The organism is Geodermatophilus marinus (assembly GCF_003428645.1).
Taxonomy (GTDB): domain Bacteria; phylum Actinomycetota; class Actinomycetes; order Mycobacteriales; family Geodermatophilaceae; genus Geodermatophilus.
The window spans coordinates 57672-113741 of record NZ_QVQH01000013.1 but is presented as its reverse complement, the minus strand read 5'-3'; the positions used below and the strand labels follow the sequence as shown (position 1 = coordinate 113741).

Below are 56070 nucleotides of genomic sequence, written 5' to 3'. Positions count from 1 at the left end.
GATGCCCTCCACCACCTGCCCGACCCAGTCGATGTTCGAGCCGTACTCCCACTTCTCGCCCGGCTCGAACAGCAGCGGGGTCTGCAGGCAGCTGCGGCTGGCGGTGATGACGCTGACCTGGCCGTGCTCGGTGGCCATCCGCAGGTAGTGCTCGTTGAAGAAGTCGTAACCGAAGCCCGCGGTGTGGGTCAGCAGCATGCGGGTGGTGATGTCCCGCTTCGGTGCCCGCAGCCGGGGTGACCCGTCGGCGGTGAAACCGTCGAGCACCTGCAGCTCGCCGATGGCGGGCGCGTACTGCTTCGCCGGTGCGTCGAGGTCCAGGCGGCCGTCCTCGACCAGTTGCAGCGCGGCGGTCGCGGTGACCGCCTTGGTGGTGGAGAACAGCGCGAAGACGGTGTCGGTCGTCATCGGCTGGTCGCCGTCGAGCCGGCGGGACCCGGCGGCGCCCTCGTAGACGTCGCCGTCGCGGTCGGTGACCATCGCGACGACCCCGGCGACGGGGACCTGGGCGTGGACGGTGGCGTCGAGGATCGCGTCGGCGTCCTGGGCGAAAGTGCGGGTGAGCTGGGTGGTCATCGTCGTCCTCTCAGCGGTGGGTGCGGCGCGCCGGGGCTCGGCACCGCGGATCCTGCTCCGGCGCGCCGGGGTTGTCAGCGGATCTCGAAGCCCGCGTAGCCGCCGGCGGCCGCCTCGGCGCACTTGTCGCGGTAGGTGCCGACGCCGCCGGTGTAGGACAGGACGCGGCGCGGCTTGCCCGGCACGTTGGAGCCCAGGTACCAGGACGTCGTCCGGGAGATGAGGTTGGCCGCGGCCGTCTCGTCGTGGTGGGCCACCCAGGCGTCCTCGGCCTCCCGGGTCGGCTCGACCACCGAGCCGCCGCGCTCCCGGACGTGCGCGACGAGGTCGGTGATCCACTCGGTCTGCTGCTGCAGGCAGGTGGTCATGTTGCACAGGGCCGCCGACGGCGCGAGGGGGACGGCGGTGGTCAGCAGGTTCGGGTAGCCGTGCTTGGCCAGCCCCATGGTGGTGCGGATGTCCCGGCCCCACTCCTCGGTCAGCGACCGCCCGCCCCGGCCCCGGATGTCGATGCGCGTGAGCGCGCCGGTGCCGGCGTCGAACCCCGTGGCCAGGATGACGACGTCCAGCTCGTGCACGGTGCCGTCGGCCAGCTGCAGACCCTCGGGCAGGACCCGCTCGATCGGGTTGTCCCGGACGCCGACCAGCTCCACGTTCTCCCGGTGGTAGACCTCGAGGTAGTTCATCTCGAGCGGGACCCGGTGGGTGCCGAAGCCGTAGTCGGTGGGCACGAGCACGTCGATCAGCTGCTGGTCCTTCAGCCGGGCGCGCATCTTCCCCCGGACGAACTCCGAGACCTGCTCGCTGACCTCGGGGTCGAAGAACATCTCCGCGAACGAGGCCAGCCACAGCTTCAGCGACCCGTTGTCGTGGATCTCCTCCAGCCGCTCCAGCCGCTGCTCCGGCGTGAGGTCGGCCCACGCCACCTCGAAGTCGTACTCGAAGCCGGTGAAGGTGCTCGGCAACGTGTCGCGCAGCTCGGGGAAGCGGGCCTTGTAGGCGGCGACGTCCTCCGGCCCGTAGGTCGGGTTCTTCATCGGCAGCACGTACTGCGGGGTGCGGGCGAAGACGGTCAGGTGCTCCACCTCGTCGGCGATGGTCTGGATCACCTGGATGCCGGTCGCCCCGATCCCGACCACGCCGACCCGCTTGCCGGCCAGCTCCACGCCCTCCTTCGGCCACCGCGAGGTGTGCACGATCGTGCCCCGGAAGGTGTCCTGGCCCGGGAAGACGTCCTCGAGCGGCGCGGAGAGCATGCCGGCGCAGGTGATGAGGAACTGGGTGTCGATCGTCTCGCCGCGGTCGGTGCGCACCGTCCAGCGCTCCCGCTCCTCGTCGAAGTGCGCGCTGGTGATCGTGGTGCCGAACTCGATGTCGCGGCGCAGGTCCAGGCGGTCGGTGACGTAGCGCATCCAGCGCTCGATCTCCGGCTGGCCCGGGAAGCGGTGTTCCCAGCTCCACCCCTCGTAGAGCTCCTGCGAGAACAGGTACTGGTAGATGTAGGCCTCGGAGTCGAACCGCGCCCCGGGGTAGCGGTTCCAGTACCAGGTGCCGCCGACGTCGTCGGCCGCGTCGTACACGCGGACCCGCACCCCCTGTTGGCGCAGCTGGTGCAGCTGGTAGAGGCCGGCCACGCCGGCCCCGATGACCAGGGCGTCGAGCTCCCGGGTGGCCTGGCCACCGGTCGCGTCCGGTGCCGTGTCGACCGTCATGTCTGTCCCTCCCGTGTGTTCCGCGCCACGATGGCGGGGCCAAGTCCACCGGTGCTCCGGGGCGGCGGGATGTCCGATTCCGGGACACCTCGCGGCGCGGCGGGTGTGGTGTGGTGCCGGTGAGCGCCGGGAGGTGATCGTGCCGGGGACCCACGAGGAGCGGTTGCCGGCGACGGCGGCGGCCCGGGCGGCCTTCCTGGAGGACGGCGGCCCCTCGGCGGCGGGGGTCCGGACGCTGGTCGCGGCGTCCTGGCTGCGCAGCCGGTCGGCCGGGGTGGACGCCGACCGGTACCGCATCACCTACCACGAGGACGTCGACCTCGACTCGCGGCTGGTGCGCTGCGCCCGGCCGGTCATCGAGCGGATGGCCGGCGAGATGGTCGACGTCCCGGTCGCGATCGCGCTGTCCGACGCCCGGGCCCGGATCGTGCACCGGCTGGACTGCTCCACCGCGGTGGGCCGTCCGCTGGACCGCGTGGACTTCCTCGCCGGGTTCAGCTTCGCCGAGGGCGGGGTGGGCACCAACGGCATCGGGACGGTGTTCGAGGCCGGCGCCCCGGTGAGCGTCGTCGGCGCCGAGCACTTCACCGAGGCGCTGGTGCGGTTCGCCTGCACCGGGGCGCCGGTCGTCGACCCGGTGACCGGCCGGGTCGAGGGCGTGCTCGACGTCAGCTCGCTGGCCGAGGACTGGACGCCGCTGATGTCCACGGTGGTTCGCCGGGCGGCCGCCGACATCGGTCGCGCCCTGCTGCGCGACCGGGGCCAGGCCCGTCAGGCCCTGTTCGAGGCCTTCGCGCGGGCGGACTCGCGGCCGCGGCAGGCGGTCATGGCCGTGGGCGACTCCCTGGTCGTCAACCGGCGGGCGCAGCAGCTGTTCGACCCCGCCGAGCAGTTCGCCGTCCACCAGCACGCGCTGGCCGTCATGGCCCGGCGGGACCGCGCCACCGACACGCTGGTCCTGGAGTCCGGGCGCCGCGTGCGGGTGCGGGCTACCCGCGTCCTCGTGGGCGACGACGTCGCCGGGCTGGTCCTGCTGCTCGACGAGGAGGCCGACCGGCCCATGGTGCCCGTGCCGCGGGGCGCCGGGGACCGGCCGCGCCCGACGCCCCGGGCGCGCGCCGACCGGGCCGGGACGGCGCCCCCGGTCTTGCCGGCCTGGGCCCGGGCCGCCGCCGAGGTCGCCGCCGCGGTCGAGCGCCGCGAGCCGGTCCTGGTACTGGGCGAGCCGGGGTCCGGGCGGCGGACCCTGGTGGCCGAGCTGTTCACGCGCGCGCACCCGGCCGGGCCGGTGGTGGCGGTGGACGCCGGCTCCGCGGTCCTCGACCTGCCCGGTTCCCCGGCCGGGCCGGCGCCGGTCCTCCTGCTGCTGACCTCCCTGGACCGCCTCGACGCCGCCGGTGCCGCCCGGGTGCGGGAGCTGGTCGGCGACCTGGACCGTCGTTGGCTGGTCGCGGGGACCGCCGACCCGGCGGGCCTGGCGGCCGGGCGGCCGCTGGAGTCGGTGCTGGCCGTCTTCGAGCAGGCCGTGACCGTGCCCCCGCTGCGCTACCGGGTCGACGACCTCCCGCGGTTGACCGCCCGGCTGCTGGCCGACCTCGCCCCGGACCGGCGGGTCCGGCTCTCGGCCGGGGCGGCCCGGCTGGTCGCCCGTCACGGGTGGCCGGGCAACCTCCCCCAGCTGCGCGAGGCGCTGTCGGACGCGTTGCGCCGCCGCCCGGTGGGGGAGATCGGGCCGGAGGACCTGCCGGCCTGGTGCCGCACGGCCGGCAGCCGCCCCCTGACGCCGATCGAGACGGCCGAGCGCGACGCGATCGTCGCGGCGCTGCACGAGCACGCCGGCAACCGGGTGCACGCCGCGGCGGCGCTCGGCGTGGCCCGCAGCTCGCTGTACCGCAAGATCCGGGCCTACGCGATCACCGAGGTCTGAGGCCGGCGGCGGGTCAGGCGGCCAGCCCCAGCAGCAGCAGCGTGCCGCCGAACACCAGGCCGCTGGCCACCAGCGTCACGGTCGTGTAGCCGAGGATGTCGCGCATCTTCAGCCCGGCGATGGCCAGCACCGGCAGCGCCCAGAACGGCTGGATCATGTTGGTCCACTGGTCCCCGTAGGCCACGGCCATGATCGCCACCGCCGGGTCGACGCCCAGCCGCTCGGCGGCGTCGAGCACCACCGGGCCCTGGACGGCGAACTGCCCGCCGCCCGAGGGCACGAAGAAGTTGACCAGGCCCGCCGAGAGGAAGGTCAGCAGGCCGAAGGTGGCCGGGCTGGCGATGCCCACGAAGGCGTCGGACAGCACGGTGATCAGGCCGGTGGCCGTCATGATGCCGAGGATCCCGGCGTAGAGCGGGAACTGCAGCAGGATCTCCCCGACGTTGGACGCCGCGTTCTTGACCAGCGCGATGAGCTCGAACGGGTTGCGCACCAGCAGCAGGATCAGCGCGAGGAACGTCCAGTTGACGATGTCCAGGGTCGGCGTGCCGCCGTCGACGTAGTGCAGGACGAGGTAGGCGGTCAGGGCCAGCCCGGTGAGCAGCGTGGGCACCCGGCTGGCGTCGACCCGGTCGGCGGGGGTGACGACCTGGTCCTCGGCCTCGGGCGCGGAGCCGTACTCGGCCCCCGCCGGCAGGGGGACGACGGGGTCCCCGGGCTTGGGGGCCGCCCAGCCGAGCGCCAGCCCGACCACGACGATGGTCACCGCGGCGGCCGTCAGGTTCCACCAGGTGAAGGTGGTCTCGGTGACCGGGAGGGTGCCGCCCAGCTGCTCGGCGAGGAAGGAGTCCTCGGTGGCGGCGGTGAGCGGCCCGGACCCCGAGTAGCCCATGTGCCAGATGACGTAGCCGGAGTAGCCGGCGGCCACCAGCAGCGGGAAGTGCAGCCGCAGCCCCCGCTCCCGGCCCTGCTCGGCGACCTCCTTGGCCAGCAGCGCGCCCACCACCAGCCCCAGGCCCCAGGTGATGAGGGAGGCGAGCGCGGCGACGACGAAGACGTAGACGTAGGCGGTGCGCGCCGAGCGCGGGACCCCGCCGAGCCGGACCAGCAGCCGCCGCACGGGGCCGGTGTTGGCCAGGGTGTGCCCGAGCAGCAGGATCAGCGCCATCTGGGTGATGAAGGCCAGCAGGCCGGCCAGCCCGTCGCCCCACGCGACCACCACCTCGCGCGGCCCCGAGTCGGTGAGCAGCAGGGCCATCAGCGCGACGACGAAGGTCAGCGCGATGGCGAAGACCAGCGCGCTGGGGATGTAGCGCTCCACCACGGAGTTGACCGGCCGCATCACCGCGGCCAGCCCGGAGGAGCGGCCGGCAGACCCCCGCGGGGTGCCGCCCTGGTCGGTCCTGGTCATGTACCGCCTCCTGCGGTCGCCGGACCCGCGCCGGCGGGCTCGCCGGCCGGGAGGCGCGGCCGACGGCCGGCGCAGCAAGCATCGTGACACCGCCCCGGGCCGGTCGCGTGCCGGGCCCGGGTGCTCAGCGCAGCGGCTGCCCCAGGGCCGCGGCGAATGTCTCGGGGTCGCGCAGCCACAGCAGCGTCGCCTGCTCGCCCGACCCGTCGGCGGTCAGGTGGCGGACGGCGACCCGCGCCCGCCCCGGCCACCGGCCGCCCCGCCGCCGGGCCCGCGGCCAGCCCTCCGGCGGCGCACCGCGGCGCACCTCGCGGACCAGGCTGCGCGGCACCACGTGCAGGGCCGTCGTGCGCCGCAGGCCGGCCACGTCGACGGAGAACCCGGCGTCGGAGACCGTCAGCCGGGACGTGGACAGGGCGACCACCGCCGCGCCGACCAGCAGCGCCAGCGGCAGCTCCCCGACGGTCGCCGACGGCCCGGCGGTCCACGCGAACAGGCCCAGCCAGGCGGCGACGAAGGCGGCGGCGGAGAGGACCACCCAGGCCCGCGGCGGGTCGTGCTGCCAGTAGACCAGCGGCGCCGGGACGACGGTGGCCGACCGCCGCGGCCCGCGGCCCGGGAAGAACCCGTACCCGGCGACCTGGACGGCGTGCCGCTCCCCCTCGCGCAGGGCCCGGACCGGGAGGGGCTCGTCCGGGGTCCGCCGTCGCCGTCCCGCCATGGCGGTGATCCTCTCAACCGCCGCGGCCGCCCGGGCCCGCCCCGCTGGCAGTTCCCTTGCGCACCGCGGCGGCCGGACCCCTGTCGCCGGCGGGCCGGACTGCCGATGGTGGAGGGCGTGACGACGTTGCTCTTCCTGCTCCTCTTCCTGCTCGTCCTGCAGGAGCTCGGCCGTCCCGCGGCCGGGTCGTCCCGCCCGGCCGCGGCCTCGTGGGCCGAGGTCCGGCACCGCCTCGCCACCGACGTCCTGGCCGGCGCCCGCGTGCTGAGCCGGCTCGGCGCGCTGCGCCGGCACGGGCACGGCGGCCCCTGCGCCTGACCGCCGCGCCCGGGGCTCCGGCGCGCGGACCTGTCGGCCGTCGGTGGGAGACTGGCGTGGTGACCGTCCCCGACCAGCCGTACCGCAGCGGCTTCGCCTGCCTGGTCGGGCGCCCCAACGCCGGCAAGACGACGCTGACCAACGCGCTGGTCGGCACCAAGGTCGGCATCGTCAGCAACCGGCCGCAGACGACCCGGCACGCGATCCGCGGCGTCGTCTCCCGGCCACGGGGGCAGCTGGTGCTCGTCGACACCCCGGGGCTGCACAAGCCCAGGAGCCTCCTGGGCCGCCGGCTCAACGACGTCGTCCGCGACACGCTGGCCGACGTCGACGTGGTCGTGTTCTGCGTCCCGGCCGACCAGCCGGTCGGCCAGGGCGACCGGTTCATCGCCCGGCAGCTGCGCGAGCTGCGCACGCCGGTGGTCGTGGTCGTGACCAAGACCGACGCCGCGTCCCGGCAGCAGGTCGCCGCGCAGCTCCTGGCGGCCGGCGCGCTGGTCGAGGCGGCCGAGGTGGTGCCGGTCAGCGCGGTCGCCGGTGACCAGGTCGAGCTGCTCGAGGACCTCCTGGTGGGCCTGCTGCCCGAGGGGCCGCCGCTGTACCCGGAGGAGCAGACCACCGACTCCGACGTCGACCGGCAGCTGGCCGAGCTGGTCCGCGAGGCGGCGCTGGAGAAGGTGCGCCAGGAGGTGCCGCACTCGCTGGCGGTGACGATCGAGGAGACCGCCCGCCGCCCCGACCCGAAGCGGCCCGGCGGCGAGCTGGTCGAGGTGCACGCCCTGCTGCACTGCGAGCGGCCCAGCCAGAAGCCGATGCTGCTCGGCCGCGGCGGCGAGGTGATCCGCGCCATCGGCACCGAGGCCCGGCAGGGGATGGAGGCGCTGCTCGGTGCCCGGGTGCACCTGGACCTGCACGTCACCGTGCTGGGGGAGTGGCAGGACGACCCGAAGAAGCTGAACAGGCTCGGGTACTGATGAGCGGCACACCGAAGTCCCTGTACCGGGACGAGGGGATCGTCCTGCGCACCCAGAAGCTGGGCGAGGCCGACCGGATCGTCACCGTGCTCACCCGCCGGCACGGCAAGGTCCGCGCCGTCGCCAAGGGGGTGCGCCGGACCAAGAGCAAGTTCGGGGCCCGGCTGGAGCCGTTCAGCCACGTGGACCTGCAGCTCTACACCGGCCGGAACCTCGACATCGTCAGCCAGGCCGAGTCGATCCGCTCCTACGGGCAGCCGATCGTCACCGACTACCCGGCCTACACCGCCGGCACCGCGGTGCTCGAGACCGCCGACCGGCTGACCGCGGAGGAGCGGGAGCCCTCGCTGCGGTTGTTCCTGCTCGTCGTCGGCGCGCTGCGCGCGCTGGCCGGGCGGGCGCACCCCGCCGGGCTCGTGCTCGACGCCTTCCTGCTGCGCGCCATGTCGGTCGCCGGCTGGGAGCCGGCGCTCGGGGACTGCGCCCGCTGCGGCGAGGCCGGCCCGCACCGCCACTTCTCCGTACCGGCCGGCGGCACCGTCTGCCCGCCGTGCCGGCCCGCGGGGTCGGCCACGCCGAACCCGGTCACCATCGAGCACCTGGAGGCGCTGCTGTCCGGCGACTGGGCCACCGCCGAGGCCAGCCAGGGCGGCACCCGGCGGGAGGGCAGCGGCCTGGTCGCCGCGCTCCTGCAGTGGCACCTGGAGCGCGGGCTGCGCTCGCTGCCGCTGGTCGACCGCTCGGAGCCGGTGGCCGCGGGCCGGGAGGCGGGCCTGCTGCGTGAGGCGTGAGGTGAGGGCCCCGTCCCCGCACCCCTCCGGCGCCCGGCCGCCGGACATCCCCGCCGACCGGGTGCCGCGGCACGTGGCCATCGTCATGGACGGCAACGGCCGCTGGGCGCAGCAGCGCGGGCTGCCGCGGACCGCGGGCCACGAGGCCGGGGAGTCCTCGCTGTTCGACTGCGTCGAGGGCGCGATCGAGCTCGGCGTCCGGGCGCTGTCGGCGTACGCCTTCTCCACGGAGAACTGGCGGCGCAGCCCGGAGGAGGTCCGCTTCCTCATGGGCTTCAACCGCGACGTCATCCGCCGCCGCCGCGACGAGATGCACGCGCTGGGGGTGCGGGTGCGCTGGGCGGGCCGCCGTCCGCGGCTGTGGCGCTCGGTGATCCGCGAGCTGGAGGTCGCCGAGGAGCTCACCCGGGACAACGACGTCCTGACCCTGACGATGTGCGTCAACTACGGCGGGCGCGCCGAGATCGCCGACGCCGCCGCGGCCATCGCGCGGGAGGTCGCTGCCGGCCGGCTGCGCCCCGACCGGGTCGACGAGCGCACCGTGGCCCGCTTCCTCGACGAGCCCGACATGCCCGACGTCGACCTGTTCGTGCGCAGCTCCGGGGAGAACCGCACCAGCAACTTCCTGCTCTGGCAGGCCGCCTACGCCGAGCTGGTCTTCCTCGACACGCTCTGGCCCGACTTCGACCGCCGGCACCTGTGGGCCGCCTGCGAGGAGTACGCGTCGCGGCAACGCCGCTTCGGCAAGGCCTGAGCGGGCCGGTCCCGGACGTCCCACGTGCCCCGGCCGCAACGCTTTCGGGGCACGGCGCGCAGGTGCGTTGACAGCTCCCGGCGCCGGCCCGACAGTGGCGGCTCCCCGTGAGAGGACGGACCCCCACCGTGAGCGAGAGCACCGCCGCGCCCGCGCATGCCCAGAACCGGCCGCCGCTGCCCGGCGACCTCACCGACGCCCTGGTCGCCACCGACCTGTGGACCGACGAGATGGTCGCCGAGGCCGGCATCCCGGTCATCGACGTCCCCCTCGTCACCGTCGGCGGTGGCGTGGGGTCGTTCGTGCTCGTCGACTACCTGCGGATCTGCGGCGTCCCCACCGACGCCATCCGCGTGCTGACCCCGCTGCGCACCCCCTGGGAGAGCTACGAGTACCTGACGACGGTCTCCCAGATCCCGCGCGGCGAGCGGCTCCGCTCGGACTCCTCCGGCACCCCGGACAACATCTGGGGCTTCCCCGGCTACGCCATCCGCGAGGCGCTGCAGGGCAACCTCACGGCGGCGTGGAACGTGCTCGTCGAGCCGGTCCTCGCCGACTACTACACGCCGCAGGCCGGGATGGTCTTCGAGTCGATGGAGAAGGAGATGCACCGGATCCGGTGGCCGGAGATGGTCGTCCCCGGGCAGGTGCGCATGACCCGCCGGCGCGTCGGCGGCGGCTACTTCACCGTGCTCACCCCGCCGGAGGGCGCCACGCCCACCCGGCGGATCGCCTACCGCAGCCGCTTCGTGCACCTCGCCGTCGGCTACCCCGGCCTGCGCTTCCTGCCCGACCTCCAGCGGTACCGGGCCGAGCACGGCGACTACAGCCGGGTGGTCAACGCCTACGAGCCGCACGAGCACGTCTACGAGCGGCTGGCCCTGCGCCCCGGCACGGTGCTCGTCCGCGGCGGCGGCATCGTCGCCTCCCGCGTGCTGCAGCGGCTCATCGACGACCGCGACCGGCGGGGCCTGAACACGCAGATCGTGCACCTGTTCCGGACCTACGTGGACAAGCCGCACGGGCCGAGCCTGTTCATGCGCCGCAAGGGGGCCGACGGCTGGGCCTACCAGGGCTTCAACTGGCCGAAGTCGACGTGGGGCGGCCAGCTGCGCGCCCGCATGTCCCGGCTCGAGGGGGAGGACCGCGCCCGGATCTACAAGGACATGGGCGGCACGAACACCCCGGTGCGCAAGGACTGGCAGGAGCAACTGGCCCGCGGGCGGCAGCAGGGCTGGTACCGCGTGGTCGTCGGCCAGATCGAGGGCATGCGCCCGGTCGGTGACCTGGTCGAGGTCTCCGTGGCCAGCGACCAGGGCCCGCAGGTGGGCACGTTCGACGTCGTCGTCGACTGCACCGGCCTGGAGGCCGACATCCGCGAGCACCGGCTGCTGGCCGACCTGCTCGACCACTCCAACGCCCAGCGCAACCCGCTCGGCCGGCTCGACGTCGGGCACCGGTTCGAGGTGACCGGCACCGGCAACGGCGGCAAGGTCTACGCCTCGGGCAGCGCCACGCTCGGCGGCTACTTCGCCGGCGTGGACAGCTTCCTCGGCCTGCTCGTGGCCGCGCAGGAGATCACCGACGACCTCGTGGCCCAGGGGTTCGGCCAGAAGCTCACCCCGGGGCGGTCCACCAGCCAGTGGTGGAAGTGGGTCCGGAACACCACCATCTGACGCCCCCCGACGTCCTTCGAGAGAGACATCCGTGATCCCCACCCTCAACGGCCGCATCCAGACCCGGGTCTTCCTGCTGGCCACCGTCGGCGTCCTGTGGACGCTCGTGCTCACCCCGCTGCTGCCGACCGGCGCACCGCTGGGCGCCTCCTACGCGGCCACCTTCTCGGTGCTGCTCCTCGTCACCGTGCTGGGCGTGCTCTGGGAGCTCGTCTACCACGGGTTGCAGCAGTTCCGGTGGGAGAAGGACTGGCCGACGTTCTTCACGCTGATCACCGGCATCCCGGAGGGGCTGCTGGTCTGGTTCCTGCTCGCCGGCGGCGCGACCTGGGTCGACAGCATGCCCGGACCGGCCTTCGTCCTGCTGTTCACGAGCACGTGGCTGCTGGTCTTCCTCGTCGCCAACGGCCCCCTGCGGGTGCCGTTCGTGCACTGGCGCAACCGGGGCGGGAGGTTCGTCTGATGGCGGTCCCCGCGCCGCTCGGGGCGGGCACCGTCCCCCCGTTCGACCAGGTGGCGGTGGCCGTCGCCCCCGGGGACGACCTGGTCGTCCGGATGCCGGGCATCGTGCTGGTGGTGTCCGTGCGGACCGCCGACGCGCCGGCCCCGTCGCCGGCGCCCCGGCTCGGCGGCTGGGGGGCGCCCCCGGTCGCCGCGCCGCAGGCGGCCCCGGTGGGGCACCCGCGGGTCGGTGAGCTGGTCGACCTCTGCCGCGCGGTGTCGGCGGCCGGCTCCCGCGCCCCCGGCCGGCGGCTGCAGGACGAGGTCCGCGCCTGGCTGTCCGCGGCCCGTGACCTGCCCTCCTTCGCGCTCGCCGCGGCCACCGAGGAGGGGCTGGCCCTCGGCCTGGTGGGCCGGGGCGTGGCCGAGGTGCCCGACCTGGGCCTCCGGCTGACCTCCGCAGACGGCGAGCGGCTGCCCGACGGCACCGCCGTCCTCGCCCGGCTGGTCGACTGGCCGCCGGCGGCGCTGCGCCTGTCGGCCGGGGCCCCGATCGGCACCGCCCCGCACCCGCTGGCCGACCTCGAGGCGGGCGCGGTGCCCGGCGCGGCCGCCGTCCTCTCGTCGGCCCCCGCCCCCGCGCGGCCGGCCGCCGCGGACGCCCCGCCGGCCACCACGGCGGTCCGGCTCCCCGCGCCCGGCGCGGCCGCGGGAGCTCTCGCCGCCGTCCCGCCGCCGCGGACGCTGCGCAAGCCGGGCCGGTCGGGGGCGCCCGGCGCACCGGTGGTCGGGTCGGCCCCGGTCGCGCCGCACCCGGACGCCGGCCCCGGGGACGAGCACGGGCACGGCTCCCCGCCGGCCCCGCCCGCCGTGCCCGAGCCGCAGGTGGAGCTGCCGCCACCGGCCCGGGCGGTGTCGCTGCTGGCCCCGCCGCCGCCCGAGGAGGCCGAGCCCCCGCGGGCCCCGCTGCCGGTGGTCTCCGGCGAGCAGCCGCCCGCGGCTGTCGCCCGGGACCCCGAGGACGGCCGTCCCCGGGTCAAGGGCTTCCTCTGCTCGCGCGGGCACCTCAACGACCCGCGGGTGCAGTTCTGCGCGCTGTGCGGCGTGCGGATGGCGCAGCAGACCGGCGTCCTCACCGACGGCGTCCGCCCGCCGCTGGGCCTGCTGGTGTTCGACGACGGCGCGACCGTGAGCCTGGACGCCGACTACCTGCTCGGCAGGGAGCCGGAGACCGACGAGCGGGTCCGCGCCGGGGCGGTCCGGCCGCTGCTGGTGGTCGACCCGACGGGCGGGGTGAGCCGCCACCACGCCGAGATCCGGCTCGAGGGCTGGGACGTCGTCCTGGTCGACACCGGGTCGGCCAACGGCACCCTGGTCGCACCGCGGGGCGCCCCGGCCTGGTCCTCCCTCGTGCCGGGCCAGCCGGTGCAGCTCACCCCCGGCATGGCGGTGCGCATGGGCAGCCGGAGCTTCGCCTTCGAGTCCCCGCACGGCGGGTACTGACCCGCACGTCGACGGCGCCCCCACCCGGTCACCGGGCAGGGCGCCGTCGTGCGCCCGGCCGGGGGTCAGGCACCGGCAGCGGGCCTCGGCTCCGGAGGTCAGGGGACCGCCGGGCCGGTGGTGAGACCGGCCAGCGTCTCCTCGAGGTCCCGGTCGCGGTCGGCCTGCCCGGCGTGCACGTGCAGCACCGGGGTGAGCAGGTCGGCCTCCGCGCCGGCCGGCGCCCCGGCGGGCGCGACCACCAGCGCCGGCAGCGCCTCCCCGGCGCCCGCGTCGTCCAGGACGGGCACGCCGGCGCGGCGCAGCCCCTCGGCGACCCCCGCGGCCCGCCGGCCCGCCCGCCAGCCGTCGCCCCCGGACCGCAGCCGCAGCGGCACCGCGCGGCCCAGCGCCGCCTGGGCGGCCAGGCGCACCGCGGCCCGGCCGTCGGGCCCGCCGTCCTGCACCAGCGACACCGGCCCGGACGGCGCCAGCCCCGCCCCGCCCAGCTCGCCGCTCACCGTCACGACGGTGCCGGCCAGCCGGGCCGGCCACGCCGGGGCCGGCCCGGGCGCCCCCTCGGGCAGCCCCCAGCCGCTGCGGACCAGGACGACGTCGGCGGCCGCGGTGCCCGCCACGTCGGCCACGTCGCTCCACGGGTCGTCGCCGAACCGGGAGGCCACCGAGGCCCGGATCCCGCGCGCCTCGACGATGCGGGCCAGGTCGCGCAGCTCGACCCCGGCCGAGGCCATGAGCGCGAGGTCGGCGCCCAGCCCGCTGGCCACCTCCGGCCGGGGCCGCGACCGGCGCACCACGCGGGTCAGCACCACCTGGGCGGGGGCCTCGCGCCCGACGAGGTCGCAGGCGAGGTGCACCAGCGCCGCGTCGCGCTCCGGTTCCTCGACCACGACGAGCACCGTGTAGGCCTCCTCGAGGCCCAGGGCGGCCCGCTCGGCGGCCGCGATGTCCCGCTCGAGCACCCGCGGCGGGTAGACCAGCCGCAGCAGCGGCGAGGTCATGAGCGTGGTGACGACGGCCATGACGACCAGCAGGGTGAACATCTCGCCGTCGAGGACGCCGAGCTGGACGCCGATGTTGAGGATCACCAGCTCGGTGAGCCCGCGGGTGTTCATGAGCACGCCCAGCGCCGTCGCCTGCCGGCGGGGCACCCGCTGGGCGCGGGCCGCGGCGAAGGCGCCCACCGCCTTGCCGGCGATCGCCACGAGCAGGATCAGCCCGAGCTCGCCGAGCCCGGTCACGTCGATCGCGCCGATGTCGACGTTGAGCCCGGTGACGACGAAGAAGACCGGCAGGAGCAGCAGCACGCTCACCTGCTCGAGCCGGTCGGTGATCTCGTGGGTGAGCGCGGCGGCGCCCTGCCGCGGCATGACGACGCCGAAGACGAACGCCCCGAAGATGAAGTGGATGCCGATCTCCTCGGTGACCCACGCGCAGCCGAGGATGCCGACGAGCACCAGCGCCAGCATGTCGGGGGTCAGCCGCCCGGCCCGCTCGTGCCCGGCCACGAGGCGGCGCAGCAGGGGCTTGACGACGCCGAACATGACGACGGCGAAGACCGCGGAGAAGACCAGGATCTGGGCGACCCCGGCCAGGGAGGTCGCCGCCACCGTGGCCACCACGACCGCCAGCAGCGCCCAGGCGAGGACGTCGTCCACCGCGGCGCAGGCCAGGCTGAGCACGCCGGTGGGGATCCGGTGCATGCCCCGCTCGGCGAGGATCCGCGCGAGGACCGGGAACGCGGTGATCGACATCGCCACGCCCAGGAAGAGCGCGAAGGACAGCAGCGGGACCGCCTCCCCGCCGACCTCGTCGTGCCGGGGGTGCAGCACGGTGGCCAGCAGGAACCCCAGGGTGAACGGCAGCACGATCGAGGCCACCGACACCGAGAGGGCGATGCGCTCGCGGCCGCGGATGAAGGAGAGGTCCACCTCCAGGCCGACGAGGAACATGAACAGCACCAGGCCGAGCTGGGCCAGCACCTCGAGGAAGGGCCGCACGTCGGGCGGGAAGAGCAGGGTGTCGAGGTCGCCGGGCAGGGCGCCGAGCAGGGTCGGGCCGAGCAGGATCCCGGCGATGATCTCGCCCATGACGGCGGGCTGGCCGACCCGGACGGCGAGCCGGCCGACGAGGCGGGCGAGCAGGACGATCACCGCCAGGTCGAGGAAGACGTAGGCGACGATCTCGGCGATGCTGTGGTCCACCGGTGCTCCGACTGCAGCCGGGCCCGTGCTGCCGGGTCCCGGGGGGCGTGGGGAGGCGGGCCCGTGCGGCCCGGGGGACCGCCCGCAGCAGGGCGGATCCGGGCGCGGATGGTAACGGCGGGTGCCCGGTCGTGGCGGCCCCGCGCGCGCGGTGCGGCCGGCGTCCCGGACGCGACGGCGCGGGCACACCCGGGAGCCGACCGCTTCCCGGACGGGCCCCGCTTCTGCACACTGGGCCGCCGCCGCACGCGCGGCGTCCCGGCACGCGCCGGAGCACGAGATCCAGGAGGACATCGGATGGATGCCGTCGGCCTGGCGGGCCCGGCGCCTGCCGCCATCGCGGACTACCAGGTGGTCCGGGTGCTGGGGGAGGGCAACAACGGCCGGTTCTACCTGGCGCGCCCGCCGGCGCGGCTCGGCCTGCCCGACGAGTACGTGGCGGTGAAGGTCTTCAGCGGCACGCACGGCGAGCAGGCCTACGAGCGGGGGGTGCGGGAGCTGCGCGCCTTCGCCCAGGTGCGCTCGCCCTACCTGGTGCGCGTCTACGACGCCGTCCTGCAGGACAGCTTCCTGTACGCGATGGAGTACTGCCCGCTCGGCTCCCTCGCCGCCCCGGCGCGTCCGCTGGGGCGCCGGGAGGTGCTGCGGGCCGTCGCGCACGCCTCCTCCGCGCTGCACGCCCTGCACGAGGCGGGCCTGACCCACGGCGACCTCAAGCCGGCCAACATCCTGCTCACCGAGGAGGGGGGCAAGCTCTCCGACCTCGGCCTGGCCCGGTTCCTGACCCCCGGGGTCACCCTCACCGGCATGGCGGGGGCGGCGTCGGTGGAGTACCTGGACCCGGCGCTGCTGCGTGGCGAGCGGCCGTCACGGGCCACCGAGGTGTTCGCGATCGGGGCCACCCTGCACCGCACGCTCACCGGCAACGGCCTCTACGGGGAGCTGCCCGACGGCGAGCCGCTGCTGGCCATCCGCAAGGTCATGACCGCCACCCCGGCGATCTCCCCGGGGATGACCCCCGACGAGGAGGCCCTGGTGCGCGACTGCCTGGCCCCGGTGGGGCGGCGCCCGCCGACCGCCCTGCTGGTGGCCCAGCGGCTCGAGGCGCTCGCGGCGGCCGCGCCGGCCTGATCAGGAGCAGCACGCACGGCGAGGGCCCCGGCCCGGCAGCTGCCGGACCGGGGCCCTCGCCGTGCGCGGCCGGGTCGCCGGTCAGGGGCGGACGAAGTCGCTGTTGGCGTTCTGCCGCCACCACTCCATGAGGGTCACCAGGCCCTCCTGCCCGGCGCCGGCGATGGCCACGATGGCCTCGGCGTTGAACTCCTCCTCGGTCCAGATGAGGAAGGCGTTCTGCGTCCCCTCGTCGACGTAGCAGGCGATCCGGCCGACCTGCTCGCCGTCGGCCTGCCAGTAGCCGTACCCCTGGGCGTCGGGGCACAGGGTGCCGGCGGGCAGCTCCGCGATCCCGGCGCCGGTCACGTCCCTGAGGAAGACGCCGTCGAGGGTCTCGGCGTCCGGGTACAGGTAGAACGAGGAGTCCTGCGGGCCCGGCTGCGCGGTCGAGGCCCCGCAGTCGAGCACCGCGAGCTCGCCGTCGTTGGACGGGTCACCGGTGCGGCAGCCGGCGCCGTCGAAGCCCAGCGGGATGATCGCCCGCAGGTCCTCCTCCGGCTCCGGCGCGGGGGTGGGCTCCGGCGTGGGCTCGGTGGTGACCGGCGCGGTGGTCACGTCGGAGGCCACCCGGGGCGTCGGGGTGCCGCCGCCCCGGGTCAGCGCGATGACGCCGACGACCACGAGCACGACCACCACCGCGGCGGCCCCCAGGACGAGCGGCAGCCTGCTCCGGCGCCCGCCGCCCGGGGCCGGTGCCGCCGGGGGGAAGCCGGGCGGGCCGGGGTCCGACGGCGGGCCGTAGCCGCCGCCGGGGGCGGACGTCGGCCCGTAGGCGGACCCCGGGTTGGACGTCGGCCCGTAGGCGGCGCCCGGGTTGGACGGCGGGCCGTAGGCGGCGCCCGGGTTGGACGGCGGGCCGTAGCCGGCGCCCGGGGGCGGCGGCGGGCCGTACCCGGTCGCGGTGCCGCCCCCCAGGCCCGCGGCGGTGCCCGCCAGCGGCTGCGGGTAGCCGGTGGCCGGCCCGCCGGGCGCGCCGGGCTGCGAGAAGCCCACCGTGTGCGGGATGAACGGCATCGGGGTGATCGACGTCGGCGGCGCCGCCGGCACCGGCCGCGCCTCGACCCCGGACTCCTTCAGCGCCGCCCGGGCGGCCGCGGCGAACTCCCCGCAGGTGGCGTAGCGCTCGGCGGGGTCCTTGGCCAGGCCCCTGCGGATCACGTCGTCCAGCGCCGCCGGCAGGCCGGGGCGCACCGAGGAGACCGCGGGCGGCTCGGTGTTGAGGTGCGCGAACATGAGCGTGGCCAGGCCGTCGCCGGCGAACGGTCGCTGGGCGGTCAGGCACTCGAAGAGCACGCAGGCCAGGGCGTAGACGTCGACCCGGCGGTCGATCGGCTGCTCGAGGAAGCGCTCCGGCGCCATGTAGTCGAACGAGCCGAGCGCGGCGCCGGTCTGGGTCAGCGCCGGGCCCTGCGCGTCGGAGGTCGAGCGGGCGATGCCGAAGTCGACCAGGTAGACGAACTCGTCGTCCCCGCTGCCGGTGACGATGATGTTCGAGGGCTTGACGTCCCGGTGCACCAGCCCGTCGGCGTGCGCCGAGTCCAGCGCCCGCGCGGTCTGGCTGATGACCGACACCGCCCGCGCCGGCGTCATCGCGCCCTCCTCGGCGAGGACGGCGGCGACGTCACGGCCGGGCACCAGCCGCATGTCGAGGAACAGCCGCCCGTCGATCTCGCCGTAGCGGTGGATCGGCACGATGTGCGGCTCGTTGAGCCGGGCCGCCAGGTGGGCCTCCCGGCGGAAGCGCTCCCGGTAGCCGGCATCGGCCGCCAGGTGCTGGGAGAGGACCTTGAGCGCGACCACCCGGTCGTGCTCGGTGTCGTAGGCGCGGTACACCTCTCCCATGCCGCCGCGCCCGAGCAGCGCCTCGATGCGATAGGCGCCGAACTGTTCCAATTCCACTGCTGGCCTTTCCGTCCCCCCGCTGTGCGGGTGCTCGTCCGGGCCGGCGCCCGGACGGCGTCGAGGGAGTGTAGGGACGCCACCGGGCCCCGACCACCGCCCCGCGCGCGGCCGGTGCGGCTTCCCGTGGCCGGTGCGTCGTGCCGTGACCCAGCTGTGATCGGCCGTCGCGCCGAAAGCGGTAGGCGGATCGCCGGTGCGCCTCTACCTTGCTCTCGCTCCGGGCCCGCCCCGGTCGCTGCCAGGGGGCCCGCGCGCCGCCCGCGCACCCCTTCGCCCGAACGGGAGACGCACGATGAGCCAGCCCCCAGGCCCCTACGGGCAGCCCGGCCCGTACACCCAGCCCGGCCCCTACGGCCAGCCGGGGCCCTACGCCCAGCTCGGCCCCTACGGCCAGCCGGGGCCGTACGCGCAGCCCGGCCCCTACGGCCCGCCGGCCGGCCCCGGCGGGCCGTTCGGCCCCGGGTCGGGCCCGGGCGGGTACGGCCGGCCGCCGCAGAGGGGCAGCGCCCTGCCGTGGGTCCTGGCCGCGCTGGTCGTGGTCCTCGTTGCCGCCGGCGTGGGCGGGTTCTTCCTGCTGCGGGACGACGACGGCGGCGGGACGACGACCGCGGCCCCGGCGACCACCAGCACCAGCGCCCCGCCCTCGTCGCAGGCCCCGGCGATGGACATGGGCATGTCCGGCCCGGTCAGCATCCCCGGCGGCGCGGGCAGCTCCCCGGGCGGCGGGACCGAGACCGGCGGTGGCATGACCGGGACGACCCCGCAGGTGCCCAGCGGCGGCGGCAGCACCGAGCAGTTCCCGGGCTCGGTCCAGCTCGCCTTCGACTGGATGGTCGGCATGGCCGACGTCGACCCGGCCGCGGTCTGGGCGCTGACCTGCCCGGAGCTGCAGCAGGCCGCTGCCGAGGGGGCGGCCGGCACCGACCTCACGCCGCAGGACTACCTGGTCGGCTTCTTCATCACCGCCACGCTGGGCGGGGCGACCATCGTCGACGGCAACGCGGTCGAGGTGCGGTACGACGCGGCCAACGCCGTCGACGTCGTCACCTTCGACCTCCAGCTGGACAGCGGCAGCACCCAGTCCGTGCAGGTCTGGGTGGACTCCCGCCTGCTGGTCTGCAACTTCGCCTGACGACGGCACGCACCGACCGCACCCGACGGCCGGCCCCGGGCGCCCGCCCGGGGCCGGCCGTCGCCGTACCCGGGGGTCGCGGGCGGCCCCGGGGCCCGGCCACCGGGCTGGCACGATGGCCGCCGTGTTCGCGGTGACCAGGTTGCGGGTGCCCGAGGCGGACGCCGGGGCGGTCGCCGCCGACGTCGCCGCGCTGCTGGCCGCCCTCGCCGGCCGCCCGGGTTTCCGGGACGGCCGGGTCGGCCGGGCCGCCGACGACCCCACCCTGTGGGCGCTGCTCACCCGCTGGGAGGGGGTCGGCGCCTACCGGCGGGCGCTCTCCGCCGCCGAGGTGAAGGTGGCCGGCGCGCCGGTGTGGGTGCGGGCCCTCGACGAGCCCGGCACGTTCGTCGAGGACGCCGGCGCCTGACCCACCCGCCGGCCCGCGGCCCCCGGGACGGCGCGAGGCGCCGGCCCGGGGGAATCCGGACCGGCGCCTCGCTCGTGGTGGTCGGGTGCGGTCAGTCCGCCTCGAGCACCTTGTTCTCCACGGGGGCCGCCGGCGCGGGGCGGCCGAGGAAGCGGTCGACCAGCGGGCCGGTCATCGCCGTCGTCACCAGGGCCATGACGACCACCCCGGCCTGCAGCTGCGGGCTGATCACCCCGGCGTTGAGCGCGACCAGCGCAACGACCAGGACCAGCAGCCCGCGGCAGTTCATCAGGATGCCGAGGGCGTTGCTCTCCGCCCAGCTCAGCCCGCCCAACCGGCCGCTGACCAGGCCGCCGCCCCACTTGGCGGCGACCGCGACCACCACGAACAACGCGATGCCGGGGACCACCGCCCAGGTCAGCGTGGTGAAGTCGGTGCGCAGCCCGCTGTAGGCCAGGAAGACCGGCAGCAGGAAGACCACCGCGACGTCGGAGAGCTTCGACACCAGGGCGCCGGTGAGCACCGGGTGCCGGGGCAGCACCAGGCCGGCGACGAACCCGCCGACGATGACGTGGACGCCGATCCGGTCGGCGGCGTAGGCCGAGGCGAGCACCAGCACCAGGACGGCGGCCAGCTGGGTGCCCTCCAGCGGCCGGTCGGCCGAGGTGCCGGAGAGCAGGCGGGCCATGAGCGGCCGCACGGCGAACCACATGACCGCGAGGTAGACCAGCGTGCCGACCAGCCGCCACAGGTGCGTCGTCCCGGGCTCGCCCGCGGCGACGCCGCGCGCGACGCCGACGGCCAGGAACATGAGGACGGTGACCGCGGCCGCCGCCGCGATGCCCGTGATGCCGAGCGGGGTGGTGGACAGGCCCTTCTCCTGCAGGATCCGGGCGGCCACCGGGAAGGCGGTCACCGCCAGCATCGCGCCGACCATGAGCGTGAAACCGACCCGCGTCGGGTCGCCGGTGCCCAGGAAGTCGTCGTCGAAGAGGACCGGGGTGAGGAGGAACGCCGCGGCCATCGGGATGGCGACCACCCCGACCGACACGGTGGCGATGCCCGCGTAGCGGCCCTTGAGCCGGTCGGTGTCCAGCTCCAGACCGACCAGGAACATGAAGAGGATCAGCGCGAGCTGGCCCAGCAGGTTCAGCCCGCTCTGCGCCTGGGCCGGGAAGAAGCAGGACGTGATGCTGGGGGCGACGCCCTCGGCCAGGGACCGGTCGCAGGCGAGGAACGCCCACGACTCGTCCCACACGAAGAGGTTCGCGCCGAGCAGCGAGGGCCCGAGCAGGACGCCGGCGAGGATCTCCCCGACCACGCGGGGCTGGCCGACCCGCAGGGCGAGGGCGCCGACGAGCCGGGCGACGACGAGGATGATCGCGACGTCCAGGAGGACGAAGGCGACCACCTGGTCCCCGGGCAGGGACGGAACGGGCATGGCGGGTCTCCGGGGGGCGGGCGGGGAGGAGGGCGGCGCATTGTGGCCCACGCCCCCGGCCGCCGTCACCGGTTCCGCGCGCGGGTTCTCGGCGGTGTCTCCGGTGCCGGTCCCCGGGGCCGCGCTCCGCGCGTGGCGGCCGGCCGGAGCAGGCGGGCACGGCCCGCCCGGCGACGCAGCCGCCGGATGAGGAGCGTCGACCACGACCTCGACGGCGAGCGGTGGGCGGCGCTGGTCGCCGCGTGGGCCAAGTGCGCCTGCTGCGGTGCCACCGGAAGGCCGCAGCAGCGCGACTGCGTGCTGCCGATCTCCCGCGGAGGGCGGTACACGGTGGACAACATCGCCCCGGCCTGCCGATCCTGCAACGCCAGCAAGTGCAACGACGAGGTCACCGGGTGGCTGCGCCGCACGCGGCTGGACGAACGGGCGTTCCTGGCGCGCCACGTCGCCGTCCGCGAGGAGCTGGCGAAGCTGTTCGGGCCGTAGCCGCGCGGGCGCGGCCGACCACCGCCGGGTGCCGGCCGACCGGCCCGGACGGCGCCGCGCGATGGCCGACTACCGTGGACCGGTCAGCCGCCGACCGCCAGCCGGATGGAGCCCCCGCCCGTGGACCCCCGCACCGCCCCGCACGACCCTGCCCGCCTCGACAAGGTGGTCAACCTCTGCAAGCGACGGGGCTTCGTCTTCCCGTCCGGGGAGATCTACGGCGGCACCCGCTCGGCCTGGGACTACGGCCCGCTGGGCGTCGAGCTCAAGGAGAACATCAAGCGGCAGTGGTGGCGGACCGTCGTCCAGGGCCGGGACGACATCGTCGGCCTGGACTCCTCGGTGATCCTGCCCCGGCAGACGTGGGTGGCCTCCGGGCACGTCGGGGTCTTCACCGACCCGCTCACCGAGTGCCAGAACTGCCACAAGCGGTTCCGCGCCGACCACCTCGAGGAGGACTTCGAGGCCAAGAAGGGCCGGGCGCCGGAGCACGGGCTGGCCGACATCACCTGCCCGAACTGCGGCACCAAGGGCGCGTGGACCGAGCCACGCGACTTCAACATGATGCTCAAGACCTACCTCGGCCCGGTCGAGGATGAGTCGGGGCTGCACTACCTGCGCCCGGAGACCGCGCAGGGCATCTTCGTCAACTTCGCCCACGTCATGGGGGCGGCCCGGAAGAAGCCGCCGTTCGGCATCGGCCAGATCGGCAAGTCCTTCCGCAACGAGATCACGCCGGGCAACTTCATCTTCCGCACCCGCGAGTTCGAGCAGATGGAGATGGAGTTCTTCGTCGAGCCGGGCACCGACGAGACGTGGCACCAGTACTGGATCGACGAGCGCACCCGCTGGTACACCGACCTGGGCATCCACCCGGACAACCTGCGGCACTACGAGCACCCGAAGGAGAAGCTGTCGCACTACTCGACGCGCACCGTCGACATCGAGTACCGCTTCGGCTTCCAGGGCTCGGAGTGGGGTGAGCTCGAGGGCATCGCCAACCGCACCGACTTCGACCTGAAGACCCACTCGGAGCACTCCGGCGCCGACCTCACCTACTTCGACCAGGCGAGCAACAGCCGCTGGACGCCGTACGTCATCGAGCCGGCGGCCGGGCTGACCCGCTCGCTCATGGCCTTCCTCGTCGAGGCCTACACCGAGGACCAGGCCCCCAACGCCAAGGGCGGGGTCGACACCCGCACGCTGCTGCGGCTGGACCCGCGGCTGGCCCCGGTGAAGGCCGCCGTCCTCCCGCTGTCGCGCAACGCCGACCTCTCGCCCAAGGCCCGCGACCTCGCGGCGCGGCTGCGCCAGAACTGGAACGTCGACTTCGACGACGCCGGCGCCATCGGCCGCCGGTACCGGCGGCAGGACGAGATCGGGACGCCGTTCTGCCTCACCGTCGACTTCGACACCCTGGAGGACCAGGCGGTGACGGTGCGGGAGCGGGACTCGATGAGCCAGGAGCGCATCGCCCTCGACCAGGTCGAGACCTACCTGAAGACCCGCCTGCCCGTCTGCTGAGCTCCGTGATCTGTCGGCCTACCGGCCTCCGACCGCGGCCAGGTGCCGTCCCGGCCTGCGCTGAGCACCAGACCCCGGCCCTCCTCGGGGACCCTGCGGGCCCCGCTCGTCGGGCCGCCACCACGGCCAGGTGCCGTCCCGGCCTGCGCTGAGCACCAGACCCCGGTCCTCCTCGGGGACCCTGCGGGCCCGCCGGCGGGTTCACCCGCTCCACCTGACGTGGAGCCGTGTCACGGCACGGCCCCACGTCAGGTGACCCGGGTCACCCCGCGCCGACGAGGTCGTCGGCGCGAGCCAGCCAGCCGTCGTCACCGGCGCGCCCGTCCCGGTACCGCCCGACCTCGCGTGGGGTCTCGCTGAAGTCCCGGGACGCAGGGCCCGGCATCGCCAGCGAGCGCCGTACCTGTGCCTCGAGCTCGGGGCGCCGGCGGTCCAGGTCCGCGACGGTGATCCGGACGAACCGCACGCCCAGGGACCGGAGCAGGTCCTCGTTCCGCTTCTCCTTCCAGAGCTCCTCCTCGGGGGACCGTCCGAAGGCCGGTCGGCGGTACTTGACCCGGCCGTCGAACTCCACGGCGAGCGCTGCGTCGGGGTACCAGCCGTCGACGACCGCGACCAGCCGGCCGCCGACCCGCAGCTCGACCTGCGGGAGGAACGGCGGCAGGCCCAGCGCGGCGAAGGTCAACCGGCCGTAGGTCTCCAGCCACGACTCCGCCCGGCCGTCGGCCAGCCCGACGGCGCGGACCGCCCGGGGCACCCCCGGCACGCACCACTGCCGGTCCAGGACCCGTTGCAGCTCCTCGCGGGTCACCAGCCCGCGCAGCAGCGCCGCGTCGGCCGCGGCAACGGCGTGCACCTCGGGCCACGCCCGGGCCACGTCGACGACGGTTCGGGCGGCGGTGGTCACCCGGTAGGCCCCGCGCGCCGCCACCTCGTCGTCCGGCAGGCCGGCCCGGGTCATCAACCAGCCCTGCCCGCGACGCCACCGGTGCGGATCGGTCAGCTCGACCACCGACGTCGCCGACCTCGGTCGCGGCATCCCCCATACCCAGGCGGCGGTCGCACCGCTCAGGACGGCGGACGGTCGCGCCGGCCGGTGGTCACGGCCAACGCGTCGAGACCGGGTCGACGCCCCGTCCGCTCCACCTCGGCGAGGTCGGTGGAGGAGACGAAGACCCCGGTGCGCAGGCGCACCCACGCACCCGAGCGCACCGCCGTGCGCACCTTGCTCTCGGCGACCCCGGTGACGGCGAGTTCGGCGGTGGTGAAGAGGCCGAGACGCCGTCGACCGCGCTCGGTCACGGCCAGCGGAACGGGGGGTGGACGGCCACGGGTGCAGCCTGACGGGCGACCGCCGTGCGCAGCGTGCGCCGGGACGATCTGTGGACGGGCGCCTGCCGCGTGGCAGGTGCCGGTCGGCCCCCCGACATCGACCAGGTCAACCCGGGCCAGCCGAGGCTGAGCCGAGCCACGGCACGGCTCCACGTCGGCCGCACCGGGTCGACCCGGCGGGCGACGGGTGCGGCCGACCGTCACCACCCGGAGCGGCCCGCCCAGGTCGCGGACCTTCCGGTGTCGAGGCGCCCCGGGTGGGTGTCGGCCGCGGTCGTCCCGGGCAGGGGACAGGGGAGCGCGGGGGAGACCCAGGGCGGCCAGGCCGCCGTCCGGTCCCCGCGCGGGGAAGGGGACCCCCGTGAAGGCAGTCGTCTACAAGGGTCCGTTCGAGGTCGCGGTCGAGGACGTCGAGGACGCCCGGGTCCAGGACCCGACCGACGTCCTGGTCCGCGTCACCTCCACGAACATCTGCGGGTCGGACCTGCACATGTACGAGGGCCGCACCTCGGCCGAGCCGGGCATCGTGTTCGGCCACGAGAACCAGGGGATCGTCGAGGAGGTCGGCCCCGGCGTCGCCAAGGTCAAGGCCGGCGACCGGGTGAACCTCCCGTTCAACATCGGCTGCGGCTTCTGCTTCAACTGCGAGCGCGGCTTCACCGGTTTCTGCCAGACGGTGAACCCCGGCTTCGCCGGCGGGGCGTACGGCTACGTGAGCATGGGCGGCTACACGGGTGGCCAGGCCGAGTACCTGCGGGTGCCCTTCGGCGACTTCAACTGCCTGGAGCTGCCCCAGGGCGACGAGCACGAGGCCGACTTCGCCATGCTCAGCGACATCTTCCCGACCGGCTACCACGGCGCCGAGCTGGCCGAGGTCCGGCCGGGGGACACGGTGGCGGTCTTCGGCGCGGGGCCGGTGGGCCTGATGGCGGCCTACTCGAGCCTGCTCCGCGGCGCGAGCGTGGTCTACGTCGTCGACAAGGTCCCCGAGCGGCTGGCCAAGGCCGAGGAGATCGGCTGCGTCCCGGTCGACTTCGGCCGGACCGACGCGGTGGAGCAGATCCGGGAGATGCGGCACGGCGACGGCGTGCAGAAGGGCATCGACGCGGTCGGCTACCAGGCGCACGGCGAGGGCGGCGAGGAGCACGCCAACGCCGTCCTGGAGTCGCTGATCGCGCTGGTCAACCCGACCGGGCGGCTCGGGGTGCCGGGGCTGTACCTGCCCGCCGACCCGGGCGGGGCGGACGAGGCCGCCCGCAAGGGGCAGCTGCTGCTGTCGTTCGGCACCTTCTTCGAGAAGGGGCTGTCGCTGGGCTGCGGGCAGGCCAACGTCAAGCGGTACAACCGCTACCTGCGCGACATGATCGTCGCCGGCCGGGCCACGCCCTCCTTCGTGGTCAGCCACGAGCTGCCGCTGGACCAGGCGCCCGACGCCTACGAGAAGTTCGACAAGCGCATCGAGGGCTACACCAAGGTGGTGCTGCACCCGGCGGCGTGAGCCGGGACCGGTCCGGGCCTCACCTACCCTGGGAGGCGTGAGCAGCAGCGTCCTCGAGCGGGGTCCGTCCACCGGGACGGGCCCCGCTCCGCTGCACCTGGGCGCCCTCACCGTCGACCCGGCCGTGGTGCTCGCCCCGATGGCCGGCATCACCAACCCGGCGTTCCGCACGCTGTGCCGCGAGTTCGGCGCCGGGCTCTACGTCTGCGAGATGATCACCACGCGGGCGCTGGTGGAGCGCAACGAGAAGACGCTGCAGATGGTCCGGGCGACCCCGGACGAGGAGGATGCCTTCTCCGTGCAGCTCTACGGCGTGGACCCGGCGACGGTCGGCCGGGCCGTGGAGATGCTCGTCGACGAGGGCGTCGCCGGTACCCGCCCGGCGCACGTGGACCTGAACTTCGGCTGCCCGGTGCCCAAGGTGACCCGCAAGGGCGGCGGGTCGGCGCTGCCGTGGCGCCGGGTGCTCTTCCGCGACGTCGTGCGCGCCGCCGTCCGCGCCGCCGGCGACGTCCCGGTGACGGTGAAGACCCGCATCGGCATCGACGCCGCCCACGTCACCTACGCGGACGCCGGCCGGATCGCCCAGGACGAGGGCGCCGCGGCGATCACCCTGCACGGGCGGACCGCCGACCAGCTCTACAGCGGCACCGCCGACTGGGCGCCCATCGCCCGGCTGGTGGAGGCCGTCGACATCCCGGTGCTGGGCAACGGCGACATCTGGGAGGCCGACGACGCCCTGCGCATGGTCGCCGAGACCGGATGCGCCGGCGTGGTGGTCGGCCGCGGCTGCTTGGGCCGGCCGTGGCTGTTCGGCGACCTCGCCGCCGCCTTCGCCGGGCGGCCGGAGCGCGCGCTGCCGACCCTGCGCGAGGTGGCCGCGATCATGGTCCGGCACGCGGAGCTGCTCGGTGCGGAGCAGGGCGAGCGGCACGGCTGCTCCGACTTCCGCAAGCACGTCGCCTGGTACCTCAAGGGGTTCTCCGTGGGGTCCGACGTCCGCCGGGCGCTGGCCATGGTGAGCTCCCTCGACGAGCTGGCCGGGCTGCTGGCCGGCATCCCCGAGCAGCCGTACCCGACCGCCGTCCTCGGCGGGCCGCGCGGGCGGACCAGCCCGCCCCGTCCCGTGGCGCTGCCCGAGGGGTGGCTCGAGGACCGCGACGACCCCCGGCCGCCGGCCGGGGCCGAGCTGATGGTGAGCGGCGGATGAGCAGGACCTCTGCGAGGACGACGGTCGAGGGAGCAGCGCAGCGAGCGCCGGCGAGCGAGGAGCGGATCGAGCCATGAGCACGGGTCCCTTCCTCTACGACGACGGCCCGGCGCCGCTGCACACGGGCACGCCGCGCTCGGCCCGCGGCCTGATCCTGGCCGTCCTGGGCGGGACCGTCGCCGTCGCGCTGGCGATGGCCGTCGGGCTCCCGCTGGTCAAGGGCAGCCCCCAGGAGCAGGCCCGCGAGGTCACCGGCGTCTTCCTCGACGCGCTCGGCCAGGGCGACACCGAGACCGCGTACCTGCTGCTGTGCACCGCGGAGCGGGCCCGCGTGGCCCCCGAGGACGTCGCCGAGGCCTACGGCGTCACCGGCGCCGGTGAGGTCGCCGCGGTGCGCGCGGCCGAGGTCGACGGGGAGGCGGCGCAGCGGGTGCGGATCGGCTGGGCGGACGGCGGCTCGTCGACCGTGACGGTCGTCAGCGAGGACGGCCCGCGCATCTGCGGGACGACGGGCTGACGCCGCGCGCCGTTCCCTTCTCAGCGCCGGGCCGGGGTGCCAGCATGTCTGCCGCCCGCCCGGCGCCCGCCCGGGAGGCCCCGAGAGAAGGAACCGCGTTGTCGCACCCGTCCCCCCAGCCGGTCGCCGGCCCGCCCGTGCCGCCCGCCGCCCCCGTGCCGCCGCCCGCCGCGCCCACGCAGATCGGCTTCCCGGGCCAGGTGCCCTTCGCGCCGCAGCCGCAGTACGCCCCCCAGCAACCGCCGACGCGCCAGCAGTACGCCACCGGGTTCCCGAACTACGTCTCCCCGCGCCCCTCGCCGCCGAACCGCACCGGCCTGGTCGTCGGGTCCGTCGTCGTGGCGGTCACGCTGCTGTTCGCCCTCGTCGGCTTCCTCCTCGTCGCCTGACCCCCCGTCGCGGGGGTCCCGTGGCCCGGGCCGTCGTCGCCCGGCACGGCCCGGCCGCGGCTCGTCGCCCGCGCACCCCACCGGTCGTGGGACGACGGCTGGCGTGTCCCCGCCGAGTGGGCCACCATCCCCCCACAAGGTCTCGACCGAGACGTATGAGACGTCTGGGTCGACGGCGCCGTCGCCGGTCGGGACCGCACGCCGGGCCGGGCCGAGGTCCGGCGCCGGCAGCGGTGAGCGCGGAGGTGCACGGTGGGCGGACCGGCGACGTGGGTCTACGACTTCAGCGAGGGCAGCAAGGACCAGAAGGACCTGCTGGGCGGCAAGGGCGCCAACCTGGCCGAGATGACCAACCTCGGGCTGCCGGTGCCGCCCGGGTTCACCATCACCACCGACGCCTGCCGGTACTACCTGGAGCACGGCAGCACACCGCCGGAGCTGGCCGACCAGGTCACCGAGCACCTGACCGCCCTGGAGAAGGCCATGGGCAAGACCCTCGGCGACCCCGGGGACCCGCTGCTGGTCTCGGTGCGCTCCGGGGCGGCGGCGTCGATGCCCGGGATGATGGAGACCGTCCTCAACGTGGGCCTCAACGACGAGTCGGTCCGGGGCCTGGCCGAGCAGTCCGGCAGCGAGCGGTTCGCCTGGGACTCCTACCGGCGGCTCATCCAGATGTTCGGCAAGACCGTGCTCGACATCGACGGCGAGCTGTTCGCCGACGCCCTCGACGAGGCCAAGCGCGAGCAGGGCACCGACCTGGACCTGGACCTCGACGCCGAGCACCTCCGCGACGTCGTCGGCCGGTTCAAGGCGATCGTGCGCGAGCAGTGCGGCCGGGACTTCCCCCAGGACCCGCGCGAGCAGATGGACCTGGCGATCAACGCCGTGTTCGACTCCTGGAACTCCGAGCGGGCGATCCTCTACCGCCGCCGCGAGCGCATCCCCGGCGACGCGGGCACCGCGGTCAACGTGTGCGCCATGGTCTTCGGCAACCTCGGCGCCGACTCCGGCACCGGGGTGGCGTTCACCCGGGACCCGGGCAGCGGCGCGCAAGGCGTCTACGGCGACTACCTGCAGAACGCGCAGGGGGAGGACGTCGTCGCCGGCATCCGCAACACCGTGCCCCTCACCGAGCTCGAGCGCATCGACGAGGCCGCCTACCGCGAGCTCATGCAGACGATGGCCACCCTCGAGGCGCACTACCGCGACCTGTGCGACATCGAGTTCACCATCGAGCGCGGCAAGCTCTGGATGCTGCAGACCCGGGTCGGCAAGCGGACGGCGGCGGCCGCCTTCGTCATCGCCACGCAGCTGGTCGACGAGGGCCTCGTCGACATGGACGAGGCGGTCCGGCGGGTGACCGGCGACCAGCTGGCCCAGCTGATGTTCCCCCGGTTCGTCTCCGGCGGGGACGCCCAGCAGCTCACCCAGGGCATGAACGCCTCGCCCGGCGCCGCGGTCGGCAAGGCGGTGTTCTCCTCGGAGACCGCCGTCCAGTGGGCCGACCGCGGGGAGAAGGTGGTGCTCGTCCGGCGGGAGACCAACCCCGACGACCTGTCCGGGATGATCGCCGCCCAGGGCGTGCTGACCAGCCGCGGCGGCAAGACCTCGCACGCCGCCGTCGTCGCCCGCGGCATGGGCAAGACGTGCGTGTGCGGTGCCGAGGAGCTGCAGGTCGACACCAAGGCCGGCCGGTTCACCGCGCCCGACGGCACGGTGGTCTCCGAGGGCGACGTCATCTCCATCGACGGGTCGACCGGCAAGGTGTGGCTGGGGGAGGTGCCGGTCGAGGACTCGGAGGTCGTGCGCTACTTCGAGGGCGAGATCGACCCGGACGCCGAGGACGCCGGTGACCTGGTGCGCAGCGTGCACCGGGTCCTCACGCACGCCGACGGCGCGCGCCGGCTCGACGTCCGCACCAACGCCGACACCCCCGACGACTCCGCCCGCGCCCGCCGCTTCGGAGCCCGCGGGATCGGCCTGTGCCGCACCGAGCACATGTTCCTCGGCGACCGGCGGCAGCTGGTGGAGAAGCTGATCCTCGCCGAGACCGACGAGGAGAAGCAGGACGCCCTCGACGGGCTCGCGCCCCTGCAGAAGCAGGACTTCCTCGAGATCTTCGAGGCGATGGACGGGCTGCCGGTCACCGTGCGGCTGCTCGACCCGCCGCTGCACGAGTTCCTCCCCGACCTCACCGAGCTGTCGGTGCGGGTCGCCGTCGCCGAGGCGCAGGGGCACCCGGACGAGGCCAACCTGCGGCTGCTGGCCGCCGTCCGCCGGCTGCACGAGCAGAACCCCATGCTGGGGCTGCGCGGCGTGCGGCTGGGCCTGGTGGTCCGGGGCCTGTTCGGCATGCAGGTCCGCGCGATCGCCGAGGCCGCGTGCGAGCGCAAGGCCGCCGGCGGCGACCCCCGCCCGGAGATCATGATCCCGCTGGTCGGGGCGGTGCAGGAGCTGGAGGCGATCCGCGAGGAGGCCGACCAGGTGCTCGCCGCCGTCTTCGCGGAGTGCGGGGTCGAGCTCGACGTCCTCGTCGGCACGATGATCGAGGTGCCCCGGGCCGCGCTCACCGCGGCCGAGATCGCCCAGTCGGCGCAGTTCTTCTCCTTCGGCACCAACGACCTGACCCAGATGACCTGGGGGTTCTCCCGCGACGACGTCGAGGCGGCGTTCTTCCACGCCTACCTGGACAAGGGCATCTTCGGCGTCTCGCCGTTCGAGTCGCTGGACCGGCCCGGCGTCGGGGAGCTGGTGCGGATCGGGGCGGAGCGGGGGCGCGCGGCGCGGCCGGACCTCAAGCTCGGCATCTGCGGCGAGCACGGCGGCGACCCGGACTCGGTGCACTTCTTCCACGAGGTGGGCCTGGACTACGTGTCCTGCTCACCGTTCCGGGTGCCGGTGGCCCGGCTGGAGGCGGGCCGGGCCGCGCTGGGGGCCGAGCACGTGGGCAGCTGAGGCACCCTCCCGCTCAGTGCGCGGCCGCGACGGCCGGCGTCTCGGGGGCGTCGAGGATCTGCCAGGGCCGCACCACGGCGCCCAGCACCGCGATCGCCAGCAGCAGCCCGGTGACGATGACCCCGGCCATCGCGGTGGCGTCGTTGCCGAGCACCCCGACCAGCGGTGAGATCGCCGCGCCCACGCTGAACTGGGCCGCCCCGAGCAGCGCCGCCGCGGCGCCGGCGGCCTCGCCGTGCGCGGCCAGCGCCAGCGCCGGGGCGTTGGGCAGGGCCAGCCCGGTGGCGGCCAGCACGCCCCACAGGGGGACGACGACACCCGGCAGCCCACCGGTCCCGGTGGTCGCGAGCACGAGCATCACCAGGGCGGAGCCCGCACCGGCCGGCACGGCGGCCGTGAGGATCCGGGCGGGCGACCACCGGCGCAGCAGCACGGGGTTGAGCTGGGTGGCGCCGATGAGGAAGAAGGCCCCGGCGCCGAACAGCAGGCCGAACTGCTGCTCGTCGAGGCCGAACTGGCCCTGGTACACGAACGAGGAGCCCGAGACGTAGGTGAACAGCCCCGCCATGGTGAGCGAGGCCACCAGCACCAGGCCCACGTACACCCGGTCGCGCAGCAGCCCGCGGTAGGTCCGCAGCGTCCCGGCCAGGCCCGCGGTCGCCCGGCGGGACGGCGGCAGCGTCTCGGGCACCGCCAGCGCGCCGAGCACCAGGAGCAGCAGGCCGTACAGGGAGAGCGCGACGAAGACCCCTCGCCACGAGGTCACCCGCAGCAGCTCGCCGCCGAGGGTGGGGGCGAGCACGGGCGCGGCGCCGAGCACGAGGAAGAGGCGGGAGAGCATGGTGGCCGCGGCCCGGCCCTGGAACAGGTCGCGCACGATCGCCATCGCGATCACGCTGCCGGCCGCGCTGCCCACCCCCTGCAGCACCCGCAGCACGCCCAGCGTGACGATGTCCGGCGCCACCAGCACCAGCAGCGAGGCCACCACGTGCAGGGCCGTGCCGGCCAGCAGGGGGCGGCGCCGGCCGAGCGCGTCGGACAGCGGCCCGATGACCAGCTGACCCAGCGCCAGGCCGGCGAGCGTGCCGGTCAGCGTGAGCTGCACCATGGCCGAGCTGGTGCGCAGGTCGGCGGCGATCGTGGGCAGCGCCGGCAGGTACATGTCGATGGTCAGCGCGCCGGTCGCCACGAAGGCACCGAGGACCAGCGCGAGCACCGCCCGGCGCGGCGGCTGCGCCGGGGCGGGTGTCGCGGTGGTCTGCTCCTGCAGGGCGGTCACGGTGCTCCCCCCGGGCGCCGGTGGCGGCCCTTCTCGTCGGTCGTTGCATCGGGCAACTCCGGAGGGGTGCCGCGTCATCCCGGTCGCGGGTGAACTCCCGGGCAACGGTGTGTTGCGTGCGCCACCGCGGGGACGCGCCGGACCGGTGTGCACACCGGCCCCGGGCGTCCCCGTCCCGACGGCCCCGCGTGGTACCCATGACGCGTGGCGGTGCGTGCGGGGAGCCTGGTGGGCAGGGTGGTCGGCGCCGTCGTGCTGGCCACCGTGCTGCTGGTCGCCGCCACCGCCGGGGCGATCTGGTGGACGGCGCGGCAGGACTCGCGCCCGTCGTCGGACGCCATCGTGGTGCTCGGCTCGGCGCAGTACAACGGCGTCCCGTCGTCGATCTTCGAGGCCCGCCTGGAGCACGCCCTGCGGCTCTACGAGCAGGGGGTCGCCCCCGTCGTCGTGACCGTCGGGGGCAAGGCCGTCGGCGACCAGTTCACCGAGGCCGAGGCCGGGCGCGACTACCTCGCCGCGGCCGGGGTCCCCGCGGACGCGCTGCTCGCGGTGCAGGAGGGCGTCGACACGCTGCAGAGCATCCGGTCGGTGGCCGCGGCCTTCGACGAGCGCGGCTGGGGGACCGCCGTCCTGGTGACCGACCCCTGGCACGCCCTGCGGGCCGAGCGGATGGCCGAGGACGCCGGCATCGCCGCCGAGAGCTCGCCGACCCGGCAGGGCCCGGCCGTGCAGACCCGCACCACGCAGTTCCGGTACATCCTGCGCGAGACGGCGGCCTACCTGCTGTACCGCGCGACCGGCGAGAGCGTGGCCGGGGCGCCGGGGATCGGCTGAGGGGGGCGCGGTGCTGGAACTCGGGAAGGCCGGCTCGGCCGGGTGCGAGGCGGGCGTGCGGCCCGTGCTGCGCGACGGCGCCGTCGTCGCCACGCTGCGGGCCTCGAACTGGAAGGAGGCGGCCACGGCCGTCGTCGGGGACCGCGCGTGGGTGTTCGCCAAGCGGTCGGGCGAGCTGACCGCCCGGTGGGCGAGCGAGCCGGAGGACGCCGCGCGGCTGCGGGCCCGGCGGACCTCCTGGTGGCGGGGCACCTGGGCGCTCGACCTGGCCGGGACGCCGCTGGCCGCCGAGCGCAGCTCGTGGTGGGGCAGCCGGTACCGCTTCCTCTCGGGGGGCCGGGTCGTCGCCGAGACCGGCAGCACCGGCGGGTGGTCGCCGCGGCCCACGCTGGACGCCGGGGACGACCTGCCGCTGGACTCCCGGGTGTTCCTGCTGTGGATCGCGCTGGTCCTGGGCCGCCGCGACCAGGCCGCATCGACGGCCGCCGTGGCCGGTGGCGCGGCCGCGGCCGGGGGCAGCTGATGGCCGGGCGCGGGCGGATCCGCGCGGCGGACATCGCGCTGGTCCGGGAGCGCAGCCGGATCGACGAGATCATCGGCGAGCACCTGCAGCTGCGGCGGGCCGGCGGCGGCAGCCTCAAGGGGCTGTGCCCGTTCCACGACGAGAAGTCGCCGTCCTTCCACGTCACCCCCGCACGCGGGCTGTACCACTGCTTCGGTTGCGGGGTGGGTGGCGACGTCATCCGCTTCGTGCAGGAGATCGACCACATCTCCTTCACCGAGGCGGTCGAGCTGCTCGCCCGCCGGGCGAACGTGGAGCTGCGCTACGAGGACGACGGCGGCCGGCCGACCGGGGCCCCCGACCGCGCCCAGGCCGGTCAGCGGGCGCGGCTGGTGGCGGCCAACACCGCGGCGGCGGCCTTCTACGCCGAGCAGCTGCGCACGCCCGAGGCGGCCCCGGCCCGGCAGTTCCTCGCCGACCGCGGCTTCGACCGGCAGGTGGCCCTCGACTTCGGCTGCGGCTTCGCGCCGGCCGGCTGGGACTCCCTCACCCGCCACCTGCGCGGCGCCGGCTACACCCAGCAGGAGCTGGTGACCGCCGGGCTGGCCAAGGAGTCCTCCCGCGGGTCGCTCATCGACCGCTTCCACCGGCGGCTGGTCTGGCCGATCCGCGACATCACCGGCGACGTCATCGGCTTCGGCGCGCGCAAGCTCGCCGAGGACGACCCGGGCCCGAAGTACCTCAACACCCCGGAGACGCCGCTCTACAAGAAGAGCACCGTCCTCTACGGGATCGACCGGGCCAAGCGGGACATCGCCCGCCGGCGCCAGGCGGTCGTCGTCGAGGGCTACACCGACGTCATGGCCTGCCACCTGGCCGGCGTGACGACCGCCGTGGCCTCCTGCGGGACGGCGTTCGGCCCCGAGCACATCGGCGTCCTGCGCCGGCTGCTGATGGACCAGGACGAGTTCAGCGGCGAGGTGATCTACACCTTCGACGGCGACGCCGCCGGGCAGAACGCGGCGATGCGGACCTTCGCCGAGGACCAGCGCTTCGTCGGGCAGACCTTCGTCGCGGTCGAGCCCGACGGCATGGACCCCTGCGAGCTGCGGCAGGCGCACGGGGACGCCGCCGTCCGGGACCTCGTCGCACGCCGCACGCCGCTGATCGCCTTCGTGCTCAAGACGACGCTGGCCGGCTACGACCTCGACACCGTCGAGGGCCGGGTCGCGGCGCTGGAGAAGACCGCGCCGCTGGTCGCGCAGATCAAGGACCACGCCCTGCGCCCGGCCTACGCCCGCCAGCTGGCGGGGATGATCGGCAACACCGACGAGGCCGAGGTCCTCGAGCGGGTCCGGCGGATCACCGGGGACGGCGGGGCGCCCGGCCGCGGCCGGCCGCGGACGCCGCGCCGCTCGCCGGACGAGATCGCCGTGGCCGTGGAGCGGGAGGCGGTCAAGGCGGCGCTGCAGGTGCCCGAGCTGGCCGGGCCGTCGTTCGACGCCATCCCGGTCGAGGCCTACACCGACGCGGACCTCGCCGCGGTCGCCGCCGCGGTGCAGGCGGCCGGGGGAGCGGCGGCGACCCGGGTGACCGGGCCGGAGTGGCTGGACGAGATCGCCGCGCACTGCGACCGGGAGACGGCGCGCGCGCAGCTGACCGCGCTGGCCGTGGAACCGCTGCGCTCGGCGGCCGAGCCCGACGCCGGCTACGTCGGGGCGGTGCTGGCCCGGCTGGAGGAGATGCACACCGTGCGGCAGGTGGCCGCGCTCAAGGGCCGGCTGCAGCGGATGAACCCGGTCGAGGCCGCCGACGAGTACATGCGCGCGTTCAGCAGCCTCATGGCGCTGGAGCAGCGGGCGATCTCGCTGCGCCAGCGGGCGATGGGCGGGCTCGGCGCATGAGCCTGGCGGAGCGGCTGCGCCGGCGGTTCACCCGGCCGCCGGAGCCGGTGCGCGCCGTCGTCCAGGCCTCCGCCGACCCCGACGAGCGGGTGCTGGCCTGGGGCGCGCTGGTCCGCGACGAGGGCTGGCTGGTGGCGACCTCGCGGGGGCTGCGCCGGGTGCCGGCCGACCTCGCCCTGCCCGACGCCGGCGAGGTCGGCGTCCTGCCGTGGCACGAGGTCGGCTCGGCCCGGTGGACGGCGACCGCCGACGGCGGCGGGCGCTTCGAGGTGACCCCGCTGACCGAGGTGGAGCCCGGCGTGCAGGCCCGCCTGCCCGTGCAGCGGCACGCGCTCACCGATGCCGGGGACCTGCCGGCCGTCGTCCGGCGACGGGTCGACCAGACCGTGGTCGCCAGCCGGCGCACCCCGCTGCCCGGGCGCGGGGGAGTGGTGCTGGTCGCCCGGCGGGTGCCCGGTCAGGCAGCGCGCGAGTGGAGCGTCGTGTTCGACGACGACGCCGACCGCCTCGACCCCGGGGCGCGCGAGGTCGCGCGGCAGAAGCTGGCCGAGGCGGTCGCCGCCGACCAGGTCGGCTGAGCGGTCCGGTCAGGGCATCGGGGGCGTGCCGGCCGGGCCGGTCGTCGTCGGCCCGCTGGTGGTCGGCGACGTGCCGGACGGCGTGCCGCTCGAGGGCACGTCGCCCAGGGAGCCGCGGCCCGCCGAGCCCCCGCCCGACGAACCGCCGCTGCCCGAGCCGCTGCCCGAGCTGTCGCGGCCCATGCGCGCCTTGACCGAGTTGGTCACCGCGTCGGCGCGGGCCTGGGCCATGCCGGCGACCTCCTGGAGCTGCGGGTTCTCCTTGGCGTTGCCCCAGGCACGCCGGATCTGCTCGTAACGCTCACGGCCGGCCTTGGCACCGAGCACGTACCCGGCACCGAAGCCGGCGAGGAAGGACAGCTTCGCCACGGGAGGCCTCCTGCTGCGTCGATGGGGTGATCAACGTAACCGCGGTTGCGGTGACGCGCGACGCGGAGCCTCCCGCGGGGGCCGGTCGGGCGTGGGGTACTCTCGTCGAGGCGCGCGGGCGTGACCCGCCGATCCCCCGTAGCTCAATTGGCAGAGCATGCGACTGTTAATCGCAGGGTTATTGGTTCGAGTCCAATCGGGGGAGCTTCTTTGAGGCTCTGACCAGCGAGTTTGCCAATCACGGCCCTATTGTCTGGCGCCGCTCCTGTCGGTCGGGCATCCTTTAAGCATCCAAATCGGATGAGGAGGATGCCGTGGGCCGACCACCGTTACCGCTCGGCACGTACGGCAAGGTCCTGTTCATCGCGCAGCCCAGCGGCCAGGTCAAGGCCCGGGCGAAGTTCCGCGACTTCGATGGCCGTGTCCGGCTGGTGTCCAAGGTGGGGCCGTCTCGCGCCGCCGCGGAACGGGCGCTGAAAGTCGAGCTCACCAACCGCCAGGCGCCTGGTGGCGCCGGCGCGATCACCGCCGGAACACGAATGGCCACGTTGGCCGAGGCGTGGATCGAGGCCGATCACGGCTGGTCGACCGGAACGCAGCGCACCTACCGCTCGGTGGTCAACAAACAGGTCAAGCCGGCCTTCGGTCAGCTCTGCATCCGGGAGGTGACTCCGGGCGTGGTCAGCCGGGCGCTGTCCGCCATCGCCAAGAGCAGCGGACCGGGCGCGGCCAAGACAGCGCGGGCGTGTCTCTCCGGGATGTTCGCGCTGGCAATCCAGGACGGCGCCGTCGTGGTCAATCCGGTCCGCGACGCCACCGCCAAGATCAGTACCGGCAAGCGAGCGCCGCGCGCACTGACTGCGGCAGAGACCGGACGACTCGTCGAGCTGTTCCGGGCGAGCGACCGCGCGACCGAGCTTGACCTGCCCGACGTCGTCGACTGGATGCTTGCCACCGGCTGCCGGATCGGCGAAGCGCTGGCGCTGCGGTACGGAACCAACGGCGACGGCAAGCCGATCCTCGATCTCAGGGCCGGAACCTGGGAGGTGAATGCCACCGTCGTCCGCGTTCCAGGCGCCGGGTTGACGGTCCAGCCGCGGCCGAAGACGACCGCTGGCTGGCGGATCATCGCGCTGCCCGAGTTCGCTGTCCGGATGCTGGAGGACCGGCGGGCGAGTTCTCGCCGGCAGACGGGCACTGAGGTCGTCTTCCCTCCGCCGCTGACCGGCGCCCTGCGGGATCCGTCGAACGTCTCAGGAGACCTCCGCCAGTTGCTCGACTCGTTCGAGTGCGAGACCTGCGAGGGGACGGGCTATCAGCTCGACGAGGACGGCTCCTTCAGGGCCGGAGCAGGCGGGCGACGCATCCGCTGCGAGGAGGGGCCGTGGTCGTGGGTCACCTCGCACACCTTCCGCAAGACCGTCGCCACGCGCCTCGACGAGGCCGGCCTCAGCCCGCGCCAGGTGGCCGACCAGCTGGGCCATGCCAATCCGTCGATGACGCTCGACGTCTACTTCGGCCGACAGGTCGTCAGCGCCGAGGCGGCGCGGGTGCTGAACCGTTGAGCTGCGTCGCCGTGAAGTCCTGGCACGACGGCGGGGCGGGGTTCACCTCCGCCAGTCACCCCGCTCGATCGGCGCGCCCTGCTTCCGCCTGCTCATGCAGCCACGCGGTCACGTCAGCGCGCCGGTAGACCACGCGACGTCCCACGCGGAAGCTGTGCGGGCCGGTGCCGAGGTGCCGCCAGTACCTCAGCGTGGAGACGGGCGAGCGCATGATCAGGGCAACCTCGGCCGTGGTCAGCAGGTCATCGGCGTTGTCCATGACGAACCTCTCTGGTTTCGTGACGCCGCCCGGGGGGAGGCCCTGCATCGCAAGGTAGGGCGAGGTATGGACAGCTCCTCTGCCAGACACCCAAGCGGGAGGTCCCAGCCGTGCTCCGGCGCGTTCCTGAGTCTCACTTGGCTCTGATGCCGGCGGTCACGGGGGCAGACTCCCGTTCTCAGACCACGGAGGAGCCGAGGCCGGTGGTGGCCAGCCAGGAGCGCAGCCACATCATCACTGCGTCCCACAGTCCGGTGACCAGTAGCAAGCCCAGAACCAGGAGCAGGACACCGCCCACTCGCATGACCGTTGGGGCGTGGCGGCGGGCGAAGGTGGAGAAGGTCAAGGCCCGACGGGCGCCGAGGGCAACCAGCAGGAACGGGATGCCCAACCCCAGGCAGTACGCCAGGCCGAGCACGGCGCCGCGGCCCGCGGACGCCTGGCTGTAGGCCAGCGAGTTCACCGCGGAGAGGGTCGGGCCCAGGCACGGCGTCCAGCCCAGCCCGAAGACGATTCCCAGCACCGGTGCGCCGGCCAGGCCGGCGGGCGGGCGCCGGTGGATGCGCCGCTCCCGCTGCAGCCAGGGGAGTGCACCGAGGAAGGCCAGGCCCATGACGATGGTGATCACGCCCATGACCCGGGTGAGCACGGGTGCCCACTCCAGCAGCAGTCGCCCGAGGCCGCCGAACAGTGCTCCGAAGGACACGAACACCAGGCTGAAGCCGGCGACGAACAGCAGGGCGCCGGCCAGTACCCGGCGCCGGTCACTGCGTGATGGTGCCGCCGTGGCAGGCGCGGTGGTCACGGCGGTCCCGGCCGCCGATGGCGGCGGAGTGGCCGGTTGCCCGGCCGCCGGCGCGGCGGCCGTTGCTCCAGTGAGGCCGGCGACGTAGCCCAGGTAGCCGGGGACCAACGGAAGCACGCACGGCGAGGCGAAGCTGATCAATCCGACCAGGGCGGCCACGGCCATCGCGAGCAGCAGGGAGCCGTCGGTGACGATGTCGGCGAATGTCGCGCCGAGGTCGCTCACGGCTCAGCCCTCGTCCAGTAGCTGGTCGAGGGCCGTGCGCAGGTCGTCTTCGGGGACGACGGCCACGTACACCGCGGCTACTTGCCCGTCGCGGTCGAGCAGGATGGTGGTGGGCACGACGTTGGCGGGGAAGCCGCGGAAGGCCAGCGCGACCTCGCCACGTGGGTCGAACATCGAGGGGTAGGTGGCGCCGACGCGATCGACAAAGGCCTGGGCGAGGTTCCGCTGGTCTTTGACGTCGACGCCGAGGAACTGCACGCCGGAGTCGGCGACGTCGGTGTAGACCGCCTGGAACTCGGGTGTCTCCACCCGGCAGGGCGCGCACCAGGATCCCCAGAAGTTGAGCACGGTGATGTCGCCATCCAGCGACTGCGAGTCGAACTCACTGCCATCGAGCAGCTCACCGCGAAACGCAGGGGCCGACTCACGCGCGTCGGCGGGGATCAGCTGGCCCAGGGGAGTGGCCTCGCTGAAGTCGAACTCCCCAGCATCGGTGGCGGTGCTGGCGTTGGTCCCCGAGCTACCGGAGCAGCCCAGGAGCATGAGGGCGGCAGCGACGAGGGCCGCCGCCAACAGGCCGCGGCGGGTCGGGTTGTCAGCCAACGAGGGAACTCCAGTACAGCCAGAACCGCTGCGTGATGGCAGCGACGATCAGAAGGAACCACGCCGTGAGCAGGACGCTGTGCCGGGTGCGCACAAGCGCGACCGCGGCGTTGACCCCTGCGGGCAGCCGCGGCGCCCAGGCGGTCAGGTTGCGCAGGGTGACGGCGGTGAACAGCGGGATGGTGACCGCCCAGACGACCATGCAGTAGGGGCACAGCGCCTCGATGCGGTACAGGCTGGCGAACATCAGCCAATGCACGAACACGACGCCGGCGGTGACGCCGGCCTGGAGTGAGGCCCAGAACCACTCGGCCAGCCGGCCGCCGGCCAGCAGCACCGCGCCGGTGGTGGCCACGACGGGGAATCCGGCGACCCCGAGCAGTGGGTTGGGAAAGCGGAAGACCTCCGCCTGCGGGCTGGCCATGATCGAGCCGCAGCTCAGGATCGGGTTGAGGCTGCAGGTCGGCACGTAGGCGGGGTCGGCCAGCAGGGCGTACTTCTCCACCGCCAGCACGAGCGCTGCGACGAAGCCGAGCAGCCCGCCGACGAGCAGCCACACCGCCAGCCCGCGGCCTCTCCCGCCACGTGCCTCGGTGGCCACCGGCCGGTCGGCGACTGCGGTGTCACTCATCGAGGGCGGCCTCGATGCGCTCGATGAACTCGTCGGTGGTGGTGACCTCGAGCTTCTCGCCGTTGAGGAAGAACGTCGGTGTGCCCTCCACGCCGAGCGCCAAGCCGTCGTCCCGGTCGGCCAGCACCCGCTCGAGAGTGGCCGGGTCGGCCACGTCCTGGTCGTACGAGGCCAGGTCCAGGCCGAGGTCGGCGGCGAAGCCGCGGAACACGGCGGCTTGGGACTCCTCCCGGTGGCTCCACTGCTCCTGGGTCTCGTACATGCGCTGGTACATCGCCTCGAAGTCGCCCTGCTGGGCGGCGGCTTCGACGGCGACGGCGGCGTTCTCGGCGTTCGGGTGGCCGGGCATCGGCATGTACCGGGCGACGAACGTCACCTGGCCGGCGTAGTCCTCGCGCAGCTGCTCGACGAACGGGTACACCGACGCGCACGCCTCGCACTCGAAGTCCAGGAACTCGATCAGCGTCACGTCGCCGGCGCCGGGTTCACCGAGGCGGTGGCTGTCCTCGCGCACAACCTGCGGGCCGCCGGCCGCCCCGCCGTCGGCGCTCGAGCCGGAACCGGACTGCCCCAGAATGAGGAACGCGGCCACAACGGCGGCGAACGCGGCGACCAGTGCGGCCGACACCTTGAGGTTGGTGGACACAGGGGCTCCCGCTCTTGCCTTCGACGCCAACGTGATACCAACATAACAACGTCCGTTGGGGCGTTGGTCCGAAGGTCGGGTCGAGAACGAAGGGGACCGATGAGCAGCGACACCTGCGATCTGCTGTGCCTGGATCTGCCGCATGCCGAGGCCGTCCGCGCCCAGCTGAGCCGCGAGGAGCAGGTCCGCGCGCGTGCCAACCAGGCGAAGGCCCTGGGTGACCCGACCCGGCTGCGGATCGCCTCGGCGCTCTCCCTCGGGGAGGAGCTGTGCGTGTGTGACCTGGCTTGGATCACCGAGTTGTCGCAGAACCTTGTCTCTCACCACGTGCGCATCCTGCGGACGGCGGACCTTGCCACGTCCCGGCGAAACGGCAAGCTGGTCATGTACCGCCTCACCGAGGCCGGCGCGCGGCTGCTGGCCGCCGTGGCGGGCCCCGCCCAGCCGCTGAACGCCGGCCCCGCGACGGCTGAGGCGCTGTCGTGACCGCCCTGCATCCGGCTCAGCTCACCGTCGACCGTCGCGCTCTCCTGGCGCGACGCATCCGGCTGTTCGTGGCCTTGACCATCACCTGGAACGTCATCGAGGCCGCGGTCGCGCTCACCGCTGGTGCCCGGGCATCGTCGTCGGCGCTGATCGGGTTCGGCCTGGACTCGGTCATCGAGGTGTCCTCGGCGCTGGCCGTCGCCTGGCAGTTCGCCGGCCGCGACCCCGAGGCGCGGGAGAAGGTGGCGCTGAAGGTCATCGGCGCCTCGTTTTTCGCGCTGGCGGCGTTCGTGACCGTCGACGCGCTCCGCTCCCTGCTCGGCTCCGGGGAGGCTGAGCACTCCAGCGTCGGGCTGGTGCTGGCGGCGCTGAGCCTGGCGGTCATGCCGTTCCTGTCCTACGCCCAGCGCCGCGCCGGCCGCGAACTCGGCTCGGCCTCGGCGGTGGCGGACTCCAAGCAGACGCTGATCTGCACCTACCTCTCCGCCGTCCTCCTGGTGGGGCTTGCCCTCAACAGTCTGTTCGGCTGGTCGTGGGCCGACCCGATCGCAGCCCTGGTCATCGCGGGACTGGCGCTCAAGGAAGGGCGGGAAGCCTGGCGCGGCGAGAACTGCTGCTCACCGGCCGAGGCGCTGCGCCCCGGCGCCCTGGAATCCACCGATGACGCCTGTGGCTGCAAGCCCGGCTGCGACTGCTGCAACTGAGGACCCATGAAGACATCCGTGCGACGCATCCTCATCGTCGCCGCGGCGACGGTCCTGGCCTCGCTCCTGCTCGTCTTCAGCGGTGGTACGGCACTGGCGCACACCGGCTTGCAGTCCTCGACGCCGACGGGCGGGGAGACGCTGACCGCAGCTCCGGACGCGGTCACCCTCACGTTCTCCTCGGCGGTCGCCTCGAAGTTTGCCCAGATCGCTGTCACCGGCCCGGACGGGGAGTCGGCCACCTCCGGGGAGGTCACCATCGACGGTGCGATGGTGTCCCAGCCGGTCAATACCAGCGGTGCAGGCGCCTATGTCGTGGCCTACCGCGTCGTCTCCGACGACGGTCACCCGGTGTCCGGCCAGCTCACCTTCACCCTCACCGGCACCGGCGGTGCGGCGACGGAGTCGGCGCCGGCTGAGCCGACCCTGGTGAACACGCCCGCACCCCCTCCGGACACGGAGACGGCGGTGTCCCCGGCCGCCGGCAGTGACACGGCCAGCGACGCGGGCAGCAGCTGGGGCCTGTGGGTGTTCCTTTCGGCGGTGGCAGTGGTGCTCGTCGCCGGGACGTGGCTGGCGTTGCGCCGGCGTAGTGCCACCGGTGGCTGAATCACGGGTCGACAGCGCGCCGGCACCGGCAAGGGTGCGCCGCGGCCTACTGGTGCTCGCCTCGGCGCTGGCGGCCATCGCGGTCTGCGGGCTCACGCTGTGGGCCGGCGGCGCCGCCGACGTCGTCTCGGTGCCGGGCATCCCGGCTCCGCCGCCCGTTGTCGCCTGGCTGGTGCCCGCTCTGCGGCTGGTCGCTGACGCGGCCGCCGTGCTGACCGTGGGCTGCCTGTTCGGAGCCGTGGTCCTCGTGCCCGGTGACACCGTGCTCAGTACGGCGGGCTACCGGTGGGTGCGCCTAGCCGGCTGGGGTGCAGTCGTGTGGGCGCTGACCTCGCTGGCCTCGCTGCCGGTCCTGCTGGCCGATTTCCTCGGCACGGGGTTCTCAGCGATCTCGCTGCGCGGCGTCTGGAGCTTCGTCGAAAGCGTCGAGCAGGGCCGGAACCTGGTCGTGGTGGCCGCCCTCGCCGCGGTCGTGGCTGCCTTCGCCCGAACCGTCCTGCACCCGGCCGGGGCGCGGGTTCTGCTCTTCATCGCCCTGGCCGCGACCGTTCCACCGGCCTTCACCTCGCACTCCGCGGACAAGGCCGACCACAACCTCGCCGTCACCGCCGTCGTCTTGCACGTGCTTGGTGTCGTGCTGTGGGCCGGTGGCCTGCTGGCACTGATGCTCGCGGCCCGGCTCTCCGGCCCGGCGCGCGTCACCGCAGTCGAACGGTTCAGCCGCCTCGCCCTACCGCTGGCCGTGGTCGTCGGAGGCAGCGGCGTCGTCACCGCCTACACGCGCTTCTCCAGCCCCGATCAGCTGCTCGACACCGGCTACGGGGCCGTGCTGCTGGCGAAGGTGGCGGCGTTCGTGGGTTTGCTGGCGCTGGCCGCCTGGCACCGCCGTCGGACCCTTCCGGCACTGCGGGCAGGGCATCCCAGGATGTTCCTCCGCCTGGCGGGCGCCGAGGCGGTTCTCTTCGCCGCCACCATCGGACTTGCCGTAGGGCTCGCGCGCACCCCGACACCTCCGCCCGTCGTCGATGCAAATGCGGCCGCAGCCCCGGCGGAGCAGCTCCACATTCTCCCGACCGCAGTCACGTCGCCTCATGATCACAGCTGCGTGAAGGACCTATCCCCCTTGGGCTGTGCAGCATGGCGCCTCAGGTGGACAGGCACGAACTGGCTGTTGACCCGTCGGATTCCGACACTATCATCGGCATTAGTCGATGATAGGAAGCCGATACCGTGCCCATGACGACGAACACCAAGGCGACCGAGCCGACGGTCGATGAGGCTGCTGCACTCTCGACGGCAGCTTGCCTGTTCCGCAGCCTGGGTGACCCGATGCGACTGGCGATCGTGCGCCACCTGATGCTGGGCCCGCACCGGGTCGTGGACCTCACTCGGCATCTGGACGGTCCGGCGCAAAGCTCGGTGTCCGCAGCACTGGCCTGCCTGCGCGACTGCGGCCTGGCCGAGAGCAAGCCGCAGGGACGCGCATCGCTGTGGTCGCTGACCACCCAGCCGGAGCTGCTCGGGCTGCTCGCTTCGGCGGAGAAGCTGCTGGCCGCGACCGGTGACCAGGTCGCGCTGTGCCCGGTGTACGGAACGGGGGCCGCGTCGTGACGGTCGCCGCGCTCGTCCTCTACGTCGTCGCTCTCGTCGTGCTGTTCGGTGTCCGGTCCTGGATCCAGCTGCGCCGCACCGGGTCGACCGGGTTCGTCGGCACCTCCGGCACTCCGGCCGACGCCGGCTGGTGGGGCGGGGTGCTGTTCGCCGCCGCCATGGTGCTGGGCCTGGCCGGCCCGCTGCTCGCGGTGGCCGGCTTCGTGACCGCCGACCCGCCACCCGCGGTGCAGTTCGCCGGCCTGGTGGTGGCGTTAGTCGGTTTCGCCGCGACGCTGGCCGCGCAGACCGGCATGGGCGCCTCGTGGCGGATCGGCGTCGACCCGGCCGAGCGCACCGACCTGGTGACCGGCGGCGTGTTCGCGCACATCCGCAATCCGATCTTCACCGCGATGGCCGCCGCCCAGGCCGGAGTCGTGCTTATGGTCCCCACCTGGATCAGCGCGCTCGCACTGGTCACGCTGGTGGCTGCCGTCCAGCTCCAAGTGCGGGCCGTCGAAGAGCCCTATCTCCGCTCGGTGCACGGCGGGGCGTACGCCGCCTACGCCGCGCGGGCCGGCCGGTTCCTGCCCGGCATCGGCCGGTTGCCAGTTACCCAGGGAGCGCAGCGATGAGCGGTGGCCACGAGCACACGCACGGCCACGGCGGCGCAGCGGGAAATCGTCGGCGGCTGGCGATCGTGCTGGCACTGACCGCCTCGGTTCTGGTCGTCCAGGTGGTCGGTGCGCTGCTTTCGGGATCGTTGGCGTTGCTTGCCGACGCCGCGCACGCCGGCACCGATGCCGCCGGCCTGGTGATCGCGCTGGTCGCGGCCACACTGGCGCTGCGCCCGCCGACGGCCCAGCGCACCTGGGGCTACCGGCGCGCCGAGGTGCTCGGCGCCACCCTGCAGGCGGCGGTGTTGCTGGCTGTGGGCGTGTTGGTTGCCGTCGAGGCGGTCGGCCGGTTGCTTGAGCCCGGGGCAGCAGAGGTGGCGGCCACGCCGGTACTGGTGTTCGGCGGCATCGGCCTGGCCGCCAACGCACTCGGCATGTGGGTGCTCACCCGCGGCGGTGCACGCAACGGGAACCTGAACATGCGGGCGGCTCTACTGGAGGTGATCAACGACGCGCTCGGGTCGGTCGCGGTGCTGGTCGCCGCAGCGGTCATCGCGGTTACCGGCTGGCAGGCCGCAGACTCGGTTGCCTCCCTGCTGATCGCCGCCATGATCGTGCCGCGCACCATCGGGCTGCTGCGGCGAACGGTGTCGGTGCTCCTGGAAAGCACTCCGCCGGGCCTGGACCTCGAGGCAGTCCGCGCGCATCTGGAAGAGCTGCCCGGAGTCGTGGCGGTCCACGACCTGCACGCCTCACAAATCAGCGACGACCTGCCGGTCCTGACGGCGCACGTGGTCGTCGAGGACGCCTGCTTCGTAGACGCGCGGGCACCGCAGCTGCTCGATCAGATGCAAGACTGCCTCGCCGAGCACTTCCCGATCAGCGTGGCGCACTCGACGTTCCAGCTCGAAGCCCGCACACACGCCGATCACGAACTCGCCGCGCACCGCTGACCGACGCTCACGGGTCCGCAGAGGCCGGAGGACGGACGAACCCGTGACCGCACATCCGTTGGCCGCCGGCGGGCCACGTCGGGCCCATCACGGCCCCAGCTGACCATCGCCGATGCGGCACAGGCGCGGAAGACGCCTTACATCCGGGGATGTGGAAGCAGGTTCACTGTCCACAGACGGCCGGAGAAGCGTTCCGTCGTCATTACGTCGGTGCAGCTTTGCGTTATGAGCGACGTAACTGAAACCGAACGGCGTACCTGTCGGTTCCCCGGCTGTCGCCGGCCAGCGGCCGCCTCCCAGGCAGGGGCCGGCCGCCCGCCGGAGTACTGCGACGACAGCGCGCACAACCGGACCGCCGCCTGGCACGCCCGTCGCCGGCTGCGCACGGAGCAGTCCGGGCACGCGGCCGGGATCGAGCAGCGGCCGATCGATGCCGCGCGGCAGCGGGCCAGTGAGCTGCACGGGCAGGTCGCCGGCATGATCGAGCACTTGAATCAGCAGCTGAAGGGGTTGCTCGAGGAGCTGCGGACGGTGGGGGATCCGGAGGCCGCCGAGCTACAGATCGAGACTGTGACCAGTGAAGCGGCCGAGCAGGTCGCGACCGCCACGGCTCGCGCCAGCCGGGCCGAGCAAGCGCAACAGCGCGCCGAGGCCGAGCGCGCGGAGGCCGACGCCGTTGCTGAGGAGGCCTCTGCCCTGAGCGAGCAGCTCCGTTCCGGGCTTGAAGAGGCTCGCCAGCAGCTAACGGATGCCGAGACGGCGCGAGACAGGCTGAATACCGAGTCGGCCGACGCTCTCGCGACCATGGATGCAGAGCGGAAGCAGTCCGCCGCAAAGTTGATCGATCTCGCGGAAGAGCTGACCGTTGTCGAGGCACGGGTGGTCGAGGCACACCGCGACCGCGACGCTGCGATCCGACGAGCGGAAGCCGCGATGGTCGCGCAGTCGGAGGCGGAAGAGCGGTCCCGCAACGCTGTCGAGCGGGCCGACGCCGAGTCGGCGCGCACTGCCCGTGCCGAGGATGCGGTCGAGTCAGTACGTCGGGGCTTGGCGCAGACCGACCGGCAAGCCGCAGATCTCCGTGACGAGGTCAGCGACCTGCGCGAGAAACTGGCGGCGATGACTGCCCTGCGGGACGCCGCCGTACACGACGCCGAGCGCGAGAAGACCCATGGCCACCAGCGAGTCGACGACCTGCGTGCCCGTCACGAGGAGGAGAACCGACGACTGCGCGAGGAGCTCGCCGAATTGCGCGGTGAGGTCAACACGGCGCGCGACGAAGCGCGCGTACAGCGCAGCAGAGCCGACCGAGCCCACGCCCGGTTCGACAACGCCGTGACAGTCAAGGCGCGGCGCCCCCAGTCGCACGCGGGACGCGCACGGCGTCGAGGCGATATCACGGCCACAGGAACCGAAGAGACCCGCGACTGATACCGGAGCAGCGTGGCCGAGTTCGTCCTACGCGCCTTGTGCGGTGATGGAGGTGGCGATGAAGACACCCCGTTGGAACCCGCGCCCTGCTGCCGTGCCAAAGATGCTGCTCGGCGAACCCACCGCCAAGGCTTTCGGCTGGACGTCACAGTCAAAGGGTGGCCGCGAGCAGAAAACCGGCCGCGAGGGCAGGGCCGTAGGGAAAGGTCCTCCGGCGGTCCCCGTCGCGCATCAAGGTGACCACGGCCTGCGTCACGGTGACCAAGGAGAAGGCGGCGAGGGCCAACAACAAGCCGCGATGCGTGGCGTGTCCGAGACCCAGGCCACCGAGCACAGCCAGGCGGACGTCGCCGAACCCTGCTCCCGCGAACCGCCAGCACAACAGCAGGACGACCCCCGCCGCCGCAGCTGCGAGACCGCTGGTGAGCAGGCCGCGCCAGTCACCGTGCACGGCGAAGCCGACGGTCAGCAGCACGCCGGTGCCGACGGCGGCCTGCCGGACGAGCGCCGTCGGGATGCGTTGGGTGACCGCATCGCAGGACGCCGCGGCGACCAAAGCGCATCCCCAGACCAGCAGGGCAGGCACCAGCCACCACGTGTCCGCACGGTGGGACGTCACGATCGCCGCGGCTCCCGCTCCGCCGCCGGCGACGGCGCTGGCCAGCGCCAGGCTCGGCCGGGCAGCGTCAATCCGCGCCAACTGAGCGAGCCCACGGGTAGTGAGCCAGGGCGTAGCTGCGGCGCCAACCAGTGCTCCTGCCACCGTGGCGACCATCCACGTGCCGTTCATCCGCTGAGGGCCACCCTTGACCTCCACGGGAACTTGTCCTGCTCGACGCCGCGCAATCCTGTGGATAGCTGCGCCATCCCAGCTTCCGGTGCGGGAGCGTGTCAGGACCGCGCGGTACACCCAGACGGGGAGGACGAGTGACGGACTCAGCGACAACTTGTCACCCGAAAGGGTGGGAACGAGACGGCGGTCACACGTCCGCTCGACCCGGAGGGCAACCTCGGTCGACGGACGGTGACGCGATCGGGGGTGATCAGGCATGGCGGTGATGCGCGCGACGGCCGGAGCGGCCGCGGTGCTCCTGGCGCTGACGACCTTGGGTTGTTCGTCGTCGTCAGACCCCGGCTCGTCGAGTGCGTCGACGTCCGGGACGTCGAGCTCCCAGACGTCGAGCCCCTCGCCGACCACTTCGAGCCCCGCCGAGGAAGCGCAGGCAGCGGCGGTCGAACTCGTCCCGGAGTACCTGCGGACGATCGACGACCTGTACCTCGACCCGTCACTCCCGCTCGACGGGATCTACCAGGTCGCGGTGGCTCCGGAAGCCACTGCCCAGGCCACAGCCATCGGGAAGTTCCGTTCCCAGGGCTACCGCCAGACCGGTCGGTCGCAGCTGGTGACTGCATCCGCCGCCAGCGTCGACCTGTCCAACACTCCCGCCGCTTCGCCGTCACCTGTCTTCCCGACCATCGTCGTCACCGCCTGCGTCGACGTGAGCCAGGTCGACGCGGTCGACGCCACCGGGCAGTCGATCGTGCCTCCCGACCGTCCGCGGTACCTCGTCCAGCAACTCACCGTGGTGAACCCGGACTATCCGGACACGTCGTCGTGGCGGGTCAGCGAGGCGCCGAACAGGCAGGCGGAGTCATGCGACGGGTAGTCCTCGCCCTGGCGGGAGCGCTGCTGTGCGTGTGCGCCTCGCTGGTCCTCTCGCCAACTGCTGTCGCTGATCCGGCGACCTGCCAGCAGTACGACTCGCACGGCATTTGTGTAGTCGGAGTCGAAACGGCCGAGGATGCCCCTGGGACGGCGGCCCCACCGGCCGCGACGACTCCCGACGGGGATGGCGGCACGCCTGCGGCGGCCTGCACTGTCAGCCCCTCCGGCACCGTCATTCCGTGCCAGGAGGGCCAGGCGTGGTGGGTGCAGGACATGCAGTGCTACGTGGAGGCGATGGCCCAACAGCCTCCCAAGGACTCGCCGATCTGGGGCGGTCGCACGGACGGCGCCATCTACAGCTGCCTTTCCTACACTGGCGGTGGAGCTTTCCCCGGTACCAACGGCTTCAGCTTCTGGTCGGCGAACCCGCCGGGGGTTCCGGCCGCGATCGATCCAGCGCAGCTCGCGCAACAGGCGCTCAGCACAATGACGGTGCCATCACCGACGACGGGCCGTTATCCGGCCGGCACTCTGCAGGACGGACAGCCGTTCACGGTCGTCAACGCCTACACCTGGTTCTGGACCGACCCGGGATCGTTCCGAGCACTGACCGCGCGTGCCGACGCCGGAGGCGTGTGGGCACAGGTGACGGTGACACCGACGGCGCTGTCGTTCACGCCGGGCGATGGGGCTGCCACGGTGTCGTGCCCGGGTCCTGGTATGGCGTGGCAGCCGGGCGACGGGGTGTGGGCCGCGTCGCCGGCGGGCTGTGACTACCGGTACCCGCACTCATCGATCCGCCAGCCCGATGGGCAGGTGACGGCGACGTACGGCATCCAGTGGTCGGTCACCTGGACGTCGTCGACGGGCGCCACCGGCACGCTGCCGGATCTGACGACGACCTCGAACGCGACGTTCACGGTGGCGGAGGTGCAGTCGGTCGTGATCAGGTGACGACGCGGGTCAACGGGATGGCGTCGCCGGCGGCCGAGCGCTATCCGGCTCCGGCGCCAGAGGCGGCGCTGCCGCCGGCTCCTCCGGTGCGTACCGCGGCGGCGAGGAAACGTGCCAGCCGCAAGTCGCTGGTCCTGAGCGTGCTGGTCGTGCTGCTCGGGGGCCTGCTGGCCTTCAGTGCCGGCCAGATGCTGACCGCGCGCACGGAGGTACTGGCGGTCGCCCGCGACGTGCAAGTGGGCTCGACGATCACCGCGGAGGACCTGACGGTCGCGAACGTGACGTCGGATCCCAACCTGTCACCAATCCCTGCCTCGCAGCGGTCCCACATCGTCGGGATGGTCGCCCAGGTGCCGCTGACCCGCGGAGAGCTGCTGACCGGCGCCCAGGTCGGCCCGGACAGCGGATTCACGGCGGGGGAGATGCTGGTCGCGCTGCCATTGAAGGAAGGGCAGTTTCCGGCCGGTGGGCTGAACCCAGGCCAGCAGGTGCTGATCGTGGCGACCCCCGGCAGCACCGGCTCGACCGGTGGCAGCGGTACGCCGTCTGCCGACTCAGACGGTCCCCGCGGTCAGCAGATCGACGCGACGGTCGCCGAGGTCGGATCGCTCAACCAGGCCACGCAGGTGGCGGTGATCGACGTGCGAGTCAGCGCCGACGACGGCGTGCGGGTGGCCGAGCTCGCCTCAACCGGCAACCTGGCGTTGATCCTGCTGCCGGCGGGGCGGTGACCTGATGCTCACCGTCGTGACCTCGGGGAAGGCCGCGCCCGGGGTGACCACCTCGACCTGGGCGTTGGCCCTGGCGTGGCCCGGGCCATTGCTCGTCGCCGACTGTGACCCGGCTGGCGGGGACATGGCGCCGGGGCTGCTGGCCGGCCGGGTCGGCGCCGACCGGGGACTCCTGTCATGGTCGACGGCGGCCCGGCGGGGTGTCCCGGCGATGCAGGCCGCCACGATGGTCGCCCAGCATGCGGTGCAGCTTCCCGAGCAGCCGCAGGTGTGGCTGGTTCCAGGAGTGACGACCGCCGCGCAGGGCACCTCGTTCACCGCCGACGCATGGGAGCGGCTGGCCTCGGCCCTTCACACGGCGAGCGCGTCGATCGGGCGGGACGCCTTGGTCGACGCCGGACGACTGGTGACCGAGCGCGGCTGCTGGCCGGTGCTGCGGGCCGCTGACCGGGTGCTGCTGGCGGTGCGGCCCAGCGTGCGGTCGGTGCACGCGGCGCAGGATGCGACGCAACGACTGCGACACGAGCTCGGCGACTTGGCGAAGGTCACGGCACTCGTGGTCGGGGACGGGCCGTACTCCGCCGGCGAAGTCGCCAAGGCGTTGGACCTACCGCTGGCGGGCACGTTGCCCTATGACCGGACCGCAGCGCAGGCGCTCTCCGACGGCGCGACGGTCAACCCGAAGACGCTGCAACGGTCCGCGCTGCTGCGCGCGGCGGCGTCCCTGGCCAAGACGCTGACCAGTCCGACCGAGGCGTCGCGTGTCGCCGAGGTGGTGGCCGGATGAGGAACGAGGACACCGCGTCGCCGCGGCTGGAAGTGCCTGCCGCCCCTGACCTGCCGCGGCCCGCCCGCGAGCGTCCGCCGTTGCCGCCGCCAGAGCCGCTGGCTGCGGTGGCCGCGCCGGTCGACGCCACACCAGCCGATACCAAGGAGCTCACCAGCACCGAGTACCGCGTCGTGGTGGAGTTGCGTGACCGGGTGTCGACCCGGTTGACGGTGGAGGACAGGAACTACGCCCCGGGCCCGCGGCGCGAGCTGACCCGGAAGTTGATCCGCGACGAGTACGACCAGTGGCTGTTGCACGAGGCCAATCGCGGCCGTCCGGCGCCGGAAGTGACCACCGAGGACAGGATCTTCGCGGCCGTGCTGGCCGAGCTGGACGGGCTGGGGCGACTGGCTCCCCTGATGGCCCGGGACGACGTGGAGGACATCCACTTCGAGGGCTGCGAGCCGACGATGCTGCGGATGGCCAGCGGCCAACTCGTGCCCGGGCCGGCGATCGCCTCCAGCGACGAGGAGCTCGAGCAGCTGCTGCGGTCGATCGGTTCACGGTCGGACGACGGTCAGACCAGCCGCGAGTTCTCCTCAGCCAGCCCCATCCTGAACGTGCGGCTGAAGGGCGTGACCGAGCTCGGCGCGCGGCTGCAGGCGGCTATGGACGTGCTGCCGCGCCCGGCCGGGGTGATCCGGGTGCACCGGTTCAGTGATCCGAGCCTCGACGACCTGCACGAGATGAACATGGTCGACTCACCGGTGCGAGGCTTCCTGCATGCGGCGATCCTCGCCGGCGCATCTCCGCTGGTCAGCGGAGCGCCGGGGGTCGGCAAGACAACGCTGCTGCGCGCGCTGGGCAACGCCATCCCGTGGAACAACGTGGTCATCACCGTGGAGGACGAGCGGGAGCTGGGTCTGCACCTGCCTCGGTGGGATCCCGAGCGCCGGCAGCTGGTCAGGCGGCACGCGGTCTGCCGACCGTTCGAGTCCCGGCTACCCAACGCTGAAGGCAGAGGGGGGTTCGACATGGGGGATGCGCTGCACCTGGCGCTGCGCGCGTCCCCGACCTGGGTGCTCGTCGGGGAGGTCCGCGGTGCCTACGTCACCTATCTGCTGGAGGCGGCGACCAGCGGCATCTCGTCGGTCATGTGCACGATCCACTCACCGTCGGCCGACGGCGTGTTCGACAAGGTGCTGATCAACGCGCTGAAGGCGCATCCGGCCCCGTCCCCGGAGCTGGTGCTGCGCTCGCTGGCCGCCCTGAACCTGGTCGTGCACGTGCATCGCGACCGTGACTACGCCCGGTACGTCTCCGGCATCTACGAACTCGGCCCGATCGGCGACTCCGGTCGGCCGGACCTCAAGCCGATCTTCGCGCCGCGCGCCGAGGACGGGCGCGCCCAGGCCACGGGGCCGGGGATGCTCAGCGAGTCGCTGGCCGAGCGGCTGACCGCGGTCGGCTTCGATCTGAACTGGCTGCACCCGGGCGCCTCGGATTGGCACACCGGTCCTCACCGCCGCGAGCGTGCGTCGTGACGGCCGGTGGCCTGCTCCTGACCCTGGCCGGGTTGCTGCTCGCGGCCGGCCTGGTCGGCGTCGTCGGGGCGGTGCGCGGCGTCTCCTTCCTGCCGGAGCGCTCGCCGTCGGTGCGCTCGTCCTCGCGGCGGGGGGCCACTCCGCTGCTTCTCGGTGCGCTGGCAGCCGGCGTGCTCGTCCTGCTGGTCACTGGCTGGCCGGCCGCGGCGCTGGGCGCTGCCGGCGGTGTCGTGTTCATTCCGAAGGTGCTCGGCGGCGGCAAGGAAGCCAAGCGGCTGATCGCCACGTCCGAGGCGCTGGCGGACTGGACGCGGCGGCTGGCCGATTTGATCAGCTCCGGCGCCGCCGGGTCGACGCGCGATGCGCTGCGTCGCTCCCTGAGCTCGGTGCCGGAGCCGATCGCCCCGGCGGTCACCAACCTGGTGACCAGGATGGGGCCACAGGGCACCGAGACGGCGCTGCGGCAGTTCGCCCGCGAGATCGACGACCCGGCCGCCGAGAAGATCGCCATGGTGCTCATCCTGCGGGAGCGCAACGGCGGGCCGGGGCTCGCCGAGGTGCTCACCGCGCTGGCCGCCGACCTCGACGACCGCTCCCGCATGGTCCGTGAAGTGGAGGCCGAACGCGCCAAGCCGCGGTCGAACATGCGCACCATCGTTGTGGTGACCCTGGTGCTGGTGGTCGGGATGACCCTGTTCGCCCGGACCTTCCTGTCGGGCTACTCGACGCCGGTGGGGCAGATCGCCCTGCTGGCAGTGGTTGCGATCTTCGCGACGTCGCTGCGATGGATGCGCCGGTTGTCCGACCCGGTCAAGCCCCCGCGGGTGCTCTTCGACCCGGACCAGGCTCCGGTGCACCGGTGACCGGGCTGCAGACGGCCACCCTCGCCGGGATGCTCATCGCGGGCGGCCTCGTCCTCGCGGTCCGTGCACTGCGTCCAGTGCCGCCGTCACTGGTGGCCGCACTGGAGCAGTTGGCGGCCGAGCCGACCGTGCGAACGGCGCCGGCGGTGACGACGTCCACCCGAGACCGGTGGGACTGGCTGCCGGGGCCGGTGGCGCGGGCGTTGGACGGGCATCTGGGCGTCTCAGACGCCGACTTGGCGATCATTGGCTGGACCCGCGCTCAGCTCGCGGGCCGCAAGCTGACCCTGGCGCTCGCCGGCTTGCTCGCTCCGTCGCTGTTCGGCCTGGTGTTCGTGCTGCTCGACGTCCCGGTGCCTTTCGTCCTGCCCGTCGTGGTCGGGCTGGGGATCGCCGTCGTCGGGTGGTTTCTGCCCTCAGCCGAGGCACGCGAGGCGGCGGAGAAGGCGCGGGTGGAGTTCCGGAGCAACCTGGAGTCCTTCCTCACCCTGGTGGCCGGTGAACGTCGCGCGCGGGGCTCGGTGGAGCAGGCACTGGAAGAGGCCGCCGAGATCTCGGGCAGCATGCCGTTCGTCCGCATGCGCCGCGCCATCCGCCGCGCGGCGCTGTCCGGCCGCAAACCCTGGGGCGAGCTGCGCGACCTCGGTGAGGAGCTACAGGTCGCCGAGCTGCGCAACCTCGCCGACATCGCGGCAGTGGCCGCCGACGGTGCCTCGGTCTACAACACCCTGCTGGCCAGCGCCCGCACGCTTCGGCACGCCGAGCTGTCCGACGCCCGTACCGAGGCCAACCAGGTCAGCGAGCGGATGTCCCGCCCGCTGGCGCTGCTGGTCACCGGACTGACCTTGTTCGTGCTCGTCCCCTTCATGCTCCGCATGTTCGGGATCTCGTCCTGACCGCACCGCCTACCCGGAGGTTTCCCATGTTCCAGCTCACCATCCGGCGCCGGGGCGCCCAGGCCGTCGTGGCGCAGTGCGTCACGGCCCTGTCCGTCATGGCGCTGTCAGTCCTGGCCTGGCTAAGCGCCGATCACGTCGCCGACGACCGAGGCTCGGACTCCTCGGAGAAGGCGTTCATGGTCATCCTGGCCATCGCGCTGGGCGGCGCGGTCAGCGCAGCGGCCATCGCGTTCGTGGCCAGCAAGACGTCGCTGTTCCAGTAGAACCGGCAGCGGTTTCATGCTCGAGGCGCGGACTCCGAACCGTGCGGCATCCTCGCCGCACGGTCCAGTCGCGCGCCCGGGCTCCCGCCGACACCGCGGCCGCGGCAGCGAGCGGGGCTCATCCAGCGTCGAGTTCGCGATCCTGTTTCCCATCATCGTCGCGCTGCTGTTGGCCGGCCCGCAGCTCGCGCTGTGGTACTTCGCCCGGGAAGCGGCCGACGCCGCGGCGCACGTCGGAGCCCGCGCCGCCAGCGTCCACGGGGCGACCGGGGGAGCGGGGCAGGCGGCAGCGGACACGTACCTGGCCAGGCTCGGGACCGGCGCGATCACCCGGTACTCGGTGACCGAGTCCGGCACCGCCACCACGGTCTCGGTGCACGTCACCGCCAGCGTGCCCAACGTGATCCCGCTGCCCGGCTTCGCCCCGACCGTCGATGTCACCGTGGTGCGCGGCAAGGAACGCTTCACCACCCCGGACTCGCCATGAGCCCCGACCTGCAGCCGGCTCCGAACGGCCGCCGACGGCGGTGGCGGGACGACCGAGGCTCGGAGTCGGTGGAGCTGGCGATCCTGCTGCCGGTCGGACTCCTCGTGGTGGCCATGCTCGTGGTCGGCGCCCGGATCGCGGTGGCCGGCGACCGCATCAGCGGAGTCGCCGGGATCGCGGCGCGGGACGCCTCGCTGGCCCGATCGGCCGCCGCGGCCCAGCAGATCGCCACCGACACCGCCACCACCGCACTGACGAGCCAGGGCCTGCACTGCATCGACGTCCAGGTCAGCGTCGACACCTCCAGGTTCACTGCGCCGCCGGGCGCCTC

General features: G+C 73.9%; 58 protein-coding genes and 1 tRNA gene (2 of these 59 running past the window's edge). 42 read left to right on the top strand and 17 right to left on the bottom strand.

The window, feature by feature from the left end; translation table 11 throughout:
- Positions 1-576 carry the 5' end (the start) of a methyl acetate hydrolase AcmB gene (locus D0Z06_RS15360; RefSeq protein ID WP_117378383.1) on the bottom strand. It extends 624 nt beyond the left edge of the window, so the window shows 576 of its 1200 coding nt (coding positions 1-576); the start codon lies at positions 574-576; its stop codon lies beyond the left edge, outside the window.
- A 74-nt stretch (positions 577-650) separates the two neighbouring features.
- Positions 651-2288: a flavin-containing monooxygenase gene (locus D0Z06_RS15355; protein ID WP_117378381.1), complete on the bottom strand. Its 1638-nt coding sequence runs from the start codon at positions 2286-2288 to the stop codon at positions 651-653.
- Between the two features lie 139 nt (positions 2289-2427).
- Between D0Z06_RS15355 and D0Z06_RS15350 the strand changes: the two genes are divergently transcribed.
- Positions 2428-4215 carry a sigma-54-dependent Fis family transcriptional regulator gene (locus D0Z06_RS15350; RefSeq protein WP_199522336.1) on the top strand — a complete coding sequence of 596 codons (1788 nt, stop codon included), beginning with the start codon at positions 2428-2430 and terminating at the stop codon, positions 4213-4215.
- A gap of 13 nt (positions 4216-4228) precedes the next feature.
- On the opposite strand, the gene D0Z06_RS15345 is transcribed toward D0Z06_RS15350, so the two are convergent.
- On the bottom strand, positions 4229-5626 hold the full coding sequence (locus D0Z06_RS15345; RefSeq protein WP_199522335.1) for a short-chain fatty acid transporter: 1398 nt from the start codon (positions 5624-5626) through the stop codon (positions 4229-4231).
- A gap of 124 nt (positions 5627-5750) precedes the next feature.
- Positions 5751-6347, bottom strand: a complete 597-nt coding sequence (locus D0Z06_RS15340) for a hypothetical protein (protein WP_117378380.1) — start codon at positions 6345-6347, stop codon at positions 5751-5753.
- Positions 6348-6464: 117 nt separating this feature from the next.
- Here D0Z06_RS15340 and D0Z06_RS15335 point away from each other — a divergent pair, with 117 nt between their 5' ends.
- The 7 genes from D0Z06_RS15335 to D0Z06_RS15305 all read left to right on the top strand — a co-directional run bounded on the left by D0Z06_RS15335 (position 6465) and on the right by D0Z06_RS15305 (position 12804).
- The gene (locus tag D0Z06_RS15335; RefSeq protein WP_147332062.1) at positions 6465-6665 is read left to right on the top strand and encodes a hypothetical protein; all 201 of its coding nucleotides are present in this window, start codon (positions 6465-6467) and stop codon (positions 6663-6665) included.
- 59 nt (positions 6666-6724) lie between these two features.
- Positions 6725-7639 (top strand): GTPase Era, encoded by a 915-nt coding sequence (era, locus tag D0Z06_RS15330; protein ID WP_117378419.1) that lies wholly within the window; start codon positions 6725-6727, stop codon positions 7637-7639.
- Positions 7639-8430, top strand: coding sequence for a DNA repair protein RecO (recO, locus tag D0Z06_RS15325; RefSeq protein ID WP_117378376.1), 792 nt, complete (start codon positions 7639-7641; stop codon positions 8428-8430). Before era ends, recO begins: the two co-directional genes overlap by 1 nt.
- Before the next feature lies 1 nt (position 8431).
- Positions 8432-9184 carry an isoprenyl transferase gene (locus tag D0Z06_RS15320; RefSeq protein WP_233517717.1) on the top strand — a complete coding sequence of 251 codons (753 nt, stop codon included), beginning with the start codon at positions 8432-8434 and terminating at the stop codon, positions 9182-9184.
- A gap of 128 nt (positions 9185-9312) precedes the next feature.
- Positions 9313-10860 carry an FAD/NAD(P)-binding protein gene (locus D0Z06_RS15315; RefSeq protein ID WP_117378372.1) on the top strand — a complete coding sequence of 516 codons (1548 nt, stop codon included), beginning with the start codon at positions 9313-9315 and terminating at the stop codon, positions 10858-10860.
- A gap of 31 nt (positions 10861-10891) precedes the next feature.
- A complete protein-coding gene (locus D0Z06_RS15310) occupies positions 10892-11323 on the top strand; it encodes a hypothetical protein (RefSeq protein ID WP_117378370.1) in 432 nt (143 codons plus the stop codon).
- A complete protein-coding gene (locus D0Z06_RS15305) occupies positions 11323-12804 on the top strand; it encodes an FHA domain-containing protein (protein WP_117378368.1) in 1482 nt (493 codons plus the stop codon). The genes D0Z06_RS15310 and D0Z06_RS15305 overlap by 1 nt, the downstream gene beginning before the upstream one ends.
- Before the next feature lie 98 nt (positions 12805-12902).
- Here D0Z06_RS15305 and D0Z06_RS15300 read toward each other — a convergent pair whose 3' ends face one another.
- Positions 12903-15005, bottom strand: a complete 2103-nt coding sequence (locus D0Z06_RS15300; protein WP_199522334.1) for a cation:proton antiporter — start codon at positions 15003-15005, stop codon at positions 12903-12905.
- A gap of 297 nt (positions 15006-15302) precedes the next feature.
- Between D0Z06_RS15300 and D0Z06_RS15295 the strand changes: the two genes are divergently transcribed.
- Positions 15303-16136 carry a serine/threonine-protein kinase gene (locus D0Z06_RS15295; RefSeq protein ID WP_117378367.1) on the top strand — a complete coding sequence of 278 codons (834 nt, stop codon included), beginning with the start codon at positions 15303-15305 and terminating at the stop codon, positions 16134-16136.
- A gap of 81 nt (positions 16137-16217) precedes the next feature.
- Here D0Z06_RS15295 and D0Z06_RS15290 read toward each other — a convergent pair whose 3' ends face one another.
- Positions 16218-18071: a serine/threonine-protein kinase gene (locus D0Z06_RS15290; RefSeq protein WP_117378365.1), complete on the bottom strand. Its 1854-nt coding sequence runs from the start codon at positions 18069-18071 to the stop codon at positions 16218-16220.
- Positions 18072-18372: 301 nt separating this feature from the next.
- On the opposite strand from D0Z06_RS15290, the gene D0Z06_RS15285 reads away from it, so the two are divergent.
- Together D0Z06_RS15285 and D0Z06_RS15280 are read left to right on the top strand one after the other, a co-directional pair.
- The gene (locus tag D0Z06_RS15285; protein ID WP_117378363.1) at positions 18373-19212 is read left to right on the top strand and encodes a hypothetical protein; all 840 of its coding nucleotides are present in this window, start codon (positions 18373-18375) and stop codon (positions 19210-19212) included.
- Between the two features lie 115 nt (positions 19213-19327).
- Positions 19328-19621 carry an antibiotic biosynthesis monooxygenase gene (locus tag D0Z06_RS15280; RefSeq protein WP_117378361.1) on the top strand — a complete coding sequence of 98 codons (294 nt, stop codon included), beginning with the start codon at positions 19328-19330 and terminating at the stop codon, positions 19619-19621.
- 91 nt (positions 19622-19712) lie between these two features.
- On the opposite strand, the gene D0Z06_RS15275 is transcribed toward D0Z06_RS15280, so the two are convergent.
- Positions 19713-21062 carry a cation:proton antiporter gene (locus tag D0Z06_RS15275; RefSeq protein ID WP_117378359.1) on the bottom strand — a complete coding sequence of 450 codons (1350 nt, stop codon included), beginning with the start codon at positions 21060-21062 and terminating at the stop codon, positions 19713-19715.
- 186 nt (positions 21063-21248) lie between these two features.
- Between D0Z06_RS15275 and D0Z06_RS15270 the strand changes: the two genes are divergently transcribed.
- Both D0Z06_RS15270 and D0Z06_RS15265 read left to right on the top strand, forming a co-directional pair.
- On the top strand, positions 21249-21548 hold the full coding sequence (locus D0Z06_RS15270) for an HNH endonuclease (RefSeq protein WP_117378358.1): 300 nt from the start codon (positions 21249-21251) through the stop codon (positions 21546-21548).
- Positions 21549-21668: 120 nt separating this feature from the next.
- Positions 21669-23072: a glycine--tRNA ligase gene (locus D0Z06_RS15265; protein ID WP_233517716.1), complete on the top strand. Its 1404-nt coding sequence runs from the start codon at positions 21669-21671 to the stop codon at positions 23070-23072.
- Positions 23073-23334: 262 nt separating this feature from the next.
- Here the strand turns inward: D0Z06_RS15265 and D0Z06_RS15260 are convergent, their stop codons facing one another.
- Positions 23335-24111, bottom strand: coding sequence for a hypothetical protein (locus tag D0Z06_RS15260; protein ID WP_147332061.1), 777 nt, complete (start codon positions 24109-24111; stop codon positions 23335-23337).
- Between the two features lie 29 nt (positions 24112-24140).
- Complete coding sequence (locus D0Z06_RS25420; RefSeq protein WP_158579996.1) at positions 24141-24374, bottom strand: type IV toxin-antitoxin system AbiEi family antitoxin domain-containing protein; 234 nt, start codon at positions 24372-24374, stop codon at positions 24141-24143.
- A 391-nt stretch (positions 24375-24765) separates the two neighbouring features.
- Here D0Z06_RS25420 and D0Z06_RS15250 point away from each other — a divergent pair, with 391 nt between their 5' ends.
- The 5 genes from D0Z06_RS15250 to ppdK all read left to right on the top strand — a co-directional run bounded on the left by D0Z06_RS15250 (position 24766) and on the right by ppdK (position 30973).
- Positions 24766-25902, top strand: coding sequence for a glutathione-independent formaldehyde dehydrogenase (locus D0Z06_RS15250; protein ID WP_117378350.1), 1137 nt, complete (start codon positions 24766-24768; stop codon positions 25900-25902).
- Positions 25903-25939: 37 nt separating this feature from the next.
- Positions 25940-27112: a tRNA dihydrouridine synthase DusB gene (gene dusB / locus D0Z06_RS15245; RefSeq protein WP_233517715.1), complete on the top strand. Its 1173-nt coding sequence runs from the start codon at positions 25940-25942 to the stop codon at positions 27110-27112.
- Positions 27113-27185: 73 nt separating this feature from the next.
- Complete coding sequence (locus D0Z06_RS15240) at positions 27186-27629, top strand: hypothetical protein (RefSeq protein ID WP_117378347.1); 444 nt, start codon at positions 27186-27188, stop codon at positions 27627-27629.
- Positions 27630-27727: 98 nt separating this feature from the next.
- Entirely contained in the window at positions 27728-28018 is a 291-nt protein-coding gene (locus D0Z06_RS15235) for a hypothetical protein (protein ID WP_117378345.1), read from the top strand.
- A gap of 252 nt (positions 28019-28270) precedes the next feature.
- Positions 28271-30973, top strand: a complete 2703-nt coding sequence (gene ppdK, locus D0Z06_RS15230) for a pyruvate, phosphate dikinase (protein WP_117378344.1) — start codon at positions 28271-28273, stop codon at positions 30971-30973.
- A gap of 13 nt (positions 30974-30986) precedes the next feature.
- Here the strand turns inward: ppdK and D0Z06_RS15225 are convergent, their stop codons facing one another.
- Positions 30987-32252, bottom strand: a complete 1266-nt coding sequence (locus D0Z06_RS15225; RefSeq protein WP_233517714.1) for a multidrug effflux MFS transporter — start codon at positions 32250-32252, stop codon at positions 30987-30989.
- Positions 32253-32456: 204 nt separating this feature from the next.
- On the opposite strand from D0Z06_RS15225, the gene D0Z06_RS15220 reads away from it, so the two are divergent.
- The 4 genes from D0Z06_RS15220 to D0Z06_RS15205 are packed head-to-tail and all read left to right on the top strand — an operon-like array spanning position 32457 to position 36070.
- The gene (locus tag D0Z06_RS15220; RefSeq protein WP_233517713.1) at positions 32457-33086 is read left to right on the top strand and encodes a YdcF family protein; all 630 of its coding nucleotides are present in this window, start codon (positions 32457-32459) and stop codon (positions 33084-33086) included.
- 10 nt (positions 33087-33096) lie between these two features.
- Positions 33097-33609 (top strand): hypothetical protein, encoded by a 513-nt coding sequence (locus D0Z06_RS15215; protein WP_117378340.1) that lies wholly within the window; start codon positions 33097-33099, stop codon positions 33607-33609.
- A complete protein-coding gene (gene dnaG, locus D0Z06_RS15210) occupies positions 33609-35492 on the top strand; it encodes a DNA primase (protein WP_117378338.1) in 1884 nt (627 codons plus the stop codon). The genes D0Z06_RS15215 and dnaG overlap by 1 nt, the downstream gene beginning before the upstream one ends.
- Complete coding sequence (locus D0Z06_RS15205; RefSeq protein ID WP_117378337.1) at positions 35489-36070, top strand: hypothetical protein; 582 nt, start codon at positions 35489-35491, stop codon at positions 36068-36070. Before dnaG ends, D0Z06_RS15205 begins: the two co-directional genes overlap by 4 nt.
- A 9-nt stretch (positions 36071-36079) precedes the next feature.
- Here D0Z06_RS15205 and D0Z06_RS26395 read toward each other — a convergent pair whose 3' ends face one another.
- Positions 36080-36439 carry a hypothetical protein gene (locus D0Z06_RS26395; protein WP_233517712.1) on the bottom strand — a complete coding sequence of 120 codons (360 nt, stop codon included), beginning with the start codon at positions 36437-36439 and terminating at the stop codon, positions 36080-36082.
- A 132-nt stretch (positions 36440-36571) separates the two neighbouring features.
- Between D0Z06_RS26395 and D0Z06_RS15195 the strand changes: the two genes are divergently transcribed.
- Both D0Z06_RS15195 and D0Z06_RS15190 read left to right on the top strand, forming a co-directional pair.
- Positions 36572-36644: transfer RNA gene (locus D0Z06_RS15195), tRNA-Asn, on the top strand.
- Between the two features lie 109 nt (positions 36645-36753).
- Complete coding sequence (locus D0Z06_RS15190) at positions 36754-38004, top strand: tyrosine-type recombinase/integrase (protein ID WP_117378335.1); 1251 nt, start codon at positions 36754-36756, stop codon at positions 38002-38004.
- Positions 38005-38059: 55 nt separating this feature from the next.
- On the opposite strand, the gene D0Z06_RS15185 is transcribed toward D0Z06_RS15190, so the two are convergent.
- From D0Z06_RS15185 to D0Z06_RS15165, 5 genes are all read right to left on the bottom strand, one after another.
- Positions 38060-38263 carry a helix-turn-helix domain-containing protein gene (locus tag D0Z06_RS15185; RefSeq protein WP_117378414.1) on the bottom strand — a complete coding sequence of 68 codons (204 nt, stop codon included), beginning with the start codon at positions 38261-38263 and terminating at the stop codon, positions 38060-38062.
- Positions 38264-38441: 178 nt separating this feature from the next.
- Entirely contained in the window at positions 38442-39293 is an 852-nt protein-coding gene (locus D0Z06_RS15180; RefSeq protein WP_233517711.1) for a cytochrome c biogenesis CcdA family protein, read from the bottom strand.
- 3 nt (positions 39294-39296) lie between these two features.
- Positions 39297-39896 (bottom strand): TlpA family protein disulfide reductase, encoded by a 600-nt coding sequence (locus D0Z06_RS15175; RefSeq protein ID WP_233517710.1) that lies wholly within the window; start codon positions 39894-39896, stop codon positions 39297-39299.
- Positions 39889-40527, bottom strand: coding sequence for a vitamin K epoxide reductase family protein (locus D0Z06_RS15170; RefSeq protein ID WP_117378333.1), 639 nt, complete (start codon positions 40525-40527; stop codon positions 39889-39891). The genes D0Z06_RS15175 and D0Z06_RS15170 overlap by 8 nt, the downstream gene beginning before the upstream one ends.
- Complete coding sequence (locus D0Z06_RS15165; RefSeq protein ID WP_117378332.1) at positions 40520-41173, bottom strand: DsbA family protein; 654 nt, start codon at positions 41171-41173, stop codon at positions 40520-40522. The genes D0Z06_RS15170 and D0Z06_RS15165 overlap by 8 nt, the downstream gene beginning before the upstream one ends.
- Before the next feature lie 99 nt (positions 41174-41272).
- Here D0Z06_RS15165 and D0Z06_RS15160 point away from each other — a divergent pair, with 99 nt between their 5' ends.
- From D0Z06_RS15160 to D0Z06_RS15125, 8 genes are all read left to right on the top strand, one after another.
- A complete protein-coding gene (locus D0Z06_RS15160) occupies positions 41273-41659 on the top strand; it encodes an ArsR/SmtB family transcription factor (protein ID WP_117378331.1) in 387 nt (128 codons plus the stop codon).
- The gene (locus D0Z06_RS15155) at positions 41656-42363 is read left to right on the top strand and encodes a cation diffusion facilitator family transporter (RefSeq protein ID WP_117378329.1); all 708 of its coding nucleotides are present in this window, start codon (positions 41656-41658) and stop codon (positions 42361-42363) included. Before D0Z06_RS15160 ends, D0Z06_RS15155 begins: the two co-directional genes overlap by 4 nt.
- 6 nt (positions 42364-42369) lie before the next feature.
- Positions 42370-42972: a copper resistance CopC family protein gene (locus tag D0Z06_RS15150; protein WP_117378327.1), complete on the top strand. Its 603-nt coding sequence runs from the start codon at positions 42370-42372 to the stop codon at positions 42970-42972.
- The gene (locus tag D0Z06_RS15145) at positions 42965-44212 is read left to right on the top strand and encodes a copper resistance D family protein (RefSeq protein ID WP_147332060.1); all 1248 of its coding nucleotides are present in this window, start codon (positions 42965-42967) and stop codon (positions 44210-44212) included. Before D0Z06_RS15150 ends, D0Z06_RS15145 begins: the two co-directional genes overlap by 8 nt.
- Positions 44209-44583 (top strand): ArsR/SmtB family transcription factor, encoded by a 375-nt coding sequence (locus D0Z06_RS15140; RefSeq protein WP_117378408.1) that lies wholly within the window; start codon positions 44209-44211, stop codon positions 44581-44583. Before D0Z06_RS15145 ends, D0Z06_RS15140 begins: the two co-directional genes overlap by 4 nt.
- On the top strand, positions 44580-45197 hold the full coding sequence (locus D0Z06_RS15135) for a methyltransferase family protein (RefSeq protein WP_117378325.1): 618 nt from the start codon (positions 44580-44582) through the stop codon (positions 45195-45197). Before D0Z06_RS15140 ends, D0Z06_RS15135 begins: the two co-directional genes overlap by 4 nt.
- Positions 45194-46132 (top strand): cation diffusion facilitator family transporter, encoded by a 939-nt coding sequence (locus tag D0Z06_RS15130; RefSeq protein ID WP_117378323.1) that lies wholly within the window; start codon positions 45194-45196, stop codon positions 46130-46132. Before D0Z06_RS15135 ends, D0Z06_RS15130 begins: the two co-directional genes overlap by 4 nt.
- Before the next feature lie 225 nt (positions 46133-46357).
- A complete protein-coding gene (locus D0Z06_RS15125; protein ID WP_147332059.1) occupies positions 46358-47563 on the top strand; it encodes a coiled-coil domain-containing protein in 1206 nt (401 codons plus the stop codon).
- A gap of 151 nt (positions 47564-47714) precedes the next feature.
- On the opposite strand, the gene D0Z06_RS15120 is transcribed toward D0Z06_RS15125, so the two are convergent.
- Complete coding sequence (locus D0Z06_RS15120) at positions 47715-48380, bottom strand: peptidase (protein WP_117378320.1); 666 nt, start codon at positions 48378-48380, stop codon at positions 47715-47717.
- A gap of 232 nt (positions 48381-48612) precedes the next feature.
- Between D0Z06_RS15120 and D0Z06_RS15115 the strand changes: the two genes are divergently transcribed.
- From D0Z06_RS15115 to D0Z06_RS15070, 10 genes are all read left to right on the top strand, one after another.
- A complete protein-coding gene (locus D0Z06_RS15115; RefSeq protein ID WP_233517709.1) occupies positions 48613-49230 on the top strand; it encodes a hypothetical protein in 618 nt (205 codons plus the stop codon).
- Positions 49231-49493: 263 nt separating this feature from the next.
- Entirely contained in the window at positions 49494-50183 is a 690-nt protein-coding gene (locus D0Z06_RS15110; RefSeq protein ID WP_233517708.1) for a hypothetical protein, read from the top strand.
- Positions 50180-50914 carry an SAF domain-containing protein gene (locus tag D0Z06_RS15105; protein ID WP_117378317.1) on the top strand — a complete coding sequence of 245 codons (735 nt, stop codon included), beginning with the start codon at positions 50180-50182 and terminating at the stop codon, positions 50912-50914. Before D0Z06_RS15110 ends, D0Z06_RS15105 begins: the two co-directional genes overlap by 4 nt.
- A gap of 4 nt (positions 50915-50918) precedes the next feature.
- Positions 50919-51701 carry a P-loop NTPase family protein gene (locus D0Z06_RS15100; RefSeq protein ID WP_117378316.1) on the top strand — a complete coding sequence of 261 codons (783 nt, stop codon included), beginning with the start codon at positions 50919-50921 and terminating at the stop codon, positions 51699-51701.
- Positions 51698-53227 (top strand): CpaF family protein, encoded by a 1530-nt coding sequence (locus D0Z06_RS15095; RefSeq protein ID WP_117378314.1) that lies wholly within the window; start codon positions 51698-51700, stop codon positions 53225-53227. The genes D0Z06_RS15100 and D0Z06_RS15095 overlap by 4 nt, the downstream gene beginning before the upstream one ends.
- Positions 53224-54090 carry a type II secretion system F family protein gene (locus D0Z06_RS15090; RefSeq protein ID WP_117378312.1) on the top strand — a complete coding sequence of 289 codons (867 nt, stop codon included), beginning with the start codon at positions 53224-53226 and terminating at the stop codon, positions 54088-54090. Before D0Z06_RS15095 ends, D0Z06_RS15090 begins: the two co-directional genes overlap by 4 nt.
- Positions 54087-54986 carry a type II secretion system F family protein gene (locus tag D0Z06_RS15085; RefSeq protein WP_117378310.1) on the top strand — a complete coding sequence of 300 codons (900 nt, stop codon included), beginning with the start codon at positions 54087-54089 and terminating at the stop codon, positions 54984-54986. Before D0Z06_RS15090 ends, D0Z06_RS15085 begins: the two co-directional genes overlap by 4 nt.
- Before the next feature lie 98 nt (positions 54987-55084).
- A complete protein-coding gene (locus D0Z06_RS15080) occupies positions 55085-55252 on the top strand; it encodes a hypothetical protein (protein ID WP_233517707.1) in 168 nt (55 codons plus the stop codon).
- Positions 55253-55268: 16 nt separating this feature from the next.
- On the top strand, positions 55269-55739 hold the full coding sequence (locus D0Z06_RS15075; RefSeq protein WP_117378308.1) for a TadE/TadG family type IV pilus assembly protein: 471 nt from the start codon (positions 55269-55271) through the stop codon (positions 55737-55739).
- A 68-nt stretch (positions 55740-55807) separates the two neighbouring features.
- A protein-coding gene (locus D0Z06_RS15070) for a pilus assembly protein TadE (RefSeq protein WP_233517706.1) crosses the window boundary here: on the top strand, positions 55808-56070 show its 5' portion. 130 nt of this gene lie beyond the right edge of the window; the window shows 263 of its 393 coding nt (coding positions 1-263); the start codon lies at positions 55808-55810; its stop codon lies off the right edge, out of view.

Coding starts and splice junctions, on each gene's coding strand:
- D0Z06_RS15355 (WP_117378381.1), bottom strand. CDS start 2,288: ATGACGGTCGACACGGCACCGGACGCGACCGGTGGCCAGGCCACCCGG.
- D0Z06_RS15345 (WP_199522335.1), bottom strand. CDS start 5,626: ATGACCAGGACCGACCAGGGCGGCACCCCGCGGGGGTCTGCCGGCCGC.
- D0Z06_RS15340 (WP_117378380.1), bottom strand. CDS start 6,347: ATGGCGGGACGGCGACGGCGGACCCCGGACGAGCCCCTCCCGGTCCGG.
- recO (WP_117378376.1), top strand. CDS start 7,639: ATGAGCGGCACACCGAAGTCCCTGTACCGGGACGAGGGGATCGTCCTG.
- D0Z06_RS15305 (WP_117378368.1), top strand. CDS start 11,323: ATGGCGGTCCCCGCGCCGCTCGGGGCGGGCACCGTCCCCCCGTTCGAC.
- D0Z06_RS15295 (WP_117378367.1), top strand. CDS start 15,303: ATGGATGCCGTCGGCCTGGCGGGCCCGGCGCCTGCCGCCATCGCGGAC.
- D0Z06_RS15285 (WP_117378363.1), top strand. CDS start 18,373: ATGAGCCAGCCCCCAGGCCCCTACGGGCAGCCCGGCCCGTACACCCAG.
- D0Z06_RS15280 (WP_117378361.1), top strand. CDS start 19,328: ATGGCCGCCGTGTTCGCGGTGACCAGGTTGCGGGTGCCCGAGGCGGAC.
- D0Z06_RS15275 (WP_117378359.1), bottom strand. CDS start 21,062: ATGCCCGTTCCGTCCCTGCCCGGGGACCAGGTGGTCGCCTTCGTCCTC.
- D0Z06_RS15270 (WP_117378358.1), top strand. CDS start 21,249: ATGAGGAGCGTCGACCACGACCTCGACGGCGAGCGGTGGGCGGCGCTG.
- D0Z06_RS15260 (WP_147332061.1), bottom strand. CDS start 24,111: ATGCCGCGACCGAGGTCGGCGACGTCGGTGGTCGAGCTGACCGATCCG.
- D0Z06_RS15240 (WP_117378347.1), top strand. CDS start 27,186: ATGAGCACGGGTCCCTTCCTCTACGACGACGGCCCGGCGCCGCTGCAC.
- dnaG (WP_117378338.1), top strand. CDS start 33,609: ATGGCCGGGCGCGGGCGGATCCGCGCGGCGGACATCGCGCTGGTCCGG.
- D0Z06_RS15205 (WP_117378337.1), top strand. CDS start 35,489: ATGAGCCTGGCGGAGCGGCTGCGCCGGCGGTTCACCCGGCCGCCGGAG.
- D0Z06_RS15185 (WP_117378414.1), bottom strand. CDS start 38,263: ATGGACAACGCCGATGACCTGCTGACCACGGCCGAGGTTGCCCTGATC.
- D0Z06_RS15170 (WP_117378333.1), bottom strand. CDS start 40,527: ATGAGTGACACCGCAGTCGCCGACCGGCCGGTGGCCACCGAGGCACGT.
- D0Z06_RS15160 (WP_117378331.1), top strand. CDS start 41,273: ATGAGCAGCGACACCTGCGATCTGCTGTGCCTGGATCTGCCGCATGCC.
- D0Z06_RS15150 (WP_117378327.1), top strand. CDS start 42,370: ATGAAGACATCCGTGCGACGCATCCTCATCGTCGCCGCGGCGACGGTC.
- D0Z06_RS15140 (WP_117378408.1), top strand. CDS start 44,209: ATGACGACGAACACCAAGGCGACCGAGCCGACGGTCGATGAGGCTGCT.
- D0Z06_RS15130 (WP_117378323.1), top strand. CDS start 45,194: ATGAGCGGTGGCCACGAGCACACGCACGGCCACGGCGGCGCAGCGGGA.
- D0Z06_RS15125 (WP_147332059.1), top strand. CDS start 46,358: ATGAGCGACGTAACTGAAACCGAACGGCGTACCTGTCGGTTCCCCGGC.
- D0Z06_RS15115 (WP_233517709.1), top strand. CDS start 48,613: ATGGCGGTGATGCGCGCGACGGCCGGAGCGGCCGCGGTGCTCCTGGCG.
- D0Z06_RS15100 (WP_117378316.1), top strand. CDS start 50,919: ATGCTCACCGTCGTGACCTCGGGGAAGGCCGCGCCCGGGGTGACCACC.
- D0Z06_RS15095 (WP_117378314.1), top strand. CDS start 51,698: ATGAGGAACGAGGACACCGCGTCGCCGCGGCTGGAAGTGCCTGCCGCC.
- D0Z06_RS15080 (WP_233517707.1), top strand. CDS start 55,085: ATGGCGCTGTCAGTCCTGGCCTGGCTAAGCGCCGATCACGTCGCCGAC.
- D0Z06_RS15075 (WP_117378308.1), top strand. CDS start 55,269: ATGCTCGAGGCGCGGACTCCGAACCGTGCGGCATCCTCGCCGCACGGT.